This is a genomic window from Rosenbergiella epipactidis (assembly GCF_018494055.1).
Lineage (GTDB): Bacteria > Pseudomonadota > Gammaproteobacteria > Enterobacterales > Enterobacteriaceae > Rosenbergiella > Rosenbergiella epipactidis.
The window spans coordinates 1-57,671 of the sequence record NZ_JABBFQ010000006.1 but is presented as its reverse complement, the minus strand read 5'-3'; the positions used below and the strand labels follow the sequence as shown (position 1 = coordinate 57,671).

The following is a 57,671-nucleotide window of genomic DNA, read 5'->3' as shown; positions in this document are numbered from 1 at the left end:
CCGTCTAACGAGTTATGAGGGAAACGGCGGTAGCGGGCCGGAGATAGCGCCGCCGCTTCCTGTAACGAGGCATGCATTAATTTATCGGCGATAAGTGTGTCACTGGACTCGGCAAGGACGAAAATTAATGCTTGGTTTGCCGCGAAGCCCGAGCTGAAGAGTATGGCCCGTGGGAAACCCAGCCAGTCGGCTAGTGTGTGTTCAAGCTGCTGGTGGCAAGGTGAGTAGCCGGTGACGTGTCCCGACGCCCCCGCACCCGTTCCCCAGTGTTGTGCCCCCTTGCACCATGCATCAATCACCGCAGGGTGATGGCTTAACCCTAAGTAATCGTTACTGGAAAAATGCGTGAAGTGTTGACCGTCCTGAGTGAGGCGGGCGGGCGGGGAGACGGTGACCGCTAACCGCCGCCGCAGCAATCCTTGCTGCTGGCGTTGGTGTAAAGCGTTTTCGATGCGTTGTTGCCAGGACATTAGACAGCCGCGTTGTAAAAGAGTGAGGTATCCGCTTGGCTAATTTGCTGATGCAGCATTTCAGACTCAGACTCCACCCCTAGCTCCGTGTGAGCATGCGCCGGTTTTAATCCAAGCTTACGGAAAAGTTGAACATCGCTGTCTTCTTCAGGGTTTTCAGTGGTCAACAATTTGCAGCCATAGAAAATTGAGTTCGCACCCGCCATAAAACACATCGCCTGAGTTTGTTCACTCATCTGTTCACGACCCGCTGAAAGACGCACATACGAACTCGGCATTAATACCCGTGCAACGGCAATGGTACGGATAAAGTCGAAAGGATCGACATCATCGTTATCGGCCAGCGGCGTCCCCTTCACCTTCACTAACATATTGACGGGGACGCTTTCTGGCGGGGTGGGAAGATTGGCTAACTGCATCAAGAGGCCAGCGCGGTCATCGATCGTTTCCCCGAGTCCAACAATCCCACCCGAACAGACCTTGATTCCCGCACCACGCACATGTGACAGCGTATCAAGACGTTCTTGATAACTACGAGTGGTGATAATGTTGCCGTAAAATTCTGGCGAGGTATCGAGGTTATGGTTGTAATAATCGAGTCCTGCAGTGGCTAACTCGTCGGCTTGGTCAGGAGAGAGCGTGCCAAGCGTCATACAGGTCTCTAAGCCCATCGCCTTAACGCCTTCTACCATTTTCTTCAGGTAAGGCATATCCCGCGCATGTGGATTTTTCCATGCTGCGCCCATACAAAAACGTCCTGATCCCGCGGCTTTCGCTTTACGGGCTGAGGTTAGCACTTCTTCAACTTCCATTAATTTTTCAGATTCTAAACCGGTTTTATAGCGCGCACTTTGCGGGCAATATTTACAATCTTCAGGGCACGCCCCCGTTTTGATGGAAAGCAAGGTACTGACTTGTACTTTAGCAGGGTCGAAATTTTCACGGTGGATCTGCTGGGCCTTAAACATCAGTTCTAAAAAAGGCATCTCAAACAGCTCAGTAACTTGCTGACGTGTCCAACGTTGTGACATGGCTTGCTCCATAACTTTAAACATTCGGTTATTGTGGTTATACTTGTAAACTAAATTTATCGAAAACAGTTTACAACAATTATGTTCCCGACAGAAGACAGTGAATTCGATCGTCAACACCTTTGGCATCCCTATACCTCAATGCGTGATCCTCTTCCTTGCTACCCTGTTGCTTCGGCTCAAGGCTGCAGTATTACTCTCGAAACGGGGCAAGAATTGGTGGAAGGGATGTCTTCGTGGTGGGCCGCTATTCATGGTTATAACCACCCACGGTTAAACCGCGCGATGACTGACCAAATTGCTCGCATGTCGCACGTGATGTTCGGCGGTTTGACTCACCGCCCCGCGGTGGAACTTGGCCGTGAATTATTGGCCATCGTCCCGACTGGGTTAACGAAAGTCTTTTTGGCGGATTCGGGATCGGTCTCAGTAGAAGTCGCAATGAAAATGGCGGTGCAATATTGGAGTGGTACGTCGCAGAGTAAGCAAAAATTTTTAACGTTACGCGGGGGGTATCATGGCGATACCTACGCGGCAATGTCAGTCTGTGATCCTGAAAACTCCATGCATTCCCTTTGGCAGGGTTACTTGCCCGAACACCTCTTCGTTCCCGTGCCCCAATGTACGTTCGACCAACCTTGGCAGGAAAGTGAAGCGGATGCACTCAGGGAGGCCTTCGCCGAACATCATCATACTCTTGCGGCTGTCATCCTGGAGCCAATCGTACAAGGCGCTGGGGGAATGCGCTTCTATCATCCTCAGCTGCTTAAACGCATACGAGAGTTGTGTGATCAGTACGATGTACTGCTGATAGCCGATGAAATTGCCACTGGCTTCGGACGGACAGGCAAGATGTTCGCTTGTGAACACGCCAATATCTCACCGGATATTCTCTGTGTGGGAAAAGGCCTTACCGGTGGCACCATGACGCTTGCCGCAACCCTTACAACTGACCGTGTGGCAGATGGCATCAGCCGTAGTCCTGCTGGCTGTTTTATGCATGGTCCAACCTTTATGGGAAACCCCCTCGCCTGTGCAGTCGCGACCGAGAGTTTAAGAATTTTAGCCGAAGGTGCGTGGCAACAACAGGTGAGCAGCATCGCAGAGCAGCTTAAAGCTGGGCTCGGTCCGTTAATTGATCACCGAAACGTTAAAGATGTCCGGGTATTAGGCGCTATCGGTGTCGTGGAGTGTCATCGCGCTGTAGCGATGGCGGATATTCAAGCTTATTTCGTTGACGCTGGTGTGTGGATAAGGCCATTTGATAAATTGATTTACCTTATGCCTCCCTATCTGATCACTGAACAACAGCTTACGCAATTAATGTCAGCTATTGCCGCAGCTGTAGAGCAAGACGCACTGTTTCAGTAATCGATAACGCGAAGACTGTAGCGAGCAAAGCGTTGCTCTACTAGGTTGACTTTCGATGAGGTAAGCTTCAAAAAAAGTGCCACCTCGGTGGCACTTTACATCCTATTCTGGGGTATGGGCAATCGCCCACATCGGCCCCTGACCTGCTGCATAACGCCCTAAATCGGTTAGCGTTCCGCTTTGTTGATCAATGCGGTAGACCGCGACATGGTGAGATTTCTGACCGGTCGCGATTAAAAACTTTCCTGTTTTATCCAGCGTAAAACCACGTGGTTGGGTCTCTGTCGGGTGGAAGCCCACTAAAGAGAGCGCATCCCCCTGCGCGGAAACAGCGAAGATAGTCAGTAAACTACTGGTACGATCACAGGTATAGAGGAATTTACCATCCGGGGTGAGATGGATATCTGCAGCCCAAGGGGTTCCGGTGAAATCGTCAGGTTGAGTAGGCAGTGTCTGCACCACCTTATCGTTACCTTGACCCAATGCGATAACCATCACCGTGCTGTCAAGCTCGTTAATAGTGTAAGCAAATTTTCCTTGGGGATGGAAAGCCATATGGCGTGGGCCAGCCCCTGCCGCAGAGTCGATTTGCGAAACTTTGGCTTCATCTAAACCCTTGTCATCACGAAGCGGGTAGACACAAATACGATCTTGTTTTAATGCGGGGACGTAAAGGTGGTTATTGGCCACGTTAATATTCGCCGAGTGACAACCGTCTAACCCTTTCAATACTTGGGACGGTGAGGTCGGTTGACCCTCAGCCCCGAGTTGACCATAACTAACAAAACCATCATGGTAATAGCCAATATACAGCGCCTCTCCCTCACGATCCGTAGCAAGATAGGTGGCACTGCCTGGCAGCGCAGCCTCGTCTAACCAAGTCAGTGTGCCTGTTGCGTCGATTTTCCACGCCGCCACACGGAATTCAGGCTTTACCCCTGCGTACAGGACGTTATGGCGAGGGTTAATGGCTAACGGTTGTGGTTGCCCAGGCGCGTTAACCGTTTGCAGTAACGACAAATCACCCTGCTCAGACAGTTGCCATACATGGATCTCTTCGCTTTCTGGGCTAGCTGTATAAATAACTTGTTTCATGCGCTCTCCTTAACTTTAGTTAGATCTAGTGTGCACCAATTCTATAATTGTAACAGTGATTTTGTGCGGGATTTGCTGCTTCGCTTATTTCAGGTGTAGACTTTTTTCTTACATCATAAAATTAGGTGGCGTTATTATGGATTACCGAGTTATCGCATTAGATTTAGATGGCACCCTATTAACCAGTCAAAAACAGGTTCTACCCGAATCCATTGAGGCCCTCACCCGTGCTAAAGCGGCGGGCTATCGCGTCTTGATCGTCACAGGTCGCCACCACAGTGCAATTCATCCGATTTATCAGACCCTCGCCTTAACGGATCCCGCCATATGTTGTAATGGTACTTACTCTTATGATTACCAAAAACATGCCGTGATTGATAGTGATCCGCTGCCTGCTGTCGACACTGAGATTGTGATCGACGCCTTACGTCAAGCAGATATTAAGGGATTACTGTATGCCGGTGACGCAATGTATTACGAGCAACCCACCCCACATGTTATCCGTATGCAAGCTTGGGCCGAGCAGTACCGAGCAGAACTGCGCCCGGTATTTCGTCAAGTCAATGACCTGAAATCGGTGGTGGAGAGCGGTGAACCCTTGTGGAAATTTGCATTGGCTCACGCTGACTCGACGCAGTTGCATCGCTTTGCAGACCGTGTAGAGGCTGCCGCAGAGGTGGTCTGTGAGTGGTCATGGACCGACCAAATCGATATTGCTAAACGGGGTAACAGTAAGGGTAAAAGACTTGCCGAATGGGTAAGCGCGCAGCAGTTGTCAATGGATCAAGTGGTCGCCTTTGGCGATAACAATAACGATTTAAGTATGTTGGAGCGTGCGGGAATTGGCGTTGCGATGCATGAAGCGAAACAGGAAATTAAAGATCGCTGTCAGGTAGTGATTGGAAGTAATGACGCACCATCGATCGCGCAATTTATCGAGTCGACACTTCTGTAAATATTCTGCCTATGCCGGGCAGGCATAGGCGTGGCATCAGGCTGAGTTCTTTTCGTTCTTCGTTCCAGAAATGAGGTTAAACAGCTCACCTAATCCCCAGATTAAACCCAAAATAACGGCCATCAGTACAGGTACCATGATGATCGCCATCAGCAAACTTTTCAGCAGTTCCAGCATAGTCTTCTCCCTTCGGCGTCTAAAACCCTTATTTTAACGATACTGGAGCAAGGTGGATACCGCTTTTTGTGCCTTTACCCTGTTCAACAAGGATTGACAAGCCAGCGGCAGCTCGCTAAAACTAAGGTAAATGCATAAAACGGTATAGAATATGAAAATATTGCATATTTCGCAATGTACATTTCATCGTGGGGAACACTGGTCTCTGCAGATAGACTCGTTGCACTTATCAGAAGGAGAGAGCATCGCCTTAGTCGGGACTAATGGCAGTGGAAAATCTTCACTGGCGCTGGCGCTGAAAGGCGATCTCCCAAACGCTAAGGGGACCCTCGACAATCACTTCACCTCGCCTACTCGGCTCTCATTCGAGCAGCTTTCGGCATTTATCGATCAAGAGTGGCAGCGCAATAATAGCGATCTCTTTAGCGAAGGTGAGAACAGTGACGGCAAACTGACACGGCAGGTTATTCAGGAAGCTTACCAAGATCCCGCACGCTGCCAAGCTTTGGCCGAGCGTTTCGGCATTGTGCCACTGCTTGATCGGCCATTTAAAGTGCTATCAACCGGCGAGACGCGAAAGACCTTATTGTGCCAAGCTTTAATGTCTACCCCGGATCTGTTAATCCTCGATGAGCCTTTCGATGGGCTGGATGTCGATTCTCGTGCCGCTTTGCAGCAACTTTTGCTGGAATTACAGCAACAGGGGCTTACATTGGTTTTCGTGATCAATCGTTTCGAAGATATCCCGCCATTTGTTGACCGAGTCGGCTTACTGATTGAAGGTCACTTACAGCCTTTAGCACCGCGTGAGCAAGTGTTAGCTGATAATGTTGTCGCACAACTTCACCATCTAGAGCAGTTATCAGCCGTTAAGCTCCCTGAGCGCGATACGCCTACCAACGTGCCAGCGCTGCCCTCTTCTACTCCGTTGATCCGTTTAGTATCGGGACGTGTCTCATGGGATGATAATGTGATTATTAATAACCTCACTTGGCAAGTGAATCCCGGTGAGCATTGGCAGATTACCGGTCCCAATGGTGCGGGGAAGTCGACGTTACTGAGCTTAGTCACCGGCGACCATCCACAAGGCTACAGCAACGATCTGACACTATTCGGCATTCGTCGAGGCAGTGGTGAGACCTTATGGGATATTAAGAAACATATCGGCTACGTCAGCAGCAGTTTGCACCTTGAGTACCGCGTTAGTGCCTCAGTGCGTACCGTTGTTCTCTCTGGCTATTTCGATTCCATTGGCCTTTACCAGGTTCCGGGCGACCGCCATCAGGCATTGGCTGATCAATGGCTCGCGCTGATCGGAATCTCTGCTGAACAAGCACACCTGCCCTTCCATGGCTTATCGTGGGGTCAGCAACGGTTGGTGCTGATTGTGCGAGCCTTAGTGAAACATCCCCAATTACTGATTCTCGATGAGCCTTTACAAGGGTTGGATGGGCTTAATCGTCAGCTGATTAAACAGTTTGTTTCGATGCTAATCGACCAAGGCACCACACAGCTGCTGTTTGTCTCTCATCATGCAGAAGATGCTCCGCAGTGCATCACCCACCGATTACGCTTCGTTGCCAACGACCAAGGGGGATATGACTATTTGCAAGAAAGTCTTTAGCCTGATCTCACCCGCTGTGAAAGCAGTGGGTGCTCAGCAATGTTAAGCGAAAACCATGATCTTTTTGACGACCTGGCCGGGACAGTTGTCCCATAATCTTGCGGCCATGCTACGATTTCCAAAAGCCTTAACGTAAATGTAACCATTATTAAGGATACTAGTTAAGCAGTGACTAGCTCCTCTAGAAGTGCCAACCTACTGCGGTACCTCCCCTTATTCCTCATACCTTTAGTCATTTGAGTTCAGGATGGTAGGGCATGTGTCGAATTAGGCTTTATTACTCCTAAAATGTAATCGTTTACACAAAAGGATAGTTATAGCTCGATTAGTCTTTACAAAGCCTTTGAAATTCAGTGTAAACGCTTCCATAAATATTAGCATGATCACAAAAATAGACCTTAATTCATGCTACGCTTCAGTCATTACGGCTTAATTATGACGAGATGACTATGCAAACCTTCGATCCCCTCGACCAACCCCATCGCCGGTTCAATCCCCTTACCGGTGAGTGGGTGTTGGTGTCCTCTCATCGTGCCAAACGGCCATGGCAAGGCGCTGAGGAGACAGTAAGCCCTCAGCAGCTGCCGCAACATGATCCAGAATGCTACCTGTGTCCTAGGAACACGCGTATCAACGGCGAGGTTAATCCTGATTACCATGCACCTTTCGTCTTTACGAATGATTTCTCAGCATTACTCCCCGACACCCCCTCTTCGGCAGAGTGTGAGGACGAATTCTTCCAATTAGAGAGTGCTCGCGGCATCAGTCGAGTGATCTGTTTTTCCCCCGATCACAGTAAAACGCTGCCAGAGCTTTCGCTTTCAGCAATTAGCCAAGTTATACAGGTATGGCAAGCACAGCTGACTGAATTGGGAGAGACTTACCCGTGGGTACAAATTTTCGAAAATAAAGGGGCGGCAATGGGCTGCTCGAACCCACATCCTCATGGTCAAGTTTGGGCAAATAGCTTCATACCTAACCAAATCGCTACCGAAGATCGCCAGCAACGTGACTATTATCAACGTCACCAGCGTCCGCTGTTATGGGACTATGCGCAGAAAGAGCTGCAGCAAAAAGAGCGCTTGGTGGTTGAAACGGAACATTGGATCGCCGTCGTACCTTGGTGGGCGGTGTGGCCCTTCGAGACCTTACTATTGCCTAAAGCCAAAGTGGCACGTTTAACCGAACTCACTGAGGCACAGCGCGATGATCTCGCCCTTGCCTTAAAACAGTTAACCAGCCGCTACGATAATCTGTTCCATTGCGCTTTCCCCTATTCGATGGGATGGCATGGCGCACCGTTTACCGATGAAACGTGCGCGCACTGGCAGCTACATGCTCACTTTTATCCCCCACTACTGCGCTCGGCAACTGTGCGTAAATTTATGGTCGGCTACGAAATGTTAGCAGAAGTCCAGCGCGACCTTACCCCTGAACAAGCTGCGGAACGCCTACGATCCGTCAGTGACCGCCACTTTCGAGAGACTCCACAATGATCACTGAACTTAAACAGCGCTGTGAACAGCGTTTTCAGCAGCACTTCGGCTATGCACCAACCGATTTCTTCCAAGCACCGGGACGGGTTAACTTGATCGGTGAACATACCGATTATAACCAGGGCTTCGTCTTACCTTGCGCCATCGATTATCAAACGGTTATCTGCTGTGCTAAACGCCAGGACAATCGCGTTCGCGTGATTGCCGCAGATTACGACGATCAACGGGACGAGTTCTCATTAGATGCACCAATCGAATTTCACCCGTCTGCGATGTGGGCAAATTATCTGCGTGGCGTAGTGAAACATTTACGCCAGATTACTGACCAGTTTCAAGGAATGGATATGGTGATCAGTGGTAATGTTCCACAAGGTGCTGGGTTAAGCTCCTCTGCTTCCTTAGAAGTGGCAATCGGAACCGCCATTAAACATTTATGGCAACTGCCGATTACCCCTGTGGAAATCGCGCTCAACGGCCAAGCAGCGGAGAACCAGTTTGTAGGCTGTAATTGCGGCATTATGGATCAGATGATTTCGGCAATGGGTCAGGCTGATCATGCCTTGTTACTCGATTGCCAATCGCTTGAAACAAAAGCCGTATCGATGCCAAATGATATTGCGGTATTGATTGTGAACTCCAATTTCAAACGGACCTTAGTGGGCAGCGAATATAATCTACGCCGCGAGCAATGCCAGCAAGGCGCGGCCTTTTTCGGCCAGCAATCATTACGCGAGGTGACCTTGGAAACGTTTTACGCCCGCGAAGCAGAAATGGAACCTACCGTTGCAAAACGCGTCCGCCATATTCTCACGGAAAACAAACGGACGTTAGAGGCAACGGAAGCACTGAACCGAGGTGATTTAACCCGAATGGGGCAGTTAATGGCCGAATCCCATAACTCTATGCGCGATGACTTCGCGATAACGGTGCCACAGATCGACCGTTTAGTGGCGTTATTACAAGACGCGATTGGTGAGGAAGGCGGCGCACGCATGACGGGCGGCGGATTTGGTGGCTGCGTCGTGGCACTCCTGCCCTCTGATAAAGTGGAAGCCGTCCAAGCGGCCATGGCCGATCACTACTTTACCGCGACAGGAATCAAAGAGACCTATTATCTCTGCCATGCTTCACAAGGAGCTAGCCCATGCTGACATCAACCGCCCTCGCGCCCGACGGCCAACCGTTTAACCTCGCCGAACTGCGTAATGCACAAGGAATGGTTGTGCGCTTTATGGACTGGGGCGCAACGTGGATAAGTGCACAAATTCCGCAAGCGGATGGCCACTTACGGGAGGCTATCCTAAGCTGTGGCTCACCTGAACGCTATTTGCAACAATCGGCCTATCTCGGAGCAACCGTCGGACGTTACGCGAATCGTATTCGCCAAGCCTATCTCACTGCCCTAGACTGCCAGCTTAGCCGTAATCAAGGTCCTCATCAGCTGCATGGCGGGCCAGAGGGATTTAGCCATCGACGCTGGCAGCAGGTGGTTCATACCGATAAGACCTTAGTCTATCGTTTACACTCTGCCGATGGCGACCAAGGTTTCCCGGGTAATCTGGACATTGAGCTCACCCTAACGCTGAGTGACGATAATCGCCTCGATTTCTGTTTTAGCGCTCAATCCGATGCCCTTACCCCGTTATCGTTGACCAATCATGCCTACTTCAATCTCGATGCAACACAAGGCGATATCCGTGCACACCGGCTTGCGCTGCACGGCTCATCTTTCCAACCTGTCGATGCTGATGGACTCCCCGACGGGGACTGCCTGCCTGTTGCAGACACTGCTTTTGATTTTCGCTCGCCAAAATCTCTCGCCCAAGATTTTTTAGCGGACAATTTTCAACAAATAACCGGCGGTTATGATCACGCTTTCATCATCGATGCCCATACGATAGACCAGCCGGTCGCGACGCTTAGCGCTGCTGATGGCCGATTACAGATGAATCTGTTCAGTAGCGAACCGGCGTTACAGCTTTATACTGGGAACTATCTGTCCGGTACGCCCGCCCCCGAAGGAGAATATGATAATTATCAAGGTGTTGCGTTAGAACCGGGTTATCGCCCTGACGCGGCGAATGATACACCGCTGGCGGGCTGTTGGTTGCCAGCAGGAGAAATTCGTCAGATTTGTTTTGGCTATCATTTTATCAGTGCTTAAAAAGTCATCGCAAGGGTAGTCAGAGACTTACGCGACGCGCCCTTTTCCGCTATGGTAGTGGCAGTAGTGTCTCTTGACCGAACAGTCGTTGCGGTGAGAACAATTTTAAAGTGAATGATTAATCATTGAAGGAGCTTTACGATGGCAGTAACTAAGCTTGTACTGGTCCGCCACGGCGAAAGCCAGTGGAACCAAGAAAACCGTTTCACCGGTTGGTATGACGTTGACCTTTCTGAAAAAGGTCGTGGAGAAGCGCAAGCTGCGGGCAAACTTCTCAAGCAAGAGGGGTTCACCTTTGACTTCGCTTACACTTCTGTTCTCAAACGCGCCATTCATACCCTATGGTCTGTGTTAGATGAACTTGATCAAGCTTGGCTACCGGTTGAAAAAAGCTGGCGTCTTAATGAGCGTCACTACGGTGCGCTGCAAGGTTTGAACAAAGCAGAAACTGCAGAAAAATACGGTGACGAGCAAGTTAAACAATGGCGTCGTGGCTTTGCCGTGACACCACCAGAATTAGAGCGTTCTGATGAGCGTTTCCCGGGACATGACCCACGCTATGCTTCACTCAGCGCTGAAGAGCTGCCGGTAACCGAAAGCTTAGCCACCACCATCGAGCGTGTAATCCCTTATTGGAACGAAACCATTCTGCCACGCATTAAAAGTGGTGAGAAAGTGATTATCGCCGCACACGGTAACTCCCTGCGTGCAATGGTTAAGTATCTTGAAGGTCTTTCTGAAGATGAGATCTTAGAGCTGAATATCCCGACTGGTGTGCCATTGGTTTATGAGTTCGATGAGAACTTCAAACCACTGAAACGCTACTATCTCGGTGATGCCGAGGAAGTGGCAGCCCGTGCAGCCGCGGTCGCTAACCAAGGTAAAGCGAAATAAGTAAAAAGGCCGGATAATCCGGCCTTTCTTTTAGGCTTGACGACGTGCGCTTACCGCCTCAGCTAACTGTTTTAATACTTGTTCCGTAGCAGGCCAACCAATACACGCATCTGTGACGCTTTGACCGTAGGTCAGAGGCTGTCCGCTCTCTAAACTCTGGTTACCTTCCACCAAGTGACTTTCAATCATCACGCCCATAATCGCGTTATCGCCCTGCGCGATCTGACCAGCAACATCCGTCGCCACCTCCATCTGCTTTTGATACTGCTTGGAGCTGTTGGCATGGCTGAAATCGATCATCACTTGCGGCGGTAAACCTGCTTGGGTCAGACCCGCCTTCACAGCGGCTACATCTTCCGCGCTGTAGTTAGGCGTTTTGCCACCACGAAGAATAATATGACAATCTTTATTCCCTGCGGTCTCAACGATCGCCGAGTGGCCATATTTAGTGACCGATAAGAAGCAGTGGCCAGCGGAGGCTGCATTGATGGCATCAATCGCGACTTTAATCGTGCCGTCGGTACCATTTTTAAAGCCTACAGGACAAGAGAGACCAGAAGCCAATTCACGGTGTACCTGCGACTCAGTGGTACGGGCACCAATCGCTCCCCAGCTCATGAGATCAGCTAAATATTGGGGAGTGATCATATCAAGAAACTCTCCCGCCGTCGGCATACCCAGATCGTTGATATCCAGAAGAAGCTTACGACCTAATCGTAATCCCTCATTGATATCAAAACTGCCGTCCATGTACGGATCGTTAATCAGCCCTTTCCAACCCACGGTGGTACGCGGTTTCTCAAAGTAGACACGCATAACGATTTCTAACTCACCTTTCAGCTCATCCCGTAAGGCAACAAGACGTTGCGCGTATTCCATCGCGGCATCTGTGTCATGAATCGAGCAAGGGCCAATCACGACAAGCAATCTGTCGTCTTGTTGCTGCAAGACCTGCTGAATAGCTTGACGGCTTTTCGCCACCGTTTCAGCGGCACGGTCTGTTGCAGGAAATTTCTCTAGCAGTGCCACTGGCGGTAAAAGTTCTTTAATTTCTGTGATCCGTAAATCGTCGTTTTTATAGCTCATTATTATTCCATCACGATAAGTGTGCTGTTGTCCTAGCGATACTCTAACGTGCCGCTGTCAAACTGCAAACCCTTATTGCCACTTTTTCCCTCAGGGAATTAAGAAGTGTGTGGACCGTCATTCTGCGAGGCTTTGCTTGACCAGAGACGCACACCATTAATCGCGATAAGCGTGAGAATCATATACTCAATCGACATAGCGTAGACCCCTTGTAGCGTAAATATTACGACGCTGATGATGTTAATCACCACCCACAGTATCCAGTTTTCAACCCATTTACGTGTCATGAAAATCATTGCCACAACCGATAGAATAGTCATACAGGCATCCCAGAAAGGATAGGCATCAGGTTGTAATACGGGAAGCTGAGCCTTAAGCCCAAACTGATTGAGAAGCATAACGGTTAGGCGGGCGAAGTGCCCAAAAATAGCATCAATAAAGCGTGTCATGACGAGTATTGCGATCAATGAAACCGCCCCCCACACTGCACGCGCACGCGTCCCCAGCCAACGTATTTGCAACTCTACTTGTTGAGAAGAGGTTTGTCGGGTCCAAGCGTACCAGCCGTAGACATTGGCCAGTAGGAAGAAAATTTGTAGTAGGAGGCTGGAGTAAAGCTGTATTTGATAAAAAATAACCGCAAACAACAGCACATTAACAATACCGAAGAGATAATTGATGACTTTCTCTTTGCTTGCAAGCCAGATACAGAGTAACCCACAAAGGGTGCCGACCGCTTCAATCCATGAGAGATCGTAGCCCTGCTTACCTAAAGGAATATGCACTAACAACGTATTGATACTGAAAAAATTCATCGCCGCACCTCATGTTTAGTATACTAAACAACATACAATAAGTCGGTCTGTTTGTCTTTTATTTCCTTAATTTTCCCCACTCGTCCAAGTTAAGTTGTGTTTCCATCATGACTTCCTACACTTTATCTTATCTACTTCCGTTTCAAGGAGCGTAACTATTCTTATGCTACGCCGATGCCTTTTCGCTTATATAATTATCGCGCTATTAGCCTTACTCGCCAGTTACCTCACCGACAGGGCCGCTAATCGTCCCGTTACCGGGGATAGCTGGACTACCGCGCGTCGAGACTCTGCACACCTCTTAGCTGACCCTGCGTCGATAAAGGATAGCGCGCTAGTAGCTGTATTGGCGGCTAAGACCTATGGCTGGCGTGGGCACTTTGCCGTGCATACTTGGCTTGTCTACAAGCGCCGTGGCGAGACTCACTATACGCGTTATGACGTTATTGGCTGGCGTAGCAGTGATTTGATCCGCAAGGACTATGCTATTGCTGATGGTTATTGGTATGGCGCGCGCCCTCATATCTTAGTTGAGCACCGGGGAGAGGCTGCGGAAGCCTTGATCCCGCGTCTGAACGCTGCAGTACACAGCTATCCCTACCCTCATACCTATCATGCATGGCCTGGGCCTAATAGTAATACCTTCATTGCGCATATAGGACGTCAAGTTCCTCAGCTGGAACTCAATATGCCTGCTAATGCGATAGGCAAGGATTATCGTTCCTTAACTGACCCAATTGGCCGTCCCCCTTCAGGTAAAGGGATACAACTGTCCTTATTAGGGCTATTAGGGGTTAATCTAGGTGAACAAGAAGGGATTGAATTCAACTTATTGGGAATGAATCTAGGGATTAACGTTTCACCGCTGCAAATACGCCTTCCCTTCATCGGTAACCTCGCCGCCGATCATCATGCCCCTTAACCGATGAGTTTATCGAGACAAAAACACCGCGTCAGCATTCACTGGCGCGGTGATGACGAGAGACTTGGCTCCAGTAAGAATTTGGTGGGTCGTGCAGGATGACTCGCTACGCTCGCCCTTCGGGTCGTTGCCACTGGCAACGCTGTCTCACTGCGCTCGACTCGAACCTGCTGCAGGTTCTCATCCTGTACGAGTTAACATTGAGTGTTGGGACGAAAAAAAAGCACCTATAAGGTGCTTTTTTATAAAATTTGGTGGGTCGTGCAGGATTCGAACCTGCGACCAATTGATTAAAAGTCAACTGCTCTACCAACTGAGCTAACGACCCGATTTTCCTTGCCAAAAACACTGTTTAAGTTTGTCTCGGCAACGGCGGCATATATTACTGATTTACCGAGACAGCGCAACCATTAATTCAAAATAAATCATCAGTTGCTTACCTTTACAGCGACACGGACACTATTCAGCCAGAAACTGCTGAAAAAATCTTAACATTACTCCGCTAAGGCTTTTTGCGCCGCTTTTGCCGAAGGCGTATTAGGATAGAGCTGAATCACTTGCTGCCACACAGATTTGGCTTTATCCAGCTGATTTTTATCCTTCATTACGGTACCAATCTTCAACAACGCTTCTGCCGATTTTGGAGATTTAGGGTATTTTTTCACTACCGTGGCAAAATAGTAAGCGGCATCATCTTTCTGCCCCTTATTGTAATAGAGCTGTCCTAACCAATAGTTAGCATTAGGTTGGTAGGTGGAGTCCGGATATTTTTTAACCCAAGCTTGTAATGCCGCCATCGCCTCATCAGGCTTGTTCTGCTTCAATACCAAATCGACAGCCGCATTATAATCTTTATTCACATCGCCAGTCTGGGTTCCTACCTGACCTGCAGCGTCGCTAGCAGATTGGTTGGTTGTAGAGGCTTGTTGACTATTATCGCTTGAACCGGAAGAGGTAGCTGAGGCCGCCGCCCCACTACTACTTAGGGTATCGATTTGTTGGTAGAGTTGCTTTTGCCGTTCAACCACTTGATTCAGTTGATAGCTATTTTGTTGGATCTCACCACGCAGCGCATCAATATCACTTTGGGTATCGTTCAACTGCTGTTGCAGTTGCTGGAGAAGTTGAGATTGTGCGTTGGAGATTCGTTCGAGGGTGGTGACACGGTCTTCGGTAGATCCCGAGCCAGCGCTACTGATTGACGCCTGGGCATGAGCGGCCGGAACGGCCGCTACGCCAATCAGTAACGACAGACTCAATGTATGAAGTCTGAAGTTACTAATCATAGTTTTCTCTTAGTATACCAATACAGCACGACGGTTTTTCGCCCATGCAGCTTGGTCATGACCTAAGACTGCTGGTTTCTCTTTACCGTAAGAGACGATAGACATTTGGTCTTCGCCTACGCCTTTACCTTGCAGGTACATTTTAACCGCGTTAGCACGACGCTCGCCCAGGGCGATGTTGTATTCTGGCGTACCGCGCTCATCCGCGTGACCTTCGATAGTCACTTTGTAAGATGGGTTGCTACGTAAGAAGTTAGCGTGTTGATCTAACATCTGTGCAAACTCAGGCAGGATGTCGTACTTGTCCAGACCAAAGTAAACAATGTTGTTTTGTTGCAGTTGTTGCATCTGCAGACGAGCTTGCTCATCTGAAGACATGTTGCCGTTGCTGCCATTGCCAGACATGCCATTACCGTAAGCGCTATCTGCACCAGTGGTAGAGCCTGATTGGTCATTGTTGTTCTTGTGAGAAGAACATGCAGCAACCGCTAACACTGGCAGAGCCAGCAGTAAACCTTTCAGCACTTTATTGAATTGCATTTCGAAAATCCTATTATAGTTTGCCATACATATTTACACATGCATCACATATACGGCGACCAGGCAGGGAATTTTACCTGTCCATCAGTCGTCGGAAGACGCGCTTTGAAACGCCCATCGGTCGAAACCAACTGCAATACGGAACCATAACCCTGAGTGGAGCTATAGATCACCATCGTGCCGTTAGGTGCTAGACTTGGCGTCTCATCCAGATAAGAGCTAGACAATGTTTGTACTGCTCCTGTCTCTAGATCTTGTCGAGCGATATGTTGCGCACCACCTGCAGTGCTAACCATCACCATTGATTTACCATCGGTCGCGACATCAGCGTCTTGGTTTTGACCACCTTGCCAAGTAATACGCTGTGGTGCACCACCGTTGATATTTAATTTGTAAATTTGAGGTAATCCACCTTGGTCAGAGGTATAGGCGATATTCTGACTATCAGGGAACCACGTCGGTTCAGTACTATTATAACGGCCATTAGTAATTTGACTAATTTGACCTGAACCTAAATCCATCACATAAAGATTTAAACTACCTGTTTTCGATAACGCGAAAGCAAGCTTAGTCCCATCCGGTGAAAACGCGGGTGCGCCATTGTGACGTGGGAATGAAGCAATTTGACGGATGCTACTGTTCGAGAGTGTTTGTACCACCAATGCCGAACGACCACTTTCGAATGTCACGTAAGCGACCTTGCTTCCATCTGGCGACCAAGCCGGTGACATCAATGGTTCGCTCGAACGATGTACAACGTTTTGATTGTAGCCGTCGTAGTCAGATACACGCAGTTCGTAAGGGAACTGACCGCCATTAGTCTGTACTACATACGCGATACGCGTACGGAAAGCACCTTTGATTCCGGTTAATTTTTGGAAGACTTCATCACTGGCAGTATGCGCTGCATAACGTAACCATTGTTTGGTCACTTTATACGAATTCTGCGCGAGCACGGTGCCCGGGGCGCCTGCAGTATCAACCAGTTGATAACTAATTTGATAGCTACCATCGGCATTACCTTTTACTTGCCCGACCACGACAGCATCAATACCCAGCGCTGACCACGCTGCAGGTTGGACCTCTTGAGCGCTCGCGGGTTGTTGTGGAAGACGTGAACGGTCCAGAGGATTGAACTTACCACTATTACGCAGATCTGCCGCAACTATACCACCGATATCTTCAGGCGCTGAGCCACCGCCACCCCATTGGAAAGGCACAACACCAATAGGACGCGCAGTATTTACCCCTTGGGTAATTTCAATATGTACCTCTGCTTGCGCGATTGCTGCCCACGCCAACAGAAAAAAGCTCAACGTTATTCGTAATGCCTGTTTCATTTTATCTCCCATACCTGAACAATCGCTCATGATAAGTGGTTTCCTAATATCTGGTGGCCGCTAGTGCGAGCCACCAGTGTTCCCTATCGCCACAGGTCGTGTTACAGCCAGCTTATTGACCGGGTTTAAAGGTAATCGTCGCGTCTTTCACCGCCGCCCACACGTCTTGGCTTGGCGGTTTCGGAATATGAGCCATACGCGATGCCGTCAATGCAGCTTGGCAAAGCGCAGGATCGCCTCCTGCAGAGGTTGCAGAGATTAATAGCCCATCAGGTGCTAATTTTATGTGTACTGAGCACTGTTTACCGACATAGTTATCTGCATCGTAAAACTTGCTTTGTATCGCACTTTGCACTTGGCCAAGGTAACTTTGGATCGCTGCGCCAGAAACCCCTGCTTTTTTCTGATTACCCTGCCCCGAAGCGCCACCACTTGCTGCTGATTTCGGTGCATTTTTCCCGGAGGATAAACCACCTAGAAGATCATCCAGCGCGGCATCATTTTTTGCCGCTTTGGCTTTGGCGGCTTTAGCTTCTGCTGCTGCCTTGGCTTTAGCATCAGCCTTGGCCTTCGCTTCCGCAGCAGCCTTATCTTTAGCTTCCTGGGCGGCTTTCGCTTTCGCGTCCGCTGCAGCTTTGGCTTTAGCTTCTTGCGCGGCCTTGGCTTTTGCCTCCGCAGCAGCTTTAGCTTTAGCCTCTTGCGCCGCTTTAGCTTTTGCTTCTACAGCAGCTTGAGCCTTAGCCTCTTGAGCCGCCTTAGCTTTTGCTTCCGCAGCAGCTTGAGCCTTAGCCTCTTTAGCATCTTCTGCCGCTTGAGCTTTCGCCTCCTGCGCAGCTTTTGCCTTCGCCTCAGCTTTCGCTTGGGCTGCCGCTTGCTTAGCCTGCTCTGCTGCCTCAGCTTTTGCTTGGGCTGCCGCTTGCTTAGCTTGCTCTGCTGCCTCAGCTTTTGCTTGGGCGGCCGCTTGTTTAGCTTGCTCTGCTGCCTCAGCTTTCGCTTGGGCTGCCGCTTGTTTAGCCTGCTCTGCTGACTCAGCTTTCGCTTGGGCTGCCGCTTGTTTAGCCTGCTCTGCTGCCTCAGCTTTCGCTTTAGCAGCGTCTTGTTTGGCTTGCTCTGCTGCCTCGGCTTTCTCTTTAGCAGCCGCTTGTTTAGCCTGTTCGGCAGCTTCCTTCGCCTGTTCAGCTGCCTGAGCTTTTGCTTGCGTAGCAGCCTGCTTCGCTTGTTCAGCCTGGGTATCGGGCTGACTCTGCTTAGACGCGTTATATTGTTCGACGACAGCACCCGGATCGACCATCACAGCGTCAATGTCACTGCCGCCACCGCCACCAGAGCTTGTTTCGATATGTTCATTCATTGAGCTGATAATCAGTATAGCGATTAACACAATGTGTAATGCTATAGAGATAATTACCGCTCTTTTCAACTTATCGTTTTGTTCCGTTAACTTCGACACTCACGATTCCCGATATGATCCGCTATTAAATGGGTTGTGTCATCAAGCCCACCGATTTGACGCCTGCTTGGTGCAGGAGGTTCAGTGCCTTAATAATTTCGTCGTACGGTACTTCCTTCGCCCCACCAATGAGGAAAACCGTTTTAGGGTTTTGCGCTAATTGGCGTTGTGCCTCATTAACGACCTGTTCAGGAGGCAGTTGTGTCATACGGTTATGATCCACAACAATGCTGTATTGACCGACCCCTGCAACTTCGACAATAACTGGAGGGTTATCATCGCTCGACACTGTTTTAGAGTCCGTTGCATCAGGCAAGTCAACTTCAACGCTTTGCGTAATAATCGGTGCCGTAGCCATAAATATCAGTAGTAAAACGAGTAATACGTCCAAAAGCGGAACAATATTAATTTCTGATTTTAAGTCACGACGTCCGCGACCGCGCGATCTAGCCATGAGTCAACCCCTGATTACTTAGTCACTTCGCTGTTATAAGCCTGACGGTGCAAAATGGCAGTAAATTCTTCTGCGAAATTGTCGTAACCTTGCTCAAGCTTATTCACGCGCTGATTTAAGCGGTTATAAGCCATGACGGCAGGAATTGCCGCAAAAAGACCGATAGCGGTAGCAATAAGCGCTTCTGCGATACCCGGAGCAACCATTTGTAACGTTGCTTGTTTAACCGCACCCAGCGAGATAAACGCATGCATAATTCCCCAAACGGTTCCAAATAGACCGATATAAGGACTGATAGAGCCGACTGTTCCCAAGAAAGGAATATGAGCTTCTAAAGTTTCCAGTTCACGGTTGGTCGAGATACGCATAGCACGGGTCGCCCCTTCCACTACCGCATCAGGAACTGGACTATTAATTTTATGTAAGCGTGCGAATTCTTTAAAGCCCGAGTAGAAAATCTGCTCAGTACCCATTAACTGATCACGACGAGTGAGGCTTTCTTGGTATAACTTGGAGAGGTCAACACCAGACCAAAATTTCTCTTCAAACTCGACAACTTCACGAGATGCCGCATTGAGAATCCGAGTACGTTGAATAATGATAGCCCAAGAAACAATTGAAAAGGCTATTAGAATCAACATGATGAATTTGACCAGAAGGCTTGCCTTAAGGAACAAATCAAGAATATTCATGTCAGTCACTGCGTAAACTCCGCGACAATAAACGTAGGAAGCGCTATCGGCTTCATCTGGTGTAAATTAATGCAGGCAATCAACACCTCTGCTTCATTAATTACTTGGCCTTCAGCGTTAACAATACGTTGAAGAAAAGTAATGGTAGCGCGTGTCATTTTGACGATTTCAGTCGTCACCTCAAGCATATCGTCTAAACGCGCCGCTGCCCGATAATCAACACTCATCTTTCTTACGACAAAACCAACTTGTTTTTCGAGAAGAAATTGCTGATTGATCTCTTTAGCACGTAACATTTCTGTTCTCGCACGTTCATAAAATGCGATATAGCTTGCATGATACACCACGCCTCCGGCATCAGTGTCTTCATAGTAAACTCTGATTGGCCAACGAAACAGCATTTGACTCACTCCACATCCCTATAATGGTTTAAACTCCGCTACTATACGCAAGAGCAATGAGCTTGGGAATGGGGCAAACTCTGCTTGATAAAATAATTATTTTTCTTTACGTTTTGGTGCCGTAACCTTCAACCCAACATATTTAAATACACCTAATTATCAATTATTTAATTAAATCCATAAAAAAACCCTTCAGCATCTCTACAGAAGGGTTAAGGTTAAAGATTAACAAACTAATTCAATTCATCGTTATTAAGAATCAGATGTGTTCTTATTTTCACTATTTTCCAGCGCTAAAGCTGTCATTACACCAAAAGAACAGGCAAGTAACGTGCCTAATATCCAAGCGAAATACCACATAAGATTGACCTCTTAATACAATGAATGAGTGTTCTTTTCTATATCTTGGTGCGTGATACGACCAAACATCTTGTAATAGCACCAGATGGTATATGCCAAGACGATCGGCACAAAAATCATTGCTGCGAAGGTCATGGTAGTCAAGGTAAGTTGGCTCGATGTCGCATCCCACATGGTCAGACTATTATTGATAACAGTACTGGAAGGCATGATAAACGGGAACATTGCCACCCCCACCGTCATAATGACACACGCAATGGTTAATGATGAGCTAAAGAACGCCCACCCTGCCCGCTGCGCCGAGGCCATCAGAAAGGTAATCAACGCGAAAATCAGTCCACCGAGAGGGAAAATCCATAAGCTTGGAGCAGTTGAAAAATTATCCAGCCATAATCCCTCGCCTGTCACCACTTCTTTACCCATAGGGTTAGACTCGGCAGCATGATTGAGCGGAGAGGCTAATTGATAACCCTCAATTCCATATACTAGCCAGACTCCAGCTAATGCAAAACAGATAAACATGACGGCGCTACTGATTTGGCTACAACGTTGGCTTCTTTTCAACAACACTGAATCGGTACGCATCATCAGATAAGTCGCCCCTTGTGTGAGGATCATCGTTAAGCTCACCACACCCGTCAATAATGCAAAGGGATTCAGCAGTTGGAAAAAGTTACCGGTGTAAAATAAGCGGAGATCGTTATCAAAGTGGAACGGGACACCTTGTAATAGGTTACCAAAGGCCACGCCGATCACTAACGGCGGGACAAAACTCCCAATAAAAATTCCCCAATCCCACATCCCCCGCCATTTCGGATTTTCCAGTTTAGAACGGTAGTCAAAGCCGATTGGACGGAAGAAGAGTGAGGCGAGTACTAAGATCATCGCCACATAAAATCCTGAGAAGGCGGCAGCATAAACCATTGGCCATGCTGCAAATAGCGCCCCACCTGCTGTGATCAGCCAGACTTGGTTGCCATCCCAGTGGGGGGCAATACTGTTAATCATAATGCGGCGTTCTGTGTCAGTACGGCCGATTAACCGGCTTAACATTCCGACTCCCATATCGAAACCATCTGTCACCGCGAAGCCGATAAAGAGGATGCCGATGAGCAGCCACCACACAAAGCGTAATACTTCGTAATCAAACATGAATGCGTCCTCGATAAGTTAAACTGAAGCGTTATCCGCAGAGTGTTCATGATGGTAACGACCCGTTTTCAGACTGGATGGCCCTAAACGAGCGAACTTAATCATTAAATACATCTCAGCAATGATGAATAAGGTATAAAGCCCTAGCACTAATCCCATCGAGAAAAGCAAATCACCCACAGTCAAAGAGGAGTTAGCCACCGCGGTGGGCAGTACCTCACCGATTGCCCAAGGTTGACGACCATACTCCGCAACAAACCATCCTGATTCGACCGCTATCCAAGGGAGAGGCAGTGCGCACACTGCTGCCTTCAAAATAAAGCGATTTTTGCCAATCCGATTACGTATTACGGTAATGAACGACGCTGCAATAACTAAGAAGATCAGCACCCCACACAGCACCATGATGCGGAAGGAAAAATAGAGGGGTGCGACGCTCGGAATAGAATCTTTGGTGGCTTGCTGAATCTGTGCTTCAGTCGCATCACTGACATTCGGGGTATAGCGCTTCAAGAGTAGCCCGTAACCTAAGTCCTTTTTATGACTTTCGAAGGCTTCACGTACCGCTAAGTCTTGATTGCCATTACGTAACTCGGTTAGCAGCGCATAGGCTTTCATCCCATTACGGATACGAATTTCGTGCTCAGCCAATAAGTCCTTCAATCCCAATACCGGCTTATCGGTCGACCGGGTAGCGATCAATCCCAGTAAATAGGGTACTTGAACCGCATAATGGTTTTTCTCGGCCTGTTGGTCGGGTATGCCAAATAGGGTAAACGCAGCAGGCGCAGGTTGCGTGTCCCACTCCGCTTCAATCGCCGCTAACTTAGTTTTTTGCACATCGCCCATTTCATACCCAGATTCGTCACCAAGAATGATGACAGAGAGTACGGCCGCAATACCGAAACTTGCTGCAATAGCAAAAGAGCGTTTAGCAAAAGCAATATCGCGCCCTTTCAATAAGTACCAGGCGCTGATCGCCAAAACGAAAATCGCACCGGTGGTATAACCAGAGGCGACGGTGTGTACAAATTTGACTTGAGCAACAGGGTTGAGCACTAATTCGGAGAAGCTCACCATTTCCATTCGCATGGTTTCGAAATTAAATTCTGATGCAATCGGATTTTGCATCCAGCCATTTGCAACTAATATCCATAACGCAGATAAATTGGAGCCCAGTGCAACTAACCATGTGACCGCTAAATGTTGCACTTTCCCTAAGCGATCCCAGCCAAAGAAGAATAACCCCACGAAGGTCGATTCTAAAAAGAAGGCCATTAATCCTTCAATGGCTAAGGGTGCGCCAAAAATATCGCCGACATAATGTGAATAATAGGACCAGTTAGTGCCAAACTGGAATTCCATCGTCAGTCCAGTAGCGACGCCGAGGGCAAAATTGATCCCAAACAATTTACCCCAGAACTTCGTCATATCTTTATAGATTTGCTTACCGGTAAAAACATAGACCGTTTCCATAATCGCCAGCAGAAAGGCCATACCCAGCGTTAGCGGGACAAAAAGAAAATGGTACATTGCGGTTAAAGCAAACTGTAGGCGAGAGAGTTCGACAATATCAAACATTCTTACTCCTTGTTTCACTCTAGTTTTCACCAGTTACTGGAAATTATTTCAATAAACTCAATGAAATCTAAATAGATAATGTTAATAACTCAGCTTAATAGTCATGAGAGGAATTATGATTAGGCTGCTTATTATCTGCCGGCGCCCGAATCTATCTCTTTAATTAAGATAGCCTTCTTCCTCAACAAAGAATATTGAGTTCGAGAAGAGCTGACGGTGATAGTGGAAGATAATGTAATCTTAGTGATTAATTATTTCTAGAAACTAACAGAGGGTTAATTGATCTCGATCTAAAATCTTATAAGTTTATTTTTAGAAATTTACTTTGTTAAATTAAATCACTATTAATGTTTTAATTTTGAATAAAAAAAGCCACCGACGAGTCGATGGCTTAATTACTATTAAGCTAAACTTAGCGTGCAGGCAGAACGGCTTTCACCGCATCACCGATATCGGCGAGGCTACGCACGGTTTTGACCCCAGCAGCTTCTAAAGCAGCGAATTTCTCATCAGCAGTCCCTTTACCCCCTGCAATGATCGCCCCTGCATGACCCATACGTTTGCCTTTAGGCGCTGTTACACCGGCAATGTAGCTTACGACAGGTTTGGTGACATGCGCTTTAATGTACGCGGCCGCTTCTTCTTCTGCGCTACCGCCGATCTCACCGATCATCACGATAGCTTCAGTTTGCGGATCTTTCTCGAACAACTCGAGGATATCGATAAAGCTTGAACCCGGAATCGGGTCACCACCAATACCGACACAGGTCGATTGACCGTAGCCAATATCGGTAGTTTGCTTAACCGCTTCATAAGTCAGGGTTCCTGAACGTGATACGATCCCGACACGGCCAGGTTGGTGGATATGACCGGGCATAATACCAATCTTACATTCACCTGGGGTGATCACACCTGGGCAGTTAGGGCCGATCATGCGTACACCGGCTTGATCCAGTTTCACCTTAACAGTAAGCATATCCAGCGTAGGGATACCTTCGGTGATGGTGATGATCAGTTTAATCCCTGCATCAATCGCTTCTAAAATACTATCTTTACAGAAGGGTGCTGGAACATAGATGACTGACGCCGTTGCGCCAGTCGCTTCAACAGCTTCACGCACGGTATTAAATACAGGTAGACCTAAGTGCGTCGTCCCGCCTTTTCCTGGCGTGACACCACCGACCATTTGCGTCCCGTATGCGATCGCCTGTTCTGAGTGGAATGTACCCTGGCCACCGGTGAAGCCTTGGCAAATGACTTTAGTATTCTTATCAATCAAAATAGACATTATTTACCCTCCGCCGCAGCGACAACTTGCTGGGCAGCGTCAGTCAAACTGGTAGCTGCGATAATATTTAGACCACTTTCAGCTAAACGTTGTGCGCCTAATTCAGCATTGTTCCCTTCAAGACGAACGACAACTGGCACATTCACACCAACTTCTTCAACTGCCCCAATGATACCGTCGGCAATCAAGTCACAACGAACAATCCCACCAAAGATATTGACAAGGACCGCTTTCACCGCGTCGTCTGAAAGAATGATTTTAAAGGCTTCGGTCACGCGCTCTTTGGTTGCGCCGCCGCCAACATCAAGGAAGTTAGCCGGTTGGCCACCATGGTGTTTAACAATATCCATGGTTCCCATCGCTAGGCCCGCACCGTTCACCATACAACCGATGTTACCTTCTAAGGCAACGTAGTTAAGTTCCCACTGTGCAGCATGCGCTTCGCGAGAATCTTCTTGGCTTGGGTCATGCATTTCACGCAGTTCAGGTTGGCGGAACATTGCGTTGCTATCAGCGCCCAGTTTGCCATCTAGGCAGATCAGATCGCCTTCAGTGGTGATCACTAATGGGTTGATTTCAACCAGTGCCAAATCACGCTCTAAAAATAGCTTCGCTAACCCCATAAAGATTTTCGCGAATTGGCTGACTTGTTTCCCTTCCAACCCTAATTTGAACGCAAGCTCACGGCCTTGGTAAGGCATTGGGCCAGTTAACGGATCCAGCGCCATTTTATGAATTAAGTGTGGTGTCTCTTCAGCCACTTTCTCAATTTCAACGCCACCTTCTGTTGAGGCCATAAACACGACTCGGCGGGTACTGCGGTCAACGACTGCGCCCAGATAAAGCTCTTTATCGATATCGGTAGCGGCTTCGACCAGAATTTGGTTAACCGGCTGACCTTGTGCATCGGTTTGGTAAGTCACTAAATTCTTACCTAACCAGCTTTCAGCAAAGCTACGGATCTCTTCTTTACTTTTTACTACTTTCACGCCGCCCGCTTTACCACGGCCGCCCGCATGAACTTGGCATTTTACTACCCAAGGTCCGCTACCAATTTTTGAGGCCGCTTCTTCAGCTTCACGAGGCGTAGTACAAGCATAACCAGACGGCGCAGGTAAGCCATAACGTGCAAAGAGCTGTTTCGCCTGATATTCATGTAAATTCATAGGGTATTATCCATTCAGGTCAAAAAATAGGCGTGCAGAGTACACGCCACAGTAAATTAGACATCCAGCAGCAGACGTGCAGGATCTTCAAGTAAGTCTTTGATCGCTACGAGGTAGCCCACTGATTCACGGCCATCGATCAGACGGTGGTCATAAGAAAGTGCGAGATACATCATAGGCAGGATTTCAACTTGGCCATTCACCGCCATAGGACGATCTTTGATAGCGTGCATACCTAAGATCGCGCTTTGTGGTGGGTTGATGATTGGCGTTGACATCAGCGATCCAAATACCCCGCCATTGGTGATAGTAAAGTTACCACCGGTCAATTCCTCAACCGTCAACTTGCCATCGCGCCCTTTAATAGCCAGTTCTTTAATTTTCTTCTCAATATCCGCCATGCTTAGTGCATCAACGTCTTTAAGTACTGGTGTTACTAAGCCACGTGGCGTCGACACCGCGATGCTGACATCAAAGTAGTTGTGGTAAACCACGTCATCGCCATCGATGGATGCATTCACTTCCGGGTAGCGCTTAAGGGCTTCAACCACTGCTTTAATATAGAAAGACATGAAACCTAAACGAACACCATGACGTTTCTCGAACGCTTCGCCATATTGCTTACGAATTTCCATGATCGGTTTCATATTGACCTCGTTAAAGGTGGTCAACATCGCCGTGCTGTTCTTGGCTTCTAATAAACGCTCTGCGACACGTTTACGTAAACGTGTCATAGGAACACGTTTCTCACTACGATTAGAAAGCGGTGCGGGTGCAGATTGTGCAGCGGCTTCTGCTTTCGGCGCTGATTTCGTCGCAGCCAGATGCTTCTCAACATCTTCACGCGTAATGCGTCCACCAACTCCGGTACCTTTGATTTGTGTCGCGTCTAAGGTATGTTCAGCGATAAGACGGCGAATGGCAGGCGTTAAGAAGTCGTTGGACTCGTCACTGCTCTCCTCAGTCGGTGCGGCATCTGGGGTAGCGACGGGAGCCGTAGCAGGCGTAGCCGAACTCTCTTTCCCTGCACTATTGCCCTCTTTAAGGCGGCCCAGCAATTGACGAGAAACGACTGTCGCGCCTTCCGCTTCAATAATGGCCTCTAAAATACCGTCGGCTGCTGCTGGCACTTCTAAGATCACTTTATCGGTTTCAATTTCTACCAGCACTTCATCGCGCTGGACGCTGTCACCAGGCTGTTTGTGCCAGGTCGCAACCGTAGCATCGGCAACAGATTCCGGTAAATCGGGAACGAAAATTTCTAAGCTACTCATTGTCTTTCCTTTTTATCAATCAACGTTCAGCGCATCATTAACTAATTCTTGCTGCTGCTTTTGGTGAACAGACATGTATCCCACAGCTGGAGAAGCGGAAGCCGCCCGGCCAGCGTAGCGTAATTTAGCCCCTGCAGGGACGACATCATGGAAGTTATGTTGGCAACAATACCAAGCACCTTGGTTTAACGGCTCTTCTTGGCACCAAACAAAATCAGTAACGTGGCTATAGGCACTGATTGCCTGTTGAACCGCTTTGTGCGGGAACGGGTATAGCTGCTCAATACGAATAATCGCAACGTTATCTTGTTCATTATTACGACGTTGCTCTAATAAGTCGTAATAGACCTTACCGGAGCAGAGCACGACGCGTTTAACCTTCTGCGCATCTAACGAATCAATTTCTGGAATGGCAGGCATAAATTCGCCTTGTGCCAGTTCATCCATTGTCGAAATAGCTAACGGATGGCGCAGCAGCGATTTCGGCGACATCACCACCAGCGGACGGCGCATACCCCGTAAAGCCTGACGGCGTAACATGTGGTATACCTGTGCTGGCGTTGATGGCACACAGACCTGCATATTTTGGTCAGCACAAAGCTGGAGGTAACGTTCAAGACGCGCAGACGAGTGTTCTGGACCTTGGCCTTCGTAGCCATGAGGTAATAACATCACCAATCCACACATCCGTCCCCATTTTTGCTCACCAGAACTGATGAACTGGTCAATCACCACTTGAGCGCCATTGGCGAAGTCACCAAATTGTGCTTCCCATATCGTCAGGGTACGCGGCTCGGCCGTCGCATAGCCGTATTCGAAGGCCAGTACGGCTTCTTCAGATAATACTGAATCCCACACTTTGAATACGCCTTGACCTTTACGGACGTGGTGAAGCGGAGTGAACGTAGAGCCATTACTTTGATTATGAATTACCGCGTGACGATGGAAGAAGGTCCCGCGTCCGGAGTCTTCACCGGATAAGCGTACCGAGACGCCTTCATCCACCAAGGTGGCATAGGCTAAGTTCTCTGCACCGCCCCAGTCGAACGCTTTATTCCCTTCCGCCATGTCATAACGGTCGTTATAAATTTTCTTCACTCGAGACTGCGCTTCAATTTCAGCCGGGATCTGGCTTAAATTCACCGCCATTTGTTTAAGACGAGCTTGGTCGACTGTCGCAGGATAGTCTTCGTCCCACTCGTGGTTTAAATAAGGTGACCAAGTACAAGAGTTCAGTGTCATTGGACGCCACTCTTCAACCACGCACTCACCCGCATCCAACGCATCGCGATAGAGATTAACCAGTTCAGTCACTTCGCCTGCACTCACCACATTCGCGGCGGTTAACTTATCAGCATAAATCTTACGAGGTGTCGGATGTTGCTTAATTTTTTTGTACATCACTGGCTGTGTTGCACTAGGTTCGTCGGCTTCGTTATGGCCGTGGCGGCGATAACAAACCAGATCGATAAAGACGTCACGCTTGAAGTTATTACGGTAGTCCAAGGCTAAGCGTGTCACGAAGGCGACCGCTTCGGGATCATCAGCATTGACGTGGAAGATTGGCGTCTGAACCATCTTGCCAATATCCGTACAATATGGCGTGGAGCGGGCATCTTTAGGATTTGAGGTTGTGAAACCGACTTGGTTATTGATCACGATACGCACGGTACCGCCGACCATATACCCCCGAGCTTGAGACATGTTCAGCGTCTCTTGCACTACGCCTTGACCGATAACCGCTGCATCGCCATGGATGGTAATTGGCAATACTTTATTGATCGCAGAAGGTTCATCCAAGCGGTCGAGTCGCGCACGTACCGACCCCATGACGACTGGGCTAACAATTTCTAAGTGAGAAGGGTTAAATGCCAAGGCTAAATGCACTAGGCCCCCTTCTGTTTCCAGATCCGAGGAGAAGCCCATATGGTATTTCACATCGCCCGCACCTAAGTGCTCATGATGTTTACCCGCGAATTCATCGAACAGATCTTGTGTTTTTTTACCAAGCACGTTAATCAGCACGTTTAGGCGGCCGCGGTGAGCCATGCCTAGCACCACTTCTTGCGTGCCTTGTTTACCGGCATGACGGATCATCTCACGAAGCATTGGGATTAGCGCATCCCCACCTTCCAGGGAGAAACGTTTAGCACCTGGGAATTTAGCCCCTAAATACTTTTCCATCCCTTCGGCAGCAGTGAGCTCTTTTAAGAATTTTTTCTTTTCTTCTGCACTGAAGGTTGCTTGGCCCGCGACTGATTCGATACGTTGTTGAATCCAACGTTTCTCTTCAGTGTTGGTAATATGCATGTATTCCGCGCCGATTGATCCACAGTAAGTCTGCTTCAATGCGTCGAAAATTTCGGAGAGTTTCATTGTCTCTTTGCCTGATGCAAAGGATCCAACGTTAAAGCTCTCGTTAAAATCGCTAGCGCTTAAACCGTGAAAGGCAGGATCGAGATCCGGCACATCTTCTTGCTGCCACAACCCTAATGGATCGAGATTCGCTTTTTGATGGCCGCGGAAACGAAAAGCATTGATGAGCTGCAGTACCTTAACCTGTTTAGAATTGGTTTCAGGGTCACTCACCGAGGTGGTGTAACGCGTGGCATCTTTGGCTAACCGCCGAAAGTATTCTCGCGTTGTGGAATGATATTGATCAGGTCGTAGTGCGTCCGCGGGGAATTGTGCGAACCTTTCACGCCAGACACTATCCACCGAGTCAGGGTCGGTGAGGTAATCCTCATACAACTGCTCGATGTAAGACTGGTTCGCGCCGGCCAGCCAGGATGAGTCTAGCCAGGATTTCATTGCGCTATTCTGCATAGTGATCCCTTAAGCAATGCTATGCTTTTCGTAATATAATTCACCGTTAAACGGAGATACCCAAACAGATGACCGCTCTGTTCTATCGGTTCAGCGATACGAGTGCAATAAGTGCTGCCCCCGTAGGGAACCTTTGGCAATTCGATGAGTGAAAGTATCAAATTGCCAAAGGCACCTTTGTTACTGCGGGGAGTCATCCTCCCCGCTTGATACTGCTATGCACCACGCTTCAATAACATGGATTTAATGTGTCCAATCGCCTTGGTCGGGTTAAGACCTTTAGGGCAAACATTGACACAGTTCATAATGCTATGACAACGGAATACGCTGAAAGCATCGTCCAAATTATCCAACCGCGACTCAGTCTCCGTATCACGGCTATCGATAAGAAAACGATAAGCCGCGAGTAATCCTGCTGGACCAATAAATTTATCGGGGTTCCACCAGAACGACGGGCAGGAGGTCGAGCAACAGGCGCAGAGAATACACTCATACAGTCCATCAAGATGTGCGCGATCTTCCGGAGATTGTAAAAATTCACGAGCAGGTGGATTTTTATTATCGTTAAGTAAGAAAGGCTTAATCTTCTCGTATTGCGTGTAGAACTGCGCCATATCGACCACTAAGTCGCGAATAACCGGCAATCCCGGTAGCGGGCGAATAATAATTTTACCCTTACCTGACAGTGCAGAGACCGGTGTGACGCAAGCCAGCCCATTTTTCCCGTTCATGTTAATGCCGTCAGAGCCGCAAACCCCTTCACGGCAAGAGCGACGAAACGCGAGAGTCGGATCTTGCTCTTTCAGCTTAATCAGCGCGTCCAATAACATCATGTCGCGCCCTTCCTCCGCCTCCAGCGTATAATCTTGCATACGCGGAGCGTCATCAACTTCTGGGTTATAGCGATATACTGAAAATTCGATTTTCATAAGTCTTTCCGCCTGTTAATAAGTACGCACTTTAGGAGGGAACGCTTCGCGCAGCGTAGGCTGCATGTTCACCTCACGTCGGGTCATACTCTCGCTCTGTGGCAGATAGAGGCTATGACATAACCATTTCTCATCGTCCCGCTCTGGGTAATCGAAACGGCTGTGTGCACCGCGGCTTTCTGTACGATAGTTTGCCGCTACCGCTGTTGCAAAGGCGGTTTCCATCAGGTTATCCAACTCCAAACATTCAATACGCTGGGTATTGAAGTCAGGTGAACGGTCATCAAGACGAGCATTTTGCAGACGTTGACGAATCGATTTTAACTCTTCTAGACCTTTAGCCATGGCATCACCTTCACGGAATACCGAGAAGTTATGTTGCATACAGGTTTGAAGCGCTTTACGGATCTCAGCTGGGTCTTCGCCTTCACGGTTATCTTCCCAACGTTGATAGCGACTCATCGCTTGCGCAATCTCTTCTTCCGTCGCGTCACGCAGTTGCCCCTGCGAGGCGATAGATTCTTGTAAATGTAAGCCCGCTGCACGGCCAAATACCACCAGGTCGAGTAAGGAGTTACCGCCTAAGCGGTTAGCGCCATGGACCGATACGCAAGCAATTTCGCCCACAGCGAAGAGTCCAGGCACGACAACATCGTTACCCTGTTCATCAACGGTCAAGGCTTGGCCAGACACTTTGGTCGGGATCCCGCCCATCATGTAGTGACACGTTGGGATGACCGGAATAGGTTCTTTGATTGGATCCACATGTGCGAAGGTGCGAGACAACTCTAATATACCTGGTAAGCGAGACTCCAACACTTCGCTGCCCAAGTGATCGAGTTTAAGCTTAAGATGTGGGCCCCAAGGACCATCACAACCCCGGCCTTCACGAATTTCAATCATCATTGAACGCGCGACTACATCACGACCCGCAAGGTCTTTAGCATTAGGCGCGTAACGTTCCATGAAACGTTCACCGTGCTTATTCAGCAGATAGCCACCTTCGCCGCGGCACCCTTCGGTCACTAGCACGCCTGCGCCCGCGATACCGGTTGGGTGAAACTGCCACATTTCCATGTCTTGTACCGGTACACCGGCGCGTAACGCCATGCCCACACCATCGCCGGTATTAATGTGCGCATTGGTGGTGGATTGGTAGATACGCCCTGCTCCACCCGTTGCCAGTACCGTCGCTTGTGCTTTGAAATAAACGACTTCACCGGTCTCGATACAAATTGCCGTACAGCCTACTACTGCTCCATCGGCATTTTTGACTAAATCTAAAGCGTACCACTCGGAAAATATGGTGGTATGGTTTTTTAAATTTTGTTGATACAGGGTATGCAGTAAGGCATGGCCAGTACGGTCGGCGGCGGCGGCCGTTCGTGCCGCTTGCTCTCCACCAAAGTTCTTCGATTGTCCGCCGAAAGGACGTTGATAAACACGCCCATCTTCCAAGCGAGAGAACGGAAGCCCCATATGTTCTAATTCTAAAATCGCTTCGGGACCGGTTTTACACATATATTCGATCGCGTCTTGGTCGCCGATATAATCGGAGCCTTTGACGGTGTCGTACATATGCCATTCCCAGTTATCTTCATGGGTATTCCCGAGCGCAACCGTGATGCCCCCTTGCGCGGAAACTGTGTGGGAACGTGTCGGGAAGACTTTTGATAATAACGCACAACTTTGACCAGACTGTGAAATTTGAAGCGCAGCACGCATTCCCGCGCCACCCGCACCAATCACAATCGCATCGAATTCTCTAACAGGCAGTTTCATTACGCACCCCATACCACAAATGTGCCATAAATCGCATAACTCGCTAATGCGATAATAATAATCAGTTGCACGACCAGACGGACAGCAAGGTTTTTGACGTAATCAGTCAATACCTGCCACATACCAATCCAACCATGAATGAGAATCGATAATAGGGTGAGGAGCGTAAATACCTTGGTGAAAGGCATGGCAAAGAAACCGCGCCACACATCATAGGTTAGCGGGCCACTGACGACAAAAAAGCCCAGGATATACACGACATAGAGTGCAATAAGAATCGCGGCGGCGCGCAATAATAACCAATCATGCACACCATTTCTTCCGAGTGCGGAAACATTGTTTACCATACGAGAACCCCCGCTAAAATCGACAGTATGGCCGCAATGATAAAGGAGGCCATAGCACTCCGTTTACCTGCCACCATGGTTTCTTCCATAAAGCCAAAGTCCGCGAGTAGATGGCGGATTCCCCCGACAATGTGGTAAGCCAGCGCTGTTAAGATTGCCCAGAGAATAAATTTCACGAAGAAACTTCCCATGATGGCAGCAGCTTGGTTGAAACCTTCTGGAGATGAGAGAGAGAGCCCTAGCAGCCACAGTAATATTCCCAACGCAACAAACGTTATCACGCCAGATACACGGTGGAGAATGGATGCTATTGCAGTAACGGGAAACCGGATCGTCGAGAGATCCAAGTTGACAGGTCTTTGTTTATTCACGGTTTTGCCCACACAGCTCTTTTTTATTATGTCTCCTCCGGCCCTGCTGCTTGCCAACTTCTGGTGAAGCTCACTCACAGAACAGTCACATCCAGTGTTAGACGAAAAAAAACGCTGGGTGCCTCCTGAAACAGGTAAATCCGGAGACCTAGTAGTGATTATAGAGAGATCACAATCTTATTACAATTGCTCTACAATTTCTTTGTGTAAATTAAAAAAAATCAGTGATCTAACTCACTATTACTGACATTTATTTATCGCTAATCCACTGATTTGATGCAAATAAAGGCTTTATTTTACATTTAGATACAATAAAGCAAGTTATCACTAAATGTTATAATTTATCGATTACTTGATAACTATAGATTATGAAACAATCTGCTAAATCACAAAATTTATTTTTTTTACGAAAGTTTCAGGGTGTGACATAGTGGCTAAAATTATTTTAAAACAACGGCATCCTTCAGACCGCTCATCTGACTGTACAATTCTCCACCACGTTATCGCGGATGAGCGCTATACTGCTTGACTCAGTTTTGATATAAATTGATGACATAATTTTAACAAATTCGCGAATCAGTATTTGGATATCGTTCCAATCGTTCTTTTTGGAGGCAGTAAATGACAGATAAAAAGGTGACACTTACGCTCGACTCAAATGAGTCAGCCGTCGACCTGAATGTACTTAAAGGAACATTAGGCCAAGATGTTGTCGATGTGCGCGCGTTAGGATCTCATGGCCTTTTTACTTTTGACCCTGGCTTCACTTCTACAGCGTCTTGCGAATCCAAAATCACCTATATCGACGGTGAAGAAGGTATTCTGCTGCATCGCGGATTTCCGATCGCTGAATTAGCCACAAAATCTGATTATCTTGAGGTTTGCTACATTCTGTTAAACGGCGAAGTTCCAACAGCAGAACAGTATCAACAGTTCAAAACGCAAGTGACGCGCCATACCATGATCCATGAGCAGATCACCCGCTTATTCCACGGTTTCCGCCGCGACTCGCACCCGATGGCCGTTATGTGTGGCGTTACAGGCGCACTTGCTGCCTTCTATCATGATTCAATGGACGTGAATAATCCTCGTCATCGTGAAATTGCAGCCTTTCGACTCCTATCGAAGATGCCTACCGTCGCGGCGATGTGTTACAAATACTCAATCGGTCAGCCCTTCGTTTACCCACGTAATGACCTCTCTTATGCCGGAAACTTCCTGCATATGATGTTTGCAACGCCATGTGAAGAGTACAAAATTAACCCAGTACTCGAACGCGCTATGGATCGTATCCTTATTCTGCACGCCGATCATGAACAAAATGCGTCAACGTCAACCGTGAGGACGGCAGGTTCTTCTGGCGCCAACCCCTTTGCCTGTATCGCAGCGGGTATTGCTTCATTGTGGGGACCGGCACACGGTGGCGCTAACGAAGCAACGTTACATATGCTCGAAGAGATCAGCAGTGTTGAGCATATTCCAGAATTTGTCCGCCGCGCCAAAGACAAAAATGACTCGTTCCGTCTAATGGGCTTCGGTCACCGGGTTTATAAAAATTATGACCCACGTGCCACGGTGATGCGTGAAACCTGTCATGAAGTGTTAGAAGAATTAGGGATGAAAGATGATCTCCTGGAAGTGGCTATGCAACTTGAACATATTGCATTAAACGACCCTTACTTCATCGAGCGTAAACTCTACCCTAATGTCGATTTCTACTCAGGCTTGATCTTAAAAGCGATGGGTATTCCTACCTCAATGTTTACCGTGATCTTTGCTATGGCACGCACTGTCGGCTGGATTTCCCACTGGATCGAAATGCACGAAGAGGGAATGAAGATCGCTCGTCCGCGCCAACTCTATACCGGTTATACCGAGCGTAAATTCGAATCCAAGCGCTAGGCTTAGATGACTAAAAAGGGAGAGCCTCGCTCTCCCTTTTTACTTACTTAGCGTTAAAAATCTCTTCTAATGACGCCTTCATCGGCGCACGATCCACTTTCTTACCAAACCAGTTGTAAACGTTCTGTGCCCCTTGATTGACTAGCATATTCAACCCATTGAGGGTGGTACATCCCTTCTTAGCCGCCTCGCGTAGTAATTTTGTCTCCGGAGGATTAGGAATGACATCGGCCACAATCATCGTTTTTTCAATTGACGCGAGATCGATATCAGGGATGGCATCGGCATCGTTCAGACCGATTGAGGTGGCATTAACCAGAATCTCGGTCTGGCTATCAATAGCCACTTGCTTAGTCCATTTCGTAAAAGATGCCTTAGCGTCCGTATTCTCTTCAATCAGCTTAACTAAATCTTGTCCGCGCTCTTCGTTACGGTTGATCAGCGTGATGTGCTTAGCCCCTGCTAAGGCGGCTTCAACGGCAATCGCGCGCGCTGCACCGCCCGCACCGAGCAGCGTAATATGCTTACCTTTTACCGAGGTGATCTCGCTCAGTGCTTCGATAAAGCCTTGACCGTCAGTGTTATAACCTGTGAGCTTGCCCTCTTTGATCACGACACAGTTCACCGCACCTATCACTTTTGCGGAGGTGTCCAACTCATCGAGATATTGAATCACTTTTTGCTTGTTGGGCAGTGAGCAGCTAAAGCCTTTCCACCCCATGGCAATCGCACCTTTAATTGATTGCTCTAACTTCTCTGGGCCGACTTCGCAGGTAATGAAGCGCGCGTTCATGCCTTCTTTCTGATAGCCCGCCTCGATCATGCGAACAGTAGGGTTTTCGCTGCAAGGTGAAGAAAACGATCCGGTTAGATCACTCAGGAAGTTGATGTCTTTTGCCACGTGAAGCTCCTTGCCAATTTGAAAATGGAACCGATACCTTTTTGGTGCGGTTTTTCTAAAGTGTTTAAATGAGTGTAGTCAATCTGCGGCAACATAAACAACCTCCAGCTTGAGACTGCTTACAATTCGCGCTGAAAAAACGTAAAAAAATTTTACCTGAATCAGTTATGCTCACGACTGTCGAGTCACGCCCCACTCGATCATATTCAATACCTGCTGCTGAGCGAACGTCGCTTCACGCGCTTGCGCCAAGGTACAATAGATAAAATGGAGCGGCTCTCGCGGACGTAATTGCGCCAGATGATACAGGTCGCATTCAATCACTTGGCCTATTCGCGCATAGCCCCCCGTGGTTTGCGCATCAGCGAGTAAAATTACAGGCTGTCCACTGGGAGGAAGTTGAACGGTCCCCGGCAAAACACCGTGAGACAATAGCTCTTCCCGATGGGAGAACTTTAATACTCTACCCTGTAGTCGATGCCCCATACGGTTACTTTGTGGGGTCAATGTCCAACCGGTACGCCATAAGGCTTGCTGAGATTCCGCAGTGAGCTGCGTAAACTCGGGTCCCGGGATGACTCGCACTCGGTTTCCCCAAAGAAGCTGTCTCACCCCCACCGAGCGCTCGAACTGCCGTGAAGCTGGGCCTAAGGGTAAGCTATCGCCGTTTTGCAGAAAGCGGCCATTGAAGCCCCCGAACCTCGCCATAAGATCGGTACTTTGTGATCCCATCACAGTGGGAATATCAAAACCGCCGCTGACGGCCAGATAACTACGCATTCCTCTTAACGGTGATTGCAGCTGCAGTGTCTGTCCGGCTTGTGCAAAGTATCGCCAGCCGGTCGCGATACTCTTCCCTGCCAACAGGCTCTGGCAGCCTGCTCCAGTTAGCGCGAACCAGCACGATTGTTCGAAACGGAATTTCGCGTTACCTTGGGTAATCTCGATTACCGCTCGATTTTTATCATTGCCTACCAGCATATTGGCTGTTTGCATAGCGGGCCGATCCAATGCCCCACCACGGCCGACGCCATATTGCGCAAATCCAAAGCGTCCACCGTCTTGCAGGGAGCTGGCTAAGCCTGCTTTCACCACTGTCAGCATAGTCCATCCTTATGCGGGATAAAACGTACGGTATCCCCGGGGCGTAACAAGAATGGGGCTTCGCGTGTCTCATCAAATAATAGGGATGAGGTCTGGCCAATTATTTGCCATCCTCCCGGTGAGGTTAACGGATAAATACCGGTTTGGCTGCCCGCAATCCCAACACTGCCCGCGGGAACAGAGAGGCGGGGAGTTTTATGACGTGGGCAGGCTAAGCGCGGTGATAATCCAGAGAAATAAGGAAACCCCGGTTGGAAGCCAATAAAAAATACGGTATAGCGTTCGGCACTGTGAGCCTCAACGACCTGCTTGGGGGTCAGGCCGACCGTCTCAGCAAGCGAACTCAAGTCAGGCCCAGCCGCTTTACCGTAAATGACGGGTATATCGATATTTCTCGACGCGGGGATGAAAGATTCCGCGGCTTGCCACCATGCTTTGAGCTGGGAAACCGCGTCCTGTTGTGAAGGAGGGATAGCCTGTAATCGAATAGTCAGGTTATTCATTCCGGGAATCACTTCTGCCACCCCCGGTTCATGAACAAGCTGCTGAGCCAATCCCCAAATACGCTGTTGAACCGCAAGCGACACAGGAGGACGTGATTCAATCACCAATGTGCTTTCACCGAACATGTAATAACGCATCTCTGACAAAGCTCACTCCCTAGTGGTGAACACGATGGGTCTATGAAACGTTAGATTACCTTATCAGTTATTCGAGATGGCGGTAAGGGATTACAGGCCTGTTTTTAGTGACGAGTGAACAGGTTATTTACACTGGATTATCAATATCAATAAATGTGACATCAAGGCCATGTGTGCGCGTCAACCACTCTCCTAAGGCCTGTATTCCTCCCCGCTCGGTCGCATGGTGTCCGGCACTGAAGAAGTGAATCCCGCGTTCGCGAGCAATATGGGTCGTTCTTTCTGAAACTTCGCCCGTAATGAAGGCATCGACGCCCGCATCGGCGGCTTGTTCAATAAAATCGGGGGCACCCCCCGTACACCAGGCAACCCGCTTGATCATGCCTTTCTTATCGGGCCCACAGTAAAGTGGGTGACGTTGCAACCGCTCAGCTAACCGTTGTGACAGTTGCTCGGCGCTGATCGGCTGCTCAAAGTGACCTTCGAGGAGATAAGTGTCAATTTCTCCGCTTACCGTGATATCCAGGAGTTTTGCCAGCTGTACGTTATTGCCCACTTCCGGGTGAGCATCTAAAGGTAAATGCCATCCATAGAGGTTAATGTCATTGGTCAACAGCGTTTTAAGCCGCTGACGCTTCATATTTTTAATCACCACTGGCTCATTTTTCCAAAAGTAGCCATGGTGAACAATAATCGCGTCGGCATCGACTTCCACCGCTCGGTCCAGCAACGCTTGGCAAGCAGTCACTCCCGTCACAATTTTTTGTACCGTCTCACGTCCCTCTACCTGCAAGCCATTCGGCGCGTAGTCTTTGAATTGAGAACTGTTTAAGTAACGGTCAATATGCTGTTCTAAGAGCGTGTTTTTCATAGCTTGTCCTAACTCTAACGATTATCGATGTTTTCGCGCCTGCTCAAATGCTTGCAGAGTCGCTTCCCGAGCCTGCCGATGTTCCACAATTGGTCGGGAGTAATCAAGCTTCTTATCCTGTTTATCTGCCCATACCCAAGGTTCATGAATATTTTTTTCGGGGACGTCCTTGAGTTCAGGAAGCCATTGGCGAATAAATACACCTTCGGGATCGAAACGCTCACCTTGGCGAGTGGGGTTAAAAATTCTAAAGTACGGCGCTGCATCAGTCCCTGTAGAAGCCGCCCATTGCCAGCCACCATTATTGGCGGCTAAGTCACCGTCAATAAGTTGTTCAGAGAAGTATCGCTCCCCCCAACGCCAATCGATCAGTAAATCTTTCACTAAGAAGCTCGCGCACACCATCCGTAAACGGTTATGCATCCAGCCAGTTTGATTAAGCTGACGCATCCCCGCATCGACGATGGGAAAGCCGGTCTTCCCTTCGCACCAGGCAGTAAAATGCTTTTTATTATTCTGCCAGTGAATATGGTCGGTCCAGGTTTGGAAGGGTTGATAGCGACAGAGCTGGGGTTCAGCGACTAAAAGATGACGATAGAAGTCTCGCCAAATCAATTCGTTCAACCAAGTCGCCGCCCCACCCGCCTGTTCTAAGGCATGGGGATGGTCAGCGAGGATACGTTTCACACACTGCTTCGCCGTAACGAGTCCAATGGCTAACGCTGCGGATAAACGACTCGTATCGTCTTCGGCGGGTAAATCTCGCTGTTCAGCATAGCCTTCAACGGCATTTTTCGAAAACTCGCGCAGCCTTGTTAACGCGGCATCATGACCAACGGGAAATCTTTTCGTATCATATTCGCCAACTTTGGTCGAAAAATCGGGTAATGTCGAGCTTTTCACGGCTGACGGGTGTTTACGTTGATGAGGTAAAGTGCTGCACTCTACCCCCTCGGCACTTAGCTTTTTCTGTACCGCGCGAGAAAACGGCGTAAATACATGATACATCTTGCCTTGGCCCGTCAGTACCGATCCCGGGGAGAAGAGCGTCGAATCGGTAAACCCTTGGCACACGATGTCCTGTTGGTGACAGAGTGCTTCAATGCGCTTATCGCGGTTACGCTCGTTCACTTCGTATTGATAGTTATAGAATACCTTATCGATCTTATGCTTTTCACATAATTGCATGAACTCTTTTTCAAGAGTTTGATAGCTAGGGGTGTTGATAATCAACAACGGGATGCCTCTCTCCTGCAAATCCTGTTGGAGTATCACTAAAGCATCATATTGATAGTTCAGCTGCCGCGCTGAAACGTTATGCTGTTTCCACTGTTCCGGGGTAACACACCACAGCGCAATAACTTCAGCCTCGTTATCCATACAGGCGGCGGAAAGCGCAGGGTTATCCCTCAAACGTAAATCATGACGAAACCAAACTAAATGTTGCTGCGACATAGTATTCTGCCTATAGATCGTATTCAGTAAACCAAGGGTAAAGATAACGTTGCTGCGCTAACCACCCATGCGGAGCAGCAGCTTGCAAGCGCCGCAGCGTCGTCTTTACCGCACTTAGGGAGATTTCGCCCAAGCGGTATTGGTGGATAAGCGTGGTAAGTTGTTGACGTGCCTCATCATCGACTTTTTTACGAAAGTACCCCTGTAGGTGCATCACCACATTGGTATGATTTTGTATGGTCGCGGGGTAGCGCAATAGCCGCATAAAATGCTGACGATACTGGTGTGCGAACTCATATAATGAGGGTTCATGCTTAATATTCGCGACGAGAGGACCCAGCTGCCGATAAGCAGGCTGTGAGTGCGCCAAGAATTGCATTTTATAACGGGTATGAAATTCAATAAGTTTGTGCGTCGACAGAGTATCGCCGAGTAACTGATTAAACTCGTGCAAGACGCTCATCTGCTCCACAAAGTGCTCCCACTGTGCGACATCAGCGAGATCATTTTTATTGATCACCGGTACAACATCTAGCTCTTCAGACAGTAAGCTAAAGACCCTACCGATTTTGGAACTATCGGGATGATCCGCGGGGTAGTAGTTATCAATAATTACCCCACAAAGCGTATCCAAGAACAGTCCTTGCCCCTGAAACCATTTTTCCAAATGAAAAGGTGGTGTAAGGAGTTCATCGATACTTTTATGCGTCAGTGGGATATCAACGATAGAGACGCTCACTGGCCCCGCTTCGCTCTGGAAAACAGCTGGAAAATTAAGGGGATCAACTATGGCATCGGCAGGCCAGTAAAATCTGGCGAGTGTGAGCTTCATTCATTGTCATCCTTTTCAATCAACAGGCTAAAGGTTTGCCCTTAAGCAGTCATTAACATCCCAGAAGTGTAGCTAACAAATGAAAAAGGCGCCATTTAGGCGCCCTATTCATCAGACTATCATTACGCGTTTTTCAGTACTTCGCTGACGATCTCTACCGCTTCTTTTTCAATCCGCTGACGATGTTCCGCCCCGAGGAAACTTTCACAATAGATCTTGTAAGCGTCTTCTGTTCCAGAAGGACGCGCCGCAAACCAGCCATTCTCGGTCATCACTTTTAAACCACCGATTGCAGCATCGTTACCCGGTGCACGGGTCAGTCGAGCGATAATCGGATCGCCAGCCAAGGTATCCGCACTCACCATTTCCGGAGAAAGCTTAGACAGTGCATTCTTCTGAGCTGTGCTAGCTGCCGCTTGCAGGCGGTTATAACTGGGTGAACCAAATTGTTCAGCCAGTTCATCATAATGTTGCTGTGGATTTTTACCGGTCACCGCGGTAATTTCAGCGGCCAGCAAACACATGATGATGCCATCTTTATCCGTAGACCAAGGCGTACCATCAAAGCGTAAGAACGATGCGCCAGCACTCTCTTCACCGCCGAAGCCAAGCGTTCCCTCGTAAAGACCGTCCACAAACCATTTAAAGCCAACAGGCACTTCAATAAGTTTACGACCAATACTTTTCACAACACGGTCAATCATTGCGCTTGAGACTAAGGTTTTCCCTACGGCAACCTCTTGTCCCCACTGTGGACGATGTTGGAACAAATAATTAATCGCCACCGCAAGGTAATGGTTAGGGTTCATCAGTCCCGCAGGCGTGACGATACCATGACGGTCATAATCTGGATCGTTACCAAAGGCTAAATCGAATTGCTCGCGGTAGGCTAATAATCCGGCCATCGCGCACTCAGAAGAGCAGTCCATACGTACTGCGCCATCTTTATCAAGATGCATAAAGCGGAAGGTCTGATCAACGTGATCGTTGACTAAGGTAATATCCAGCTGGTAGTGCTCAGCAATACGTTTCCAATATTCAATACCGCTGCCACCGAGAGGGTCGACACCTAAATGCAGCCCGGCTTTCTTAATGGCGGCAAAATCGATCACCTCTGCAAGGCCTTCGACATAAGGTTGGATCAGATCGATCTGTTTTAATAGAGGGCTTGCATTAACGTCTGTAACCGAAAGACGCTTAACGCCTTCTAATCCTTGTTGAATTAAGGCATTCGCACGGTCTTCAACGACTTTAGTAATATTAGTATCTGCAGGCCCACCGTTAGGTGGATTATATTTGATACCACCGTCTTCTGGCGGGTTGTGTGACGGAGTGATGACAATGCCATCCGCCTGAGGGCCCGATTTTTTATTGTGCTCTAAGAGAGCATTAGAGATAGCAGGTGTTGGCGTGTAGCCATTATCACTCTGAATAATCACTTCAACGCCATTGGCGAGAAGGACTTCAAGTACCGAAATCATGGCTGGCTCTGACAACGCATGGGTATCTTTGCCCACGTAGCAAGGACCGGTGATCCCCTGCTTTTGGCGCTCTTCAGCAATAGCTTGGGCAATAGCTAGGATATGAGCTTCGTTGAAGCTCTGACGTGCCGCGCTACCACGATGCCCAGAGGTTCCAAACTTTACCGCGTGTTCCGCATTAGCTAAATCTGGCGTCAATACATAATATTGTGCCGTCAACTGCGCCACGTTAATTAAATCGTTTTGCCCAGCGGGTTGCCCTGATCTAGGGTGAGTTGCCATCAGTCCTTCTCCGGTACAAGTTATAAGATTAGAGCGTTCCGCAAACCTTATCTGTCAGTTCCTGCGGTAACTTCATCGTTTGCATAATATGTTCAACCATACTGCACTTACGTCCAGTATTAGTATTAGTGATAACCCAGTAAGGCGTGCCAGAAATATGCTTAGGCTTGGTATGGTTACCGCTTTGTAATAACGTTAACTCATCGCCTGCAAAATAGAGACGCGTCCGCCCTTGCATAGATTGTGTTGCTTGAGCAAATGCCTCGGCATCCAGCTGATAAAGCGTAGACAGGATTAACATAAACCGATTGACGGCACGCTTTTGCTCAGCGTACTCGTCGGAGAGTAGTAATTCACGCACGGCACGAACACGATCGGCAGGCTTCTTATCATTTGACGCTTTTGCCTTAGGTAATGCCTCAGGAGCAATGGCTGCGGAGTCTGACTCCTGCATTGCTTGGTCAGTGACTTTTAACATTCTGCGTAAAATCTCAGACGCGCTTTCGCCGATATGCTGTGTGTGGCTGGCGATAAAGCGATAAAGGTCGTCATCTATTTCAATCGTTTTCATTGTAGTCCGTGCAAAAAAAATTTGAGACTCAAGCTAGTCGAATGAGATAAACAATTCATAAGCGTTAAGTCGATGTGATTATAAATTTAAACTGGCGTTGACCAACAATTTTTAACTGTTCTGCGCCAAAACTCAGATAATACCTTAAGCATTCGCTAAATAAGCTTAAAGGTCAATTTCATGATACCTTAACTTACCCTATTAACAGTAAGATCTTTAACGATGATTTTAAATAACCGCCTGCATTCTGCACAATTTGCCGCCAAACACCCTGCAATCCTTCTTATTCATGGCTTATTTGGTAGTTTAGATAATCTTGGGATCTTAGCGCGGGAACTGCGTCAAACCCATACCGTGCTGCAGGTCGATGTACGCAACCATGGATTATCACCGCGTAGCGAGCAGATGGATTATGCATCAATGGCACAGGATATGTTTGACACCCTCGACGCCCATCAGCTTACCGAGGTGATTGTGATAGGGCACTCCATGGGCGGTAAAATTGCGATGGCGATGACAGCCCTCTCCCCGTCGCGCATTAAGCAACTTATTATTATTGATATTGCTCCCGTCAATTACACAACCCGTCGACACGACAGTATGTTCGCGGCAATGAATGCTGTGACGCAGGCCGGCGTAACGGAACGCCCCGCCGCAAAAAGCATCATGGAGCGCACCCTTGATGAACCTGATGTTATTCAGTTTCTTTTAAAATCGTTTCATCATGGTGAGTGGCGTTTTGCTATTCCGACGCTTTGGAATCACTACGCCACGATTTCTGGCTGGGAAACACTTCCTGCTTGGAAGGGTTCTGTGCTCTTTATACGTGGTAAAAACTCAGCCTATCTTGATGAGTGCTATCAAGCACCACTGATCGCGCAATTTCCGCAAGCGAAAGCCTACGTTATCGTTGGGGCGGGACATTGGGTTCATGCCGAAAAACCTCAAGCAGTCCAACGCGCAGTGCAACGTTTTTTATCAATTAGCGGATAAAAAGCCATTCAGCCTCGATTTTCGATGGCGCTGTGCGATACGGTAGAGTATTATTGCGCGCTCATTTTTAGCAGGCATCAACGACCTATTTCATGATGCAGCAAAGGCTTAATCCTAAGACGTTCTGCAGGTACTCATTTTCTCATCATGGCAAAAGAACACACTGATCGAACAACCCTAGACTTGTTTGCAGAAGAGCGCCGACCCGGCCGCCCTAAGACAAGTCCTTTGACACGCGATGAGCAGTTACGTATTAATAAGCGTAATCAGTTAAGACGAGATAAAGACAAAGGCTTACAGCGTGTTGAATTGAAAATGCCCAGTGAAATTGTCGAAGCGCTCAACACGCTAGCAGACCAACACAATATGAGCCGAAGTGAATTAATTGAGACGATGATCGCTTCCCAACTCGCATTAAGCCGGGGTTAATTCGCACTCACGGATAAATCTGTAGACTTTACAAGTTCCGCAAGATTTTCAGGTCTGTTATCATCATCGCTATCATTATTCACCCTATATAGAACACAGATTCAAGAGGTAAAGCTCCCCATGGCAATCGTAGGCATCTTTTTCGGTAGTGATACCGGCAATACTGAAAATATCTCAAAAATGATCCAGAAGCAGCTCGGTAAAGATGTTGCTGATGTTCACGATATTGCAAAATGTGCCAAAGAGGACTTAGAAGCTTATGATATCATGCTGCTCGGTATCCCTACTTGGTATTACGGTGAAGCTCAGTGCGATTGGGACGATTTCTTCCCAACGCTAGAAGAAATTGATTTTGCGGGTAAATTAGTCGCCTTATTCGGCTGTGGCGACCAAGAAGATTATTCAGAATATTTTTGTGATGCCTTAGGCACCCTTCGCGACATTATTGAGCCTAAAGGTGCGGTCATTGTTGGACATTGGCCAACCGAGGGTTACCATTTCGAAGAGTCTAAAGGGCTTGCGGATGATAAACACTTCTTGGGCTTAGCGATCGATGAAGACCGCCAACCTGAATTAACCAATGAACGTGTCACCCGCTGGGTGCAGCAAATTTCTGATGAGATGCAGTTAAAAGAAATCCTTAATGCTTAATGGGGTTTTTCTACCGATTGTGTTAGTCTATTAGGCGAATTTAAATATAAGAGGGGCTGCTCAATGTCCCTTTTAATAAAGTAACAGGACAATACTGCATGACTGATAACAACTCTGCACTGAAAAAAGCTGGTCTGAAGGTCACGCTACCAAGATTAAAAATTTTGGAAGTGCTTCAAGAACCAGAATGTCACCACGTCAGTGCGGAAGATTTGTATAAGCGGCTTATTGATATGGGTGAAGAAATTGGCTTAGCGACCGTTTATCGTGTACTAAACCAGTTTGACGATGCAGGCATCGTTACCCGCCATAATTTCGAAGGTGGTAAATCAGTTTTCGAATTGACCCAGCAGCAACATCATGATCATCTGATCTGCTTAGACTGTGGTCGTGTCATTGAGTTTTCAGACGAATTTATTGAGACTCGTCAACGCGACATCGCCAAGCGCTTTGGTATTAAATTAACTAACCATAGTTTATATCTTTACGGTCACTGTACCGATGGCGATTGTCGTAAAGACGATACGCTACACGAAGAGCGTTAAGTTAACGAATTTAAAAAACCCACGATAGCGTGGGTTTTTTTATATCTATCGTTTATTTTAGCGCTGTCACCGGTTCACTCAGTCCTTTAAGCAGTGCCCTCTTCCTGACATTTTCCCGTAAAGAATGCGCTGAAGCCGTGGAGTGGAGTTGTTGAGCAAAAACCTGCACGGCTTGGCTGATATCTGGTTTGATCGCATTAGGAGACTCGATAAGTAGACCACTCTCCAAATGATAACAAAGCTCCGTCCCTTCATCCCCCTCCACAAAGATAACCTCTCGAATATCCCGCTGCTGCTGTGCGAAGTAATTGATTTTCTGTTGCTGAGTCAGGTTCCAACGCTCGCTGAGGTGGCTTTGATGCAGAGCGGTGATAAAAGGCATAATGTCGACAGTCGCTCGATTAAGCAGGAAAAAACCTTGATTCACCAATACGTACAGCCGATTCATCACTAAACGATAGCGTTGATAATCGCTAAACTGTTGTCTTATTGAAACGCGATTTGCCGCTTTTACCTCACATACCGTCAGTAGCGCTGTCAGATCGATAGCATTTTCGAACCAGGTGTCTATTCCAGTAGATAATGACCGTTCATCCTCAACAAAAGTACGGTATCTGTCGAAACTTTCCGCCCTATTGTAGAGTGTCGCGGCTAAATAAAGCCCTTGATCGCTCGAAGCGATTGTTGCCGTGGCTAACATGATCTGTTGCCCTACTGCGCTTAAGACTTCTGATAACTGTTGCTGGGCTAACGCTTGCTTTCCCCGTTGGGCATTATTACTGATCCGTTGAGCACTCAAGCACAAAGGCGAATGGGCGAAAGGATCGCTGGCGGGTCTGTGCAAATAGTGGCTATTGGTTGTCTGACGATATAGATGGGAAAAGAGGGTTAAATACCCTTCACCCAATTGATAAAACTGTAGGGACTCTGGCTTTGTGCCAGAGTAGAAGTCTTTAAAACGGCATAGTTTTTCAAATCCAGCTAATACAGTCTTTATCATTATTCATTCGTCCCACTGAACGCTTATTGGCGTGCGATCATTTCTGCTCATTGCTTTGTAGCAATGAACGCTTAAACCATAGCTCAACACCCTCTTTTACACGGGGATGATTAAGATAAGATTAAAAAGCGCAAAATAATGAAAAAAGAACGAGGATAAAATGACTGAATGGGGGAGTGAAAAGGCAGGATATCGCAGTAAGACACTCAACCGAGAGTCTTACTGCGTAGTAGAATTACGCTGTCTTCTGCCAAGTGTCGCGTAATCCAACCGTACGGTTGAAAACTAAACTCTCAGACGTTGAGTATTTACTGTCAGCACAGAAATAGCCTTCACGCTCAAACTGATAAGGTTTACTCGCTTGGGCGGTCGCGAGACTTTGTTCCACAAATCCCTGACGAATCGCTAAGGATTCTGGATTAATTGCCGTGAGGAAATCGTCTTCCGCCGCAGGATTCGGTACGCTAAATAAGCGGTCATATAACCGAAATTCTGCTGGCAACCCTGTTACCGCTGAAACCCAATGAATAACGCCTTTTACTTTACGGCCATCTGCGGGATCTTTACCTAATGTCTCGATATCGCAGGTACAGTGAATTACCGTGATTTCACCTTGTTCATCTTTTTCGATACGCTCAGCCTTCACCACATAAGCATTACGTAGACGAACTTCTTTACCTAGTACCAAACGCTTATAATGTTTGTTTGCTTCTTCGCGGAAGTCAGCGCGATCGATCCAAATCTCACGACTAAAGGTGACTTCACGTGATCCCATATCGGTACGGTTCGGATGCTCGGAAACAGTTAACGTTTGTTGAAAATCTTCAGGAAGATTATCAATCACCATTTTAATCGGATCTAACACTGCCATAGCCCGCGGTGCATTTTCATTTAGGTCATCACGAATACAAGATTCTAACGATGCCATTTCGACAATATTATCTTGTTTGGTCACACCGATACGCTTACAAAACTCGCGTAATGACGCGGCGGTATACCCGCGACGACGCAGGCCGGAAACCGTTAACATACGTGGATCGTCCCAACCTTCGACGACCTTTTCAGAAACCAGTTGCGTCAGCTTTCGCTTAGACATCACGGCATATTCCAAATTAAGGCGGGAAAATTCGTATTGGCGCGGACGTGCTTCGATGGAGATATTATCCAAAACCCAATCATAGAGACGACGGTTATCTTGGAATTCCAGCGTACAAAGCGAGTGCGTGATGCCTTCGATCGCATCCGAAATACAGTGAGTGAAGTCATACATCGGGTAGATGCACCATTTATTACCGGTTTGATGGTGTTCAGCAAACTTAATCCGATACAGCACGGGATCACGCATAACGATAAAGTTTGAAGCCATATCGATCTTCGCGCGAAGGCAAGCTGTCCCTTCTGCAAAGCCACCCGCACGCATCTTTTCGAACAGTGCCAAGTTTTCGTCGACACTGCGATCACGATATGGACTGTTTTTACCTGGTGAGGTCAACGACCCGCGATATTCGCGAATTTGTTGTGGGGTTAACTCATCGACATAAGCCAATCCTTTATTGATGAGTTCTACCGCGTAGCCATAAAGACGATCGAAGTAATCAGAGGAGTAGCGCGGCTCACCTTGCCAGGTAAATCCTAACCACTCGACATCGCGCTTAATCGACTCGATAAATTCCACGTCTTCTTTGACCGGGTTGGTATCATCGAAGCGTAAATTACACTGCCCTTGATAATCTTGAGCGATACCGAAATTTAAGCAAATAGACTTCGCATGGCCAATATGGAGGTAACCATTAGGTTCAGGGGGGAAACGAGTATGAACCTGGTTATGTTTACCACTCGCCAGATCTTCATCAATGATCTGACGAATAAAGTTGGTTGGGCGGGCTTCAGCCTCACTCATCTTAAATCCCTCAATTACGGTGAACGGTACTTTGTATTAACAGTTATACCTTATGATCCATAAAGCTAGACCGATAAACAACCGTTAGTTAATAAACAGCGATAAAAAAGGCAGGATTATCCCCTGCCTTTTGCTCATTCACCGTCAAGCGGCTATTTAATAATCGCTAACAATGGTGTTTGTCCAGCTATCACCTGTTTTTCCGCTTTAAGCGTAAGTTGCGCATAGTCATCGCTGTTGCTGACCACAATCGGGCTAATCATCGAAGGGGCGTGTGCAGAGAGATAGGCCAGGTCCATTTTTAAAATCGGTTGGCCTTGCACTACTTCAGCGCCTTCTTCAACTAACCGCTCAAACCCTTTACCTTCTAGGGCTACCGTATCGATCCCCATGTGAACAATAATTTCTATCCCTTCTTCTGATTCGAGGCAGAACGCATGATCTGTGGCGAAGATCTTAACGATAGTTCCGGCTAAAGGTGCGACCACCAGTTCACCCGTTGGATTAATCGCGACGCCATCCCCAACGGCTTTCGAGGAGAATGCCGCATCGGGTACTTGCTCCAGCATGACAATCTCACCGCTAACGGGAGCAACTAAGGTGGCTAGTGCTGACTGCTGTGTGTCGTTTTTTATTTCGGGCGCGGCAACCGCTTCAACCTTAGATGAAACAGTTTGCGTGGGTAACACTGCGCTAATTGGGCCTTTTTTACTGACAGCTTTCATCGCATCAGCGATTGTTTCCGCTTGCGTCCCCACGACTATTTGTACGCTCTGTTTATTAAGGTGCAAGACGCCAGAGGCCCCTAATTTCTTCGCAAGGGCATCATTCACTTTATCGGTGTCGATCACGGAGAGACGTAAACGAGTAATACACGCATCAATATTGGTCAGATTACTCGATCCTCCCACCGCGGCAATATAACGACGGGCAAGCGATTCATTACGCGACTCCCCTTGCTCATCTTGGCTGATACTCTCTTCCACCCCTTCCATCTCGGCCATTTCTGCTTCGGTCTCACGACCGGGGGTCTTGAGATCGAATTTAAGAATGGTGAAACGAAACACAACGTAATAGATAACGAAGAAAGCCAGACCTTGCGGAATCAACATATACCAGTGCGTGGCAAGTGGGTTACGCGAAGACAAAATCATATCGACCAAGCCCGCACTGAAACCAAAACCTGATATCCAGTGCATCGACGCCGCAATAAACACCGAGATCCCTGTTAATACGGCGTGGATAACAAAGAGAACTGGCGCAACAAACATAAAGGAGAATTCAAGTGGCTCAGTAATACCGGTAAAGAACGCGGCAAACGCGGCGGCAAGCATAATACTTCCGACTTTGGCGCGATTCTCAGGACGTGCACACTGCCAGAATGCTAACGCTGCGCCCGGTAAGCCGAACATCATGACGGGGAAGAAACCTGCTTGATAACGGCCGGTGATGCCGACAACACCCGTTCCCTGCGCGATAGATTTCGCCCCACCTAAGAAGTTAGGAATATCATTGATTCCTGCCACATCAAACCAGAATACGGCATTCAGCGCATGATGAAGACCTACTGCGATTAAGATACGGTTGAAGAAAGCATAGATTCCTGCCCCAAGCGCCCCCATCTTCTGAATATGGATCCCGAATTCGACGAGAGCGTTAAACACTAGCGGCCAGATATACATCAAAATAAAAGCCACCACGATCATCAAGAACGAGACCAAAATCGGTACTAAACGGCGACCACTGAAGAATGAGAGTGCCTTCGGCAGTTCGACATGGCTAAAACGGTTATAAACTTCCGCCGAGCAAATACCGACCAAAATCCCGATAAACGGATTTTTAATTTTCTGGAAGGCTAATGGCACTTGATCCAAGGGAATTTGTTGAATCAGACTGACGGCACCGGGGGCGCATAACTGGGTAACGACTAAGAAGCCGATAAAGCCGGTCAGCGCCGCCGCGCCGTCTTTATCCTTGGACATACCATAGGCGATACCTATCGCGAATAGCGCTGGCATATTATCAAGAATGGCCATTCCCGACGTGGTGAGTACCGCGGCGATAGCGTTATTAGGATGATGACTACTTTGCTCAATCCAATAACCAATCCCCATCAATATTGCCGCGGCGGGTAAGGTCGCTACTGGCACCATCAGTGCCCGCCCCACGCGTTGTAAATAATTTAATAGACTCACCTTGAACCCCTCAGCTGCGTACGAATTATGATCATGACAATGACTGGGTTGCCGTACTACCTTTTTTCGCCAATCATCAATTACCTATTAAAGAGTTAATTAATTTTCTTCGCAAATTAAACTAACCAATTTTATGACAGCCATCAACAATTCACTGTTTAAAAATGGATATTAGTAGCCTTTATTGACCACTTATTTTATTATTAAAAATATCATTTCTCGCGTCCGGAAGTCAGTCAATTGTCAGGGTGTGAAATTATCCGGTTACCGAGTCTTTCTTTAATGCATCAACGAGGTAAATATGCGATTGATTCCACTCGCTTATGCGGAACAAGTTGGCCAATGGGCTGCTCATCATATCGTTAAGCGTATCAACGCTTATCATCCCACTGCGGCGAATCCTTTCGTATTAGGATTACCCACGGGGGGCACGCCTTTACAAACCTATAAAGCCTTAATTGCACTCTATCAAGCGGGTAAAGTAAGCTTTGAGCACGTGGTCACGTTCAATATGGATGAATATGTTGGATTACCACAAGAACATCCTGAAAGTTATCATAGTTTTATGCATAAAAACTTCTTCGATCATATCAATATTCGAAAAGAGAATATTAACCTGCTCGATGGCAATGCACGGGACGTCGAGGCAGAGTGCCAGCGATATGAAGAGAAGATTCAGGCTTACGGTAAAATTCATCTCTTTATGGGCGGAGTCGGTAACGATGGTCATATTGCTTTCAATGAACCCGCCTCATCACTCTCTTCGCGCACACGGATAAAGACGTTAACGCATGAGACTCGGCTTGCTAACTCCCGCTTCTTTAACAATGACATTAATGCAGTGCCTAAGCACGCCCTGACCGTTGGTGTCGGGACGTTGCTGGATGCGCAAGAAGTGATGATTTTGGTCACAGGCAGTGCCAAAGCCCTCGCATTGCAGGCGGCTGTCGAAGGTAATGTTAACCATATGTGGACTATCAGCTGCCTACAACTTCATCCTAAATCTTTGATTATTTGCGATAAAGCCGCCACTATGGAGCTAAAAGTTAAGACTGTAGACTACTTCCAAGAGATGGAAGCCGATAATATCAAAAATGTGTAGACACAACGGGTAACCAGTACTACCCACGTGGGAGTAAAAAAATGTATGCATTAACCGAAGGTCGTATCTATAGCGGCTCACAAATATTTGATCACCATGCGCTCGTTATTGATGGAGAGATGATCGTCGATATCTGCCCAATAGCCGACCTTGATCCTGCCATTGAACGTCGTTCTGTCGCCGGTGCGCTGATCGCGCCTGGATTTATCGATCTGCAATTAAATGGTTGTGGTGGTGTGCAGTTCAGTGAGCAACTGAGTGCATTAAGTGTCGACACGTTACGTCAAATGCAACGTACCAATGAAGCCTCAGGCTGCACCAGTTTCTTACCCACGCTCATCACCAGTAGCGATGAAATGATGATGCAAGCCGTGGACACTATGCATCGCTGGTTAGAAAGTCACGCCCATCAAGCGTTGGGTTTACACCTTGAGGGACCATGGTTAAATAAAGAGAAAAAAGGCACACATGATGCGGCGCTAATCCGTAAACCGACCCCAGAATTAGTGAATTATCTGTGTGAGAATGCCGCGGCGATTAGCAAAATCACGCTTGCTCCAGAATGTGTCCCTCAGTCAGTGATCAAACAACTGGTCGCCGCCGGAATTATCGTCTCTATCGGTCACTCTAATGCCACATACGAGCAAGCGATGGCCGGATTTGATTCAGGAATGAGTTTCGCTACACATCTTTATAATGCGATGCCCCTCCCCGCCGGTAGAGCGCCAGGGGTGATTGGCGCGGTATTCGACTCGCCATCTGTTTACTGTGGTATGATTGCCGATGGTCATCACGTGCATTTCGCCAGTCTACGTGCTGCGCAGAAACTTAAACAGACACATGCCATTTTGGTGACCGATGCAACGGCACCTGCTGGGTCTCAAATTGATCATTTCACCTTCGCAGGTAAGACCATTTATTACAAAGATGGCCTGTGTGTGGATGAGCAAGGCACCTTGAGCGGCTCCGCTCTCACGATGATTGAGGCGGTAAGAAATAGCGTCGAGTATTTAGGCGTTCCCCTTGATGAGGCACTGAGAATGGCAAGCCTCTATCCTGCAAGGGCCATTAAGGTCGAGCAGACTTTAGGCTCGTTACAGGCAGGGAAAATTGCCAACATCGTCATTTTCACATCCGGTTTTGACGTGGTCGAAACCATCGTCAATGGTGACACAGTTTATCATAGGTAATGATTGGTATGCCCAATAGCGGTGCTGCACAAATTGGTAATGTTGATCTGGTTAAGCAACTCAATGGCGCCGCTGTCTATGGCCTCATCGATCAGCACGGACCCATCTCTCGTATTCAAGTCGCAGAATTAAGTCAGTTGGCTCCGGCCAGCGTGACCAAAATTACCCGCCAATTATTGGAACGTGGTTTAATCAAAGAGGTGGAACAACAAGCCTCCACCGGAGGAAGACGGGCAATCTCCATCGTTACCGAAACTCGCCCCTTCCATACGGTAGCCATTCGATTAGGGCGTAAAGATGCAACCATCGCCTTATTTGATCTCAGCAGTAAGGTCTTAGTTGAACACAGCTATCCTCTTGAGGCAGAAACTCAGCAGGTATTACAGCAGCAACTGTTCACCATCATTGAGCAGTTTATTGCTGATAATAAGGGTGTAATCCGTGAATTGATTGCGATATCCGTTATTTTGCCGGGATTGGTTGACCCGGAAAACGGTAAAGTTCGCTATATGCCTCATATCGCGGTCGACCAATGGCCATTAGTTGAAGCGCTTCAAAAAGCATTTAAGTTAGCCAGCTTTGTCGGCCACGATATCCGTAGTCTCGCACTTGCTGAATACTACTTCGGCGCAGGCAGTGATTGTTCAGACTCCCTGTTGGTACGAATTCACCGTGGTGCCGGTGCTGGGGTGATCATTAACGAAAATATCTTTGTAGGGCGCAATGGTAATGCCGTCGAAATCGGCCATATTCAGGTTGACCCACTCGGGGAGCAATGTGCGTGTGGCCACTTCGGGTGCCTAGAAACGGTTGTCTCTAATCCCGCTATCGAAAAAAAAGTTAAGCAGTTGCTGCTGGCGGGGCAACCAAGTGGGCTATCCACTGAAGCCTGTACCATTCACGATATCTGCCGCGCAGCCAATCTTGGCGATCCGCTGGCGACGGAAGTGCTCAAACACGCAGCACTCACTCTCGGCAAGGTGATTGCCGCATCGATTAATCTCTTTAATCCCCAAAAAGTGATTATCGCCGGTGAGATTACCGCGGCAGATGCTATTCTCTTTCCTATCATACAACGCTGTATTGATACCCAGACGCTTAATGCTTTTGGCGAGAACTTACCCGTCGTGAGTTCGCAACTCGGTAATCGTTCAGCGATAGGCGCTTTTGCATTAGTAAAGCGTGCTATGTTAAACGGTAAACTACTCCAGCATCTTTTGGATGATGGGAGGAAAATCTCCAGCTAGTTCGGATTATTAGGAAGATAGAGATGACACTTAAAAATGTGATTTGTGATATTGATGGCGTACTGATGTACGATAACAAAGCGGTCGAAGGGGCTGGCGCTTTCCTGCACCGCCTGATCGATAACGATGTTCCAGTTGTGTTATTAACCAACTATCCTTCCCAGACCGCTCAAGATCTTGCTAACCGCTTTCATTCCGCGGGTATCGAAGTCCCCGCCTCTCTCTTTTATACCTCCGCCATGGCCACTGCCGACTTTCTTAGTCAACAACCTGGCAAAAAAGCCTATGTCATTGGTGAAGGCGCGCTGGTGCACGAATTGTATAAAGCCGGCTTTACTATTACCGATGTGAATCCTGATTTTGTCATCGTCGGTGAAACCCGCTCCTATAATTGGGAAATGATGCATAAGGCAGCCTATTTCGTTGCCAACGGTGCGCGCTTTATTGCGACTAACCCCGATACCCACGCCAAAGGATTTGTACCAGGCTGTGGAGCGCTTTGTGCGGGAATCGAAAAAATTTCTGGTCGCTCACCTTTCTATGTGGGTAAACCGAGTCCGTATATCATTCGTGCGGCGCTGAATCGTATCCATGCCCACTCCGAAGAGACTATCATTATTGGTGATAATTTACGGACGGATATTCTGGCAGGCTTCCAAGCCGGTTTGAAAACCGCACTGGTCCTGTCAGGTGTCTCACAACAACAAGACGTTGAAAACGTACCTTTCCGCCCAGATTTCATCTTCCCTTCTGTCGCCAGTATTGATCTCGCCGACCTAAGCTAACTTCACTGGGCCTTTTTATAAGGCCCTCTTTTACAAATATTGTAAAAAAACGCCATTCGGTGAATAAAATCTAATTTAAACACTAATTAATTAGATAAAAACAAATAAATCCCCGCACCCTATATCTATTTTACGATTTTTTGTGAAACTGCTTGCATTCACTACACCAAATAGCGCATTTTCTTATACAAGGCGTCTAGGAAAGGCCCAAATCAATAACTTAAACGCAAAACAGCTATCATCACTGGATGAGTTCAGGAGTAGAAATATGTGTTCGATTTTTGGTGTACTGGATTTACAAACTGAGACAACTGAATTACGGAAGAAAGCGCTAGAGCTTTCAGGATTAATGCGTCATCGTGGACCAGACTGGTCAGGTATTTTTGCTGACGACCACGCTATTTTAGCGCACGAACGCCTGTCGATTGTCGATGTAAATAATGGTGCCCAACCCCTCTATAACGCTGATCGAACGCATGTCTTAGCCGTGAACGGTGAGATCTACAACCACCATACCTTACGCAGTGCGTTGCAAGATAAATACGCTTTCCAAACAGGTTCTGATTGTGAAGTGATCTTGGCTCTCTACCAAGAGAAAGGGATAGATTTCCTTGATGACCTGCAAGGCATGTTTGCATTTATCCTCTACGATACCGTCAAACAAAGCTGGCTGATTGGTCGTGACCATATTGGGATCATCCCACTTTATTACGGCCATGATGAACACGGTAACCTATTCGTCGCATCAGAAATGAAGGCCCTAGTCCCGGTCTGTCGGACGATCAATGAATTCCCTCCTGGCAGCTACATGAGCAGCGAGGATCATCAGATCCACCGTTATTATCAACGTGACTGGATGGAGTACGACAACGTCGCTGAAGCGGTCACCGATAAAGAGGCCCTGAAAGATGCGCTCGAAGAGTCGGTAAAAAGCCACCTGATGTCTGACGTACCTTACGGGGTATTACTCTCTGGTGGATTGGATTCATCAATTATTTCCGCTATTACTAAGCGCTTTGCGGCTAAGCGCGTTGAAGATGCTGACCAAAGCGATGCATGGTGGCCACAACTGCACTCTTTCGCCGTCGGTTTAAAAGGTGCACCGGATCTTAAAGCAGCGAAAGAAGTCGCCGATGCCTTAGGTACTGTCCACCATGAGATCAACTTCACCGTACAAGAAGGTCTTGATGCCATCAAAGATGTGATTTATCACATCGAAACCTACGATGTGACGACTATTCGCGCTTCTACCCCAATGTATTTGATGTCTCGTAAGATCAAAGCGATGGGAATTAAAATGGTTCTCTCTGGTGAAGGCGCCGATGAGATTTTCGGCGGCTACCTCTATTTCCATAAGGCACCTAATGCGAAAGAGTTCCACGAAGAGAACGTGCGTAAATTGGCAGCATTACACATGTATGACTGCGCGCGCGCCAACAAAGCGATGTCCGCGTGGGGCGTTGAAGCGCGGGTGCCGTTCCTCGATAAACAGTTTTTAGATGTCGCAATGCGTATCAACCCGGCAGATAAGATGTGTGGCCAAAACGGTAAAATGGAGAAACACATTCTGCGTGAATGCTTTAGCAGCTACCTACCAGAAAGCGTTGCTTGGCGCCAGAAAGAGCAGTTCTCCGATGGTGTCGGCTATAGCTGGATTGATTCTCTAAAAGAGGTCGCCGCGCAGCAAGTCACGGATCAGCAATTGGCGACGGCAAGCTACCGTTTCCCTTATAACACTCCAGCGTCGAAAGAAGCGTATCTGTACCGTGAAATTTTTGAGTCACTTTTCCCTGTAGCGAGTGCGGCAGAGTGTGTGCCTGGCGGGCCATCCGTTGCCTGTTCTTCTGCGAAAGCAATTGAATGGGATGAAGCATTTAAAACAATGGATGATCCATCAGGACGTGCAGTAGGCGTTCACCAATCAGCTTACTAACCTTCTCTGCTAAGTACGTTTAAACCCTCATTGATGAGGGTTTTTTTTCGCTCTCTCTTTACGGCAATGCGCTAAAACAGCCAACTAAATTCAGGTTTTTGGTTAAGTTGCCACCAGCTTGCGTATTCTGCAACCAAACAGAACCTAATTTAATAAAAAGCTTAAAAAAGTGGTTGACCGAGTCAGTGCAAATTAGCATAATGCGCCCCGCAACGCCGACAAAGGTAGCGCAAAAGAGTAAAGATGGCTACGTAGCTCAGCTGGTTAGAGCACAGCACTCATAATGCTGGGGTCACAGGTTCGATTCCCGTCGTAGCCACCA

Annotated in this window: 53 protein-coding genes, 2 tRNA genes and 1 other RNA gene (1 of these 56 running past the window's edge); 19 read left to right on the top strand and 37 right to left on the bottom strand. The window is 47.9% G+C overall.

The window, feature by feature from the left end; all coding sequences use genetic code 11:
• Nucleotides 1-470 carry the beginning of an 8-amino-7-oxononanoate synthase gene (bioF, locus tag HGT71_RS10630; protein WP_214217737.1) on the bottom strand. Its footprint begins 679 nt before the window's first position, so the window shows 470 of its 1,149 coding nt (coding positions 1-470); the start codon lies at nt 468-470; its stop codon lies off the left edge, out of view.
• Nucleotides 470-1,501 carry a biotin synthase BioB gene (bioB, locus tag HGT71_RS10625; RefSeq protein ID WP_099825524.1) on the bottom strand — a complete coding sequence of 344 codons (1,032 nt, stop codon included), beginning with the start codon at nt 1,499-1,501 and terminating at the stop codon, nt 470-472. The genes bioF and bioB overlap by 1 nt, the downstream gene beginning before the upstream one ends.
• An 81-nt stretch (nt 1,502-1,582) precedes the next feature.
• On the opposite strand from bioB, the gene bioA reads away from it, so the two are divergent.
• On the top strand, nt 1,583-2,872 hold the full coding sequence (gene bioA, locus HGT71_RS10620) for an adenosylmethionine--8-amino-7-oxononanoate transaminase (RefSeq protein WP_214217736.1): 1,290 nt from the start codon (nt 1,583-1,585) through the stop codon (nt 2,870-2,872).
• A gap of 102 nt (nt 2,873-2,974) precedes the next feature.
• On the opposite strand, the gene pgl is transcribed toward bioA, so the two are convergent.
• Entirely contained in the window at nt 2,975-3,967 is a 993-nt protein-coding gene (pgl, locus tag HGT71_RS10615; RefSeq protein WP_214217735.1) for a 6-phosphogluconolactonase, read from the bottom strand.
• A 136-nt stretch (nt 3,968-4,103) separates the two neighbouring features.
• Here pgl and HGT71_RS10610 point away from each other — a divergent pair, with 136 nt between their 5' ends.
• On the top strand, nt 4,104-4,922 hold the full coding sequence (locus HGT71_RS10610; protein ID WP_214217734.1) for a pyridoxal phosphatase: 819 nt from the start codon (nt 4,104-4,106) through the stop codon (nt 4,920-4,922).
• Between the two features lie 36 nt (nt 4,923-4,958).
• Here the strand turns inward: HGT71_RS10610 and HGT71_RS10605 are convergent, their stop codons facing one another.
• Nucleotides 4,959-5,099, bottom strand: coding sequence for an AcrZ family multidrug efflux pump-associated protein (locus tag HGT71_RS10605; RefSeq protein WP_048911819.1), 141 nt, complete (start codon nt 5,097-5,099; stop codon nt 4,959-4,961).
• Between the two features lie 151 nt (nt 5,100-5,250).
• Between HGT71_RS10605 and modF the strand changes: the two genes are divergently transcribed.
• The 5 genes from modF (at nt 5,251) to gpmA (ending at nt 11,277) form a co-directional block, all read left to right on the top strand.
• Nucleotides 5,251-6,723, top strand: a complete 1,473-nt coding sequence (gene modF, locus HGT71_RS10600; RefSeq protein WP_214217733.1) for a molybdate ABC transporter ATP-binding protein ModF — start codon at nt 5,251-5,253, stop codon at nt 6,721-6,723.
• A gap of 449 nt (nt 6,724-7,172) precedes the next feature.
• Nucleotides 7,173-8,219 (top strand): UDP-glucose--hexose-1-phosphate uridylyltransferase, encoded by a 1,047-nt coding sequence (locus HGT71_RS10595; protein WP_214217732.1) that lies wholly within the window; start codon nt 7,173-7,175, stop codon nt 8,217-8,219.
• On the top strand, nt 8,216-9,370 hold the full coding sequence (gene galK, locus HGT71_RS10590; protein ID WP_214217731.1) for a galactokinase: 1,155 nt from the start codon (nt 8,216-8,218) through the stop codon (nt 9,368-9,370). Before HGT71_RS10595 ends, galK begins: the two co-directional genes overlap by 4 nt.
• Complete coding sequence (locus HGT71_RS10585) at nt 9,364-10,383, top strand: galactose-1-epimerase (protein ID WP_214217730.1); 1,020 nt, start codon at nt 9,364-9,366, stop codon at nt 10,381-10,383. The genes galK and HGT71_RS10585 overlap by 7 nt, the downstream gene beginning before the upstream one ends.
• Nucleotides 10,384-10,524: 141 nt before the next feature.
• Nucleotides 10,525-11,277, top strand: a complete 753-nt coding sequence (gene gpmA / locus HGT71_RS10580) for a 2,3-diphosphoglycerate-dependent phosphoglycerate mutase (RefSeq protein WP_092674466.1) — start codon at nt 10,525-10,527, stop codon at nt 11,275-11,277.
• A 30-nt stretch (nt 11,278-11,307) separates the two neighbouring features.
• Here gpmA and aroG read toward each other — a convergent pair whose 3' ends face one another.
• Together aroG and pnuC are read right to left on the bottom strand one after the other, a co-directional pair.
• Entirely contained in the window at nt 11,308-12,363 is a 1,056-nt protein-coding gene (aroG, locus tag HGT71_RS10575; RefSeq protein WP_214217729.1) for a 3-deoxy-7-phosphoheptulonate synthase AroG, read from the bottom strand.
• Nucleotides 12,364-12,461: 98 nt separating this feature from the next.
• Nucleotides 12,462-13,178, bottom strand: a complete 717-nt coding sequence (pnuC, locus tag HGT71_RS10570; RefSeq protein ID WP_214217728.1) for a nicotinamide riboside transporter PnuC — start codon at nt 13,176-13,178, stop codon at nt 12,462-12,464.
• 163 nt (nt 13,179-13,341) lie between these two features.
• Between pnuC and HGT71_RS10565 the strand changes: the two genes are divergently transcribed.
• Complete coding sequence (locus HGT71_RS10565; protein WP_214217727.1) at nt 13,342-14,100, top strand: DUF3750 domain-containing protein; 759 nt, start codon at nt 13,342-13,344, stop codon at nt 14,098-14,100.
• A gap of 82 nt (nt 14,101-14,182) precedes the next feature.
• Here HGT71_RS10565 and HGT71_RS10560 read toward each other — a convergent pair.
• The 20 genes from HGT71_RS10560 to sdhC all read right to left on the bottom strand — a co-directional run bounded on the left by HGT71_RS10560 (nt 14,183) and on the right by sdhC (nt 33,351).
• Nucleotides 14,183-14,305: non-coding RNA, RtT sRNA (locus HGT71_RS10560), on the bottom strand.
• Nucleotides 14,306-14,352: 47 nt separating this feature from the next.
• Nucleotides 14,353-14,428: transfer RNA gene (locus HGT71_RS10555), tRNA-Lys, on the bottom strand.
• Nucleotides 14,429-14,594: 166 nt separating this feature from the next.
• Nucleotides 14,595-15,386 (bottom strand): cell division protein CpoB, encoded by a 792-nt coding sequence (gene cpoB / locus HGT71_RS10550; protein WP_214217726.1) that lies wholly within the window; start codon nt 15,384-15,386, stop codon nt 14,595-14,597.
• 9 nt (nt 15,387-15,395) lie between these two features.
• Nucleotides 15,396-15,926 carry a peptidoglycan-associated lipoprotein Pal gene (pal, locus tag HGT71_RS10545; RefSeq protein ID WP_048911808.1) on the bottom strand — a complete coding sequence of 177 codons (531 nt, stop codon included), beginning with the start codon at nt 15,924-15,926 and terminating at the stop codon, nt 15,396-15,398.
• Nucleotides 15,927-15,970: 44 nt separating this feature from the next.
• A complete protein-coding gene (gene tolB / locus HGT71_RS10540) occupies nt 15,971-17,266 on the bottom strand; it encodes a Tol-Pal system beta propeller repeat protein TolB (RefSeq protein ID WP_214217824.1) in 1,296 nt (431 codons plus the stop codon).
• A 112-nt stretch (nt 17,267-17,378) separates the two neighbouring features.
• Nucleotides 17,379-18,716 (bottom strand): cell envelope integrity protein TolA, encoded by a 1,338-nt coding sequence (gene tolA / locus HGT71_RS10535; RefSeq protein WP_214217725.1) that lies wholly within the window; start codon nt 18,714-18,716, stop codon nt 17,379-17,381.
• Nucleotides 18,717-18,741: 25 nt separating this feature from the next.
• Nucleotides 18,742-19,170, bottom strand: a complete 429-nt coding sequence (gene tolR / locus HGT71_RS10530; protein ID WP_048911806.1) for a colicin uptake protein TolR — start codon at nt 19,168-19,170, stop codon at nt 18,742-18,744.
• Nucleotides 19,171-19,184: 14 nt separating this feature from the next.
• Nucleotides 19,185-19,871 carry a Tol-Pal system protein TolQ gene (tolQ, locus tag HGT71_RS10525; RefSeq protein ID WP_214217724.1) on the bottom strand — a complete coding sequence of 229 codons (687 nt, stop codon included), beginning with the start codon at nt 19,869-19,871 and terminating at the stop codon, nt 19,185-19,187.
• Nucleotides 19,868-20,263, bottom strand: a complete 396-nt coding sequence (ybgC, locus tag HGT71_RS10520; RefSeq protein WP_244986493.1) for a tol-pal system-associated acyl-CoA thioesterase — start codon at nt 20,261-20,263, stop codon at nt 19,868-19,870. Before ybgC ends, tolQ begins: the two co-directional genes overlap by 4 nt.
• Before the next feature lie 252 nt (nt 20,264-20,515).
• On the bottom strand, nt 20,516-20,623 hold the full coding sequence (cydX, locus tag HGT71_RS10515; protein WP_099825554.1) for a cytochrome bd-I oxidase subunit CydX: 108 nt from the start codon (nt 20,621-20,623) through the stop codon (nt 20,516-20,518).
• A 12-nt stretch (nt 20,624-20,635) separates the two neighbouring features.
• On the bottom strand, nt 20,636-21,775 hold the full coding sequence (gene cydB, locus HGT71_RS10510; protein WP_214217723.1) for a cytochrome d ubiquinol oxidase subunit II: 1,140 nt from the start codon (nt 21,773-21,775) through the stop codon (nt 20,636-20,638).
• Between the two features lie 18 nt (nt 21,776-21,793).
• Complete coding sequence (gene cydA / locus HGT71_RS10505) at nt 21,794-23,356, bottom strand: cytochrome ubiquinol oxidase subunit I (protein WP_214217722.1); 1,563 nt, start codon at nt 23,354-23,356, stop codon at nt 21,794-21,796.
• A gap of 412 nt (nt 23,357-23,768) precedes the next feature.
• Nucleotides 23,769-24,644 carry a succinate--CoA ligase subunit alpha gene (gene sucD / locus HGT71_RS10500; RefSeq protein ID WP_062812403.1) on the bottom strand — a complete coding sequence of 292 codons (876 nt, stop codon included), beginning with the start codon at nt 24,642-24,644 and terminating at the stop codon, nt 23,769-23,771.
• Nucleotides 24,644-25,810 carry an ADP-forming succinate--CoA ligase subunit beta gene (gene sucC / locus HGT71_RS10495; protein ID WP_099825560.1) on the bottom strand — a complete coding sequence of 389 codons (1,167 nt, stop codon included), beginning with the start codon at nt 25,808-25,810 and terminating at the stop codon, nt 24,644-24,646. Before sucC ends, sucD begins: the two co-directional genes overlap by 1 nt.
• Nucleotides 25,811-25,866: 56 nt before the next feature.
• Entirely contained in the window at nt 25,867-27,084 is a 1,218-nt protein-coding gene (odhB, locus tag HGT71_RS10490; RefSeq protein ID WP_214217721.1) for a 2-oxoglutarate dehydrogenase complex dihydrolipoyllysine-residue succinyltransferase, read from the bottom strand.
• A 15-nt stretch (nt 27,085-27,099) separates the two neighbouring features.
• Nucleotides 27,100-29,910 carry a 2-oxoglutarate dehydrogenase E1 component gene (gene sucA / locus HGT71_RS10485; RefSeq protein WP_214217720.1) on the bottom strand — a complete coding sequence of 937 codons (2,811 nt, stop codon included), beginning with the start codon at nt 29,908-29,910 and terminating at the stop codon, nt 27,100-27,102.
• Nucleotides 29,911-30,125: 215 nt separating this feature from the next.
• A complete protein-coding gene (locus HGT71_RS10480) occupies nt 30,126-30,839 on the bottom strand; it encodes a succinate dehydrogenase iron-sulfur subunit (protein WP_048911796.1) in 714 nt (237 codons plus the stop codon).
• A gap of 15 nt (nt 30,840-30,854) precedes the next feature.
• Nucleotides 30,855-32,621 carry a succinate dehydrogenase flavoprotein subunit gene (gene sdhA, locus HGT71_RS10475; RefSeq protein WP_099825565.1) on the bottom strand — a complete coding sequence of 589 codons (1,767 nt, stop codon included), beginning with the start codon at nt 32,619-32,621 and terminating at the stop codon, nt 30,855-30,857.
• Nucleotides 32,621-32,968 (bottom strand): succinate dehydrogenase membrane anchor subunit, encoded by a 348-nt coding sequence (sdhD, locus tag HGT71_RS10470; RefSeq protein WP_214217719.1) that lies wholly within the window; start codon nt 32,966-32,968, stop codon nt 32,621-32,623. The genes sdhA and sdhD overlap by 1 nt, the downstream gene beginning before the upstream one ends.
• Nucleotides 32,962-33,351: a succinate dehydrogenase cytochrome b556 subunit gene (gene sdhC / locus HGT71_RS10465; RefSeq protein ID WP_048911800.1), complete on the bottom strand. Its 390-nt coding sequence runs from the start codon at nt 33,349-33,351 to the stop codon at nt 32,962-32,964. Before sdhC ends, sdhD begins: the two co-directional genes overlap by 7 nt.
• Before the next feature lie 609 nt (nt 33,352-33,960).
• Between sdhC and HGT71_RS10460 the strand changes: the two genes are divergently transcribed.
• Nucleotides 33,961-35,241, top strand: a complete 1,281-nt coding sequence (locus HGT71_RS10460; RefSeq protein ID WP_214217718.1) for a citrate synthase — start codon at nt 33,961-33,963, stop codon at nt 35,239-35,241.
• Between the two features lie 43 nt (nt 35,242-35,284).
• On the opposite strand, the gene aroE is transcribed toward HGT71_RS10460, so the two are convergent.
• From aroE to seqA, 8 genes are all read right to left on the bottom strand, one after another.
• Entirely contained in the window at nt 35,285-36,142 is an 858-nt protein-coding gene (gene aroE, locus HGT71_RS10455) for a shikimate dehydrogenase (protein WP_214217717.1), read from the bottom strand.
• A 171-nt stretch (nt 36,143-36,313) separates the two neighbouring features.
• Nucleotides 36,314-37,246 carry a 5-oxoprolinase subunit C family protein gene (locus HGT71_RS10450; RefSeq protein WP_214217716.1) on the bottom strand — a complete coding sequence of 311 codons (933 nt, stop codon included), beginning with the start codon at nt 37,244-37,246 and terminating at the stop codon, nt 36,314-36,316.
• Nucleotides 37,240-37,896, bottom strand: a complete 657-nt coding sequence (pxpB, locus tag HGT71_RS10445) for a 5-oxoprolinase subunit PxpB (protein WP_214217715.1) — start codon at nt 37,894-37,896, stop codon at nt 37,240-37,242. The genes HGT71_RS10450 and pxpB overlap by 7 nt, the downstream gene beginning before the upstream one ends.
• A 118-nt stretch (nt 37,897-38,014) precedes the next feature.
• Complete coding sequence (locus HGT71_RS10440; protein WP_214217714.1) at nt 38,015-38,758, bottom strand: type 2 GTP cyclohydrolase I; 744 nt, start codon at nt 38,756-38,758, stop codon at nt 38,015-38,017.
• Between the two features lie 21 nt (nt 38,759-38,779).
• Entirely contained in the window at nt 38,780-40,213 is a 1,434-nt protein-coding gene (phrB, locus tag HGT71_RS10435; protein WP_214217713.1) for a deoxyribodipyrimidine photo-lyase, read from the bottom strand.
• Between the two features lie 10 nt (nt 40,214-40,223).
• A complete protein-coding gene (locus HGT71_RS10430; protein WP_214217712.1) occupies nt 40,224-41,045 on the bottom strand; it encodes a YbgA family protein in 822 nt (273 codons plus the stop codon).
• 122 nt (nt 41,046-41,167) lie between these two features.
• The gene (gene pgm, locus HGT71_RS10425; RefSeq protein ID WP_214217711.1) at nt 41,168-42,808 is read right to left on the bottom strand and encodes a phosphoglucomutase (alpha-D-glucose-1,6-bisphosphate-dependent); all 1,641 of its coding nucleotides are present in this window, start codon (nt 42,806-42,808) and stop codon (nt 41,168-41,170) included.
• Nucleotides 42,809-42,836: 28 nt separating this feature from the next.
• Nucleotides 42,837-43,379 carry a replication initiation negative regulator SeqA gene (seqA, locus tag HGT71_RS10420; protein WP_214217710.1) on the bottom strand — a complete coding sequence of 181 codons (543 nt, stop codon included), beginning with the start codon at nt 43,377-43,379 and terminating at the stop codon, nt 42,837-42,839.
• A gap of 222 nt (nt 43,380-43,601) precedes the next feature.
• Here seqA and ybfF point away from each other — a divergent pair, with 222 nt between their 5' ends.
• From ybfF to fur, 4 genes are all read left to right on the top strand, one after another.
• Nucleotides 43,602-44,372 carry an esterase gene (gene ybfF / locus HGT71_RS10415; protein WP_214217709.1) on the top strand — a complete coding sequence of 257 codons (771 nt, stop codon included), beginning with the start codon at nt 43,602-43,604 and terminating at the stop codon, nt 44,370-44,372.
• 147 nt (nt 44,373-44,519) lie between these two features.
• Entirely contained in the window at nt 44,520-44,801 is a 282-nt protein-coding gene (gene ybfE, locus HGT71_RS10410) for a LexA regulated protein (RefSeq protein ID WP_099825583.1), read from the top strand.
• 120 nt (nt 44,802-44,921) lie between these two features.
• A complete protein-coding gene (gene fldA, locus HGT71_RS10405) occupies nt 44,922-45,452 on the top strand; it encodes a flavodoxin FldA (RefSeq protein ID WP_214217708.1) in 531 nt (176 codons plus the stop codon).
• Nucleotides 45,453-45,550: 98 nt separating this feature from the next.
• Nucleotides 45,551-45,997, top strand: coding sequence for a ferric iron uptake transcriptional regulator (gene fur / locus HGT71_RS10400; RefSeq protein ID WP_048911775.1), 447 nt, complete (start codon nt 45,551-45,553; stop codon nt 45,995-45,997).
• Between the two features lie 52 nt (nt 45,998-46,049).
• Here the strand turns inward: fur and HGT71_RS10395 are convergent, their stop codons facing one another.
• The 3 genes from HGT71_RS10395 to nagE all read right to left on the bottom strand — a co-directional run bounded on the left by HGT71_RS10395 (nt 46,050) and on the right by nagE (nt 51,050).
• Nucleotides 46,050-46,997: a hypothetical protein gene (locus tag HGT71_RS10395; protein ID WP_214217707.1), complete on the bottom strand. Its 948-nt coding sequence runs from the start codon at nt 46,995-46,997 to the stop codon at nt 46,050-46,052.
• A gap of 235 nt (nt 46,998-47,232) precedes the next feature.
• Nucleotides 47,233-48,897 carry a glutamine--tRNA ligase gene (gene glnS, locus HGT71_RS10390; RefSeq protein WP_214217706.1) on the bottom strand — a complete coding sequence of 555 codons (1,665 nt, stop codon included), beginning with the start codon at nt 48,895-48,897 and terminating at the stop codon, nt 47,233-47,235.
• A 152-nt stretch (nt 48,898-49,049) separates the two neighbouring features.
• Nucleotides 49,050-51,050, bottom strand: coding sequence for an N-acetylglucosamine-specific PTS transporter subunit IIBC (gene nagE / locus HGT71_RS10385; protein ID WP_244986497.1), 2,001 nt, complete (start codon nt 51,048-51,050; stop codon nt 49,050-49,052).
• 343 nt (nt 51,051-51,393) lie between these two features.
• Between nagE and nagB the strand changes: the two genes are divergently transcribed.
• From nagB to HGT71_RS10355, 6 genes are all read left to right on the top strand, one after another.
• Nucleotides 51,394-52,194 carry a glucosamine-6-phosphate deaminase gene (gene nagB / locus HGT71_RS10380; protein ID WP_214217704.1) on the top strand — a complete coding sequence of 267 codons (801 nt, stop codon included), beginning with the start codon at nt 51,394-51,396 and terminating at the stop codon, nt 52,192-52,194.
• A gap of 41 nt (nt 52,195-52,235) precedes the next feature.
• Complete coding sequence (nagA, locus tag HGT71_RS10375) at nt 52,236-53,384, top strand: N-acetylglucosamine-6-phosphate deacetylase (RefSeq protein ID WP_214217703.1); 1,149 nt, start codon at nt 52,236-52,238, stop codon at nt 53,382-53,384.
• 8 nt (nt 53,385-53,392) lie between these two features.
• Complete coding sequence (gene nagC, locus HGT71_RS10370; RefSeq protein WP_214217702.1) at nt 53,393-54,631, top strand: DNA-binding transcriptional regulator NagC; 1,239 nt, start codon at nt 53,393-53,395, stop codon at nt 54,629-54,631.
• A gap of 23 nt (nt 54,632-54,654) precedes the next feature.
• Complete coding sequence (locus HGT71_RS10365) at nt 54,655-55,416, top strand: HAD-IIA family hydrolase (RefSeq protein ID WP_214217701.1); 762 nt, start codon at nt 54,655-54,657, stop codon at nt 55,414-55,416.
• A gap of 268 nt (nt 55,417-55,684) precedes the next feature.
• Nucleotides 55,685-57,349: an asparagine synthase B gene (asnB, locus tag HGT71_RS10360; RefSeq protein WP_214217700.1), complete on the top strand. Its 1,665-nt coding sequence runs from the start codon at nt 55,685-55,687 to the stop codon at nt 57,347-57,349.
• A gap of 245 nt (nt 57,350-57,594) precedes the next feature.
• Nucleotides 57,595-57,671 (top strand) — tRNA-Met (locus HGT71_RS10355).

Excerpts from the sequence above, each read along its gene's own strand:
- HGT71_RS10440 (WP_214217714.1), bottom strand. The coding sequence starts at position 38,758 with ATGAAAAACACGCTCTTAGAACAGCATATTGACCGTTACTTAAACAGT.
- seqA (WP_214217710.1), bottom strand. The coding sequence starts at position 43,379 with ATGAAAACGATTGAAATAGATGACGACCTTTATCGCTTTATCGCCAGC.
- aroG (WP_214217729.1), bottom strand. The coding sequence starts at position 12,363 with ATGAGCTATAAAAACGACGATTTACGGATCACAGAAATTAAAGAACTT.
- nagA (WP_214217703.1), top strand. The coding sequence starts at position 52,236 with ATGTATGCATTAACCGAAGGTCGTATCTATAGCGGCTCACAAATATTT.
- nagC (WP_214217702.1), top strand. The coding sequence starts at position 53,393 with ATGCCCAATAGCGGTGCTGCACAAATTGGTAATGTTGATCTGGTTAAG.
- sdhA (WP_099825565.1), bottom strand. The coding sequence starts at position 32,621 with ATGAAACTGCCTGTTAGAGAATTCGATGCGATTGTGATTGGTGCGGGT.
- ybgC (WP_244986493.1), bottom strand. The coding sequence starts at position 20,263 with ATGCTGTTTCGTTGGCCAATCAGAGTTTACTATGAAGACACTGATGCC.
- gpmA (WP_092674466.1), top strand. The coding sequence starts at position 10,525 with ATGGCAGTAACTAAGCTTGTACTGGTCCGCCACGGCGAAAGCCAGTGG.
- odhB (WP_214217721.1), bottom strand. The coding sequence starts at position 27,084 with ATGAGTAGCTTAGAAATTTTCGTTCCCGATTTACCGGAATCTGTTGCC.
- HGT71_RS10585 (WP_214217730.1), top strand. The coding sequence starts at position 9,364 with ATGCTGACATCAACCGCCCTCGCGCCCGACGGCCAACCGTTTAACCTC.
- HGT71_RS10365 (WP_214217701.1), top strand. The coding sequence starts at position 54,655 with ATGACACTTAAAAATGTGATTTGTGATATTGATGGCGTACTGATGTAC.
- HGT71_RS10430 (WP_214217712.1), bottom strand. The coding sequence starts at position 41,045 with ATGAAGCTCACACTCGCCAGATTTTACTGGCCTGCCGATGCCATAGTT.
- HGT71_RS10450 (WP_214217716.1), bottom strand. The coding sequence starts at position 37,246 with ATGCTGACAGTGGTGAAAGCAGGCTTAGCCAGCTCCCTGCAAGACGGT.
- asnB (WP_214217700.1), top strand. The coding sequence starts at position 55,685 with ATGTGTTCGATTTTTGGTGTACTGGATTTACAAACTGAGACAACTGAA.
- tolR (WP_048911806.1), bottom strand. The coding sequence starts at position 19,170 with ATGGCTAGATCGCGCGGTCGCGGACGTCGTGACTTAAAATCAGAAATT.
- nagE (WP_244986497.1), bottom strand. The coding sequence starts at position 51,050 with ATGGTGCCAGTAGCGACCTTACCCGCCGCGGCAATATTGATGGGGATT.
- fldA (WP_214217708.1), top strand. The coding sequence starts at position 44,922 with ATGGCAATCGTAGGCATCTTTTTCGGTAGTGATACCGGCAATACTGAA.
- cydA (WP_214217722.1), bottom strand. The coding sequence starts at position 23,356 with ATGTTTGATATTGTCGAACTCTCTCGCCTACAGTTTGCTTTAACCGCA.
- bioB (WP_099825524.1), bottom strand. The coding sequence starts at position 1,501 with ATGTCACAACGTTGGACACGTCAGCAAGTTACTGAGCTGTTTGAGATG.
- sdhD (WP_214217719.1), bottom strand. The coding sequence starts at position 32,968 with ATGGTAAACAATGTTTCCGCACTCGGAAGAAATGGTGTGCATGATTGG.
- HGT71_RS10480 (WP_048911796.1), bottom strand. The coding sequence starts at position 30,839 with ATGAAAATCGAATTTTCAGTATATCGCTATAACCCAGAAGTTGATGAC.
- sucC (WP_099825560.1), bottom strand. The coding sequence starts at position 25,810 with ATGAATTTACATGAATATCAGGCGAAACAGCTCTTTGCACGTTATGGC.
- pal (WP_048911808.1), bottom strand. The coding sequence starts at position 15,926 with ATGCAATTCAATAAAGTGCTGAAAGGTTTACTGCTGGCTCTGCCAGTG.
- fur (WP_048911775.1), top strand. The coding sequence starts at position 45,551 with ATGACTGATAACAACTCTGCACTGAAAAAAGCTGGTCTGAAGGTCACG.
- HGT71_RS10605 (WP_048911819.1), bottom strand. The coding sequence starts at position 5,099 with ATGCTGGAACTGCTGAAAAGTTTGCTGATGGCGATCATCATGGTACCT.
- pgm (WP_214217711.1), bottom strand. The coding sequence starts at position 42,808 with ATGGCAACTCACCCTAGATCAGGGCAACCCGCTGGGCAAAACGATTTA.
- nagB (WP_214217704.1), top strand. The coding sequence starts at position 51,394 with ATGCGATTGATTCCACTCGCTTATGCGGAACAAGTTGGCCAATGGGCT.
- bioA (WP_214217736.1), top strand. The coding sequence starts at position 1,583 with ATGTTCCCGACAGAAGACAGTGAATTCGATCGTCAACACCTTTGGCAT.
- cydX (WP_099825554.1), bottom strand. The coding sequence starts at position 20,623 with ATGTGGTATTTCGCTTGGATATTAGGCACGTTACTTGCCTGTTCTTTT.
- modF (WP_214217733.1), top strand. The coding sequence starts at position 5,251 with ATGAAAATATTGCATATTTCGCAATGTACATTTCATCGTGGGGAACAC.
- sucD (WP_062812403.1), bottom strand. The coding sequence starts at position 24,644 with ATGTCTATTTTGATTGATAAGAATACTAAAGTCATTTGCCAAGGCTTC.
- cydB (WP_214217723.1), bottom strand. The coding sequence starts at position 21,775 with ATGTTTGATTACGAAGTATTACGCTTTGTGTGGTGGCTGCTCATCGGC.
- pgl (WP_214217735.1), bottom strand. The coding sequence starts at position 3,967 with ATGAAACAAGTTATTTATACAGCTAGCCCAGAAAGCGAAGAGATCCAT.
- HGT71_RS10610 (WP_214217734.1), top strand. The coding sequence starts at position 4,104 with ATGGATTACCGAGTTATCGCATTAGATTTAGATGGCACCCTATTAACC.
- HGT71_RS10565 (WP_214217727.1), top strand. The coding sequence starts at position 13,342 with ATGCTACGCCGATGCCTTTTCGCTTATATAATTATCGCGCTATTAGCC.
- phrB (WP_214217713.1), bottom strand. The coding sequence starts at position 40,213 with ATGTCGCAGCAACATTTAGTTTGGTTTCGTCATGATTTACGTTTGAGG.
- pnuC (WP_214217728.1), bottom strand. The coding sequence starts at position 13,178 with ATGAATTTTTTCAGTATCAATACGTTGTTAGTGCATATTCCTTTAGGT.
- glnS (WP_214217706.1), bottom strand. The coding sequence starts at position 48,897 with ATGAGTGAGGCTGAAGCCCGCCCAACCAACTTTATTCGTCAGATCATT.
- sucA (WP_214217720.1), bottom strand. The coding sequence starts at position 29,910 with ATGCAGAATAGCGCAATGAAATCCTGGCTAGACTCATCCTGGCTGGCC.
- HGT71_RS10595 (WP_214217732.1), top strand. The coding sequence starts at position 7,173 with ATGCAAACCTTCGATCCCCTCGACCAACCCCATCGCCGGTTCAATCCC.
- HGT71_RS10460 (WP_214217718.1), top strand. The coding sequence starts at position 33,961 with ATGACAGATAAAAAGGTGACACTTACGCTCGACTCAAATGAGTCAGCC.
- tolB (WP_214217824.1), bottom strand. The coding sequence starts at position 17,266 with ATGAAACAGGCATTACGAATAACGTTGAGCTTTTTTCTGTTGGCGTGG.
- ybfF (WP_214217709.1), top strand. The coding sequence starts at position 43,602 with ATGATTTTAAATAACCGCCTGCATTCTGCACAATTTGCCGCCAAACAC.
- ybfE (WP_099825583.1), top strand. The coding sequence starts at position 44,520 with ATGGCAAAAGAACACACTGATCGAACAACCCTAGACTTGTTTGCAGAA.
- HGT71_RS10395 (WP_214217707.1), bottom strand. The coding sequence starts at position 46,997 with ATGATAAAGACTGTATTAGCTGGATTTGAAAAACTATGCCGTTTTAAA.
- galK (WP_214217731.1), top strand. The coding sequence starts at position 8,216 with ATGATCACTGAACTTAAACAGCGCTGTGAACAGCGTTTTCAGCAGCAC.
- cpoB (WP_214217726.1), bottom strand. The coding sequence starts at position 15,386 with ATGATTAGTAACTTCAGACTTCATACATTGAGTCTGTCGTTACTGATT.